The sequence below is a fragment of the Pseudomonas brassicacearum genome (genome assembly GCF_003732265.1).
GTDB lineage: Bacteria > Pseudomonadota > Gammaproteobacteria > Pseudomonadales > Pseudomonadaceae > Aquipseudomonas > Aquipseudomonas brassicacearum_D.
On the sequence record NZ_MOBK01000006.1, the window covers coordinates 1 to 57087 of the forward strand.

A 57087-nucleotide genomic window follows, 5' to 3' on the forward strand; every position below is an offset into this window, starting at 1 on the left:
GGTACGAAAAACTCGCTCGTTGCAGACCCATGCCCGAACCGTGGTGGCTGAAGTGCGTTACTTGCCGGGACTGGAATTGCGCACCGACAGCGGTACCGGGGAGGTGCGGCAGGTCATCAACGCGCAGGCCGGGCTCAATAGTGTTCGGGTGTTGCATTGGGAAACTGATCCACCGTCCGGTGTGATCAACGATCAGTACCGCTACAACCTCGTCGATCACTTGAACTCCTGCACGCTGGAACTCGCCGATGACGCGCGAATCATCAGTCGAGAAACCTATCACCCCTTTGGTGAAACCGCCTGCTCTGCGGGCCCGAACGATACCGATGGGGATTACAAAACCATTCGGTATTCAGGCAAGGAGCGGGATGCGACGGGGCTTTATTACTATGGGTTTCGGTACTACATACCGTGGTTGCAGCGCTGGCTAAGCCCTGACCCTGCGGGAACTATTGATGGTCTCAATCTGTACCGGATGGTTCGAAACAACCCGATAGGGTTGGCTGATGTCGATGGCCTCGCACCCAACAAGAAGGAGGAGGGCGTGGCTTCTGCCCGCCCGCCAGTTCCCCCACGGCCACCTTCACTTGCACCCGCAACGGTTAAGCCGGTTGTTCCACCCCGGCCTGCCCCACCTCGACCTGCCCCACCTCAAATGGGTCAGCCCTCGGCTACCATGGCGGTCGCGCCTAAAAGGCCGCCTCCTATCGTGTTACCAACGACGGATAAGTCAAACGCGGTGCTTCCTTCCTATGCTGCCGGTTCAATGACCGTGGGCTCACATCAATTGATGCGTGCTCCCTCGGGCAGCATCATAGTCATGAGGGGAGACAATCGTCCCCCCGGAAAAATCCGTGAGGTGGGTGGTTTTTTCCCCAGAGATAACAGAGGGCCCGAAATCAAACAGGAGTTCAAGAAGACCGTTGTGACCAAAACCATTAACGCCTTGGCCCGGGAACACGTTAGCAGCCCCAATGCAGCTTTTGTATCCACCGGCATGGGTGAAGAATCAGGAGGATACGGTGACACAAGAGCCTTCCTGTACCGAATGGAAATCCCGGACTTGACAGAGCGAGATATCAATGACCAGACGCTGGGGCTTGGGGCTCCCTTTAAGTTCACTCCCAAAGGACGATTGGACACCAGACTTTTGATGAGTGGTGACACGCTTGATCAGGCCAGATTCGTGGCGATGATTCCGGCCATGACACACGAGGTGACTTTTGTTACCCCGATTCCGAACGCCTACATCGTTGCTTCCAGGGAGGCGGGGAGCAATCAATGGGAACCTTTTTGACCATGATTGCCCCGATGTAAAAAGCCCCCGGCCAACCCACTGCGGATAGGGAACGCAGCGGGCTGGACGGGGGCTTTCATTTTGCTGAACGCTTACTGCGCGATGGTTTTCACCGACACGCCGCGCTCGATCGGGGTGGAGCGACCGTAGATATCTTCGAACCGCTCGATATCGTCTTCACCCAGGTAGCTGCCCGATTGCACTTCGATGATCTCGAGTGGAATCTTGCCCGGGTTGCGCAGACGGTGGACCGAGGCGATCGGGATGTAGGTCGACTGGTTTTCGCACAGCAGGAACACGTTGTCATCGCAGGTCACTTCAGCGGTGCCGCTGACCACGATCCAGTGTTCGGCGCGGTGGTGGTGCATTTGCAGCGACAGGCACGCGCCCGGCTTGACCGAGATGTGCTTGACCTGGAAGCGGCCGCCCATGTCCACCGAGTCGTAGGAACCCCACGGACGATAGACTTCGCAGTGGTTCTGGGTTTCGCTGCGGCCCTGTTCGTTGAGGGTGTTGACCATCTGTTTCACGCCTTGGACCGAGTCCTTGTGCGCAATCATCATGGCGTCCTTGGTTTCGACCACCACGATGTTTTCCAGGCCGATCACCGACACCAGTTTGCCGTTGCCGTGGATCATGCAGTTTTTGCTGTCCTGAATCACCACGTCACCTTTGGACACGTTGCCATTGGCGTCTTTTTCATTCACTTCCCACAGCGACGCCCAGCAACCGACATCGCTCCAGCCAGCCGTCAGCGGTACAACGCAGGCGCGCTGGGTTTTTTCCATCACCGCGTAGTCGATGGAGTTGTCCGGGCAGCAGGCGAAGGTGGCTTCGTCGAAGGTGATGGTGTCGGCATCTTGCTCGCTGCGTTCGAGGGTCAGCAGGCAGGTGTCGTAGATGTCCGGGTCGTGCTTTTTCAGCTCTTCTAGGAAGCGGCTGGCGCGGAACAGGAACATGCCGCTGTTCCAGAAATAACCGCCGGACTCGACATATTCGGTGGCGCGTTTCACGTCAGGTTTTTCGACGAAGTGCGAGACGCGGCTGACGCCTTCCGGCAACAGCGAATCATTGGTCGACTTGATGTAGCCATAACCGGTTTCCGGTTTGGTGGCCGGGACGCCGAACAGCACCATTTCGCCGTTTTCCGCCGCGACGGTGGCCAGGGCCAGCGCACGTTGCAGGGCTTTCTGGTCTTCCAGCACGTGGTCGGCCGGCAGCACCAGCATCAACTCGTCACGACCTTCATTGACCAGCATCATCGCGGTCAGGGCCACGGCCGGCGCGGTGTTGCGACCGAACGGTTCCATCAGGATGCGCTGGGCTTCGAGTTTGCGGTTGCTCAACTGCTCGTTGACGATGAAGCGGTGGTCCTTGTTGCACACCACGATCGGGGTGTCCATGCCTTCGAACACCAGGCGTTCCAGGGTTTGCTGGAACAGCGTGTGTTCGCCGGTCAGGGCGAGGAATTGCTTGGGAAACTGTTTACGCGAAAGCGGCCAAAGACGTGAGCCGCTACCACCTGACAAGATCACCGGAATCATGTTGTTACTCCTTTAAAATCGATTGGTTAGAGCTACGAACGTTCTGTCGTTTCACTCTTGTTCTTATTCCGTGTCCGGACTGACGCCTCGGTCTAGTGTGGGAGCGGGCTTGCTCGCGAAAGCGGTGGGTCAGTCAACATCATCGTTGAATGTAAAACCGCATTCGCGAGCAAGCCCGCTCCCACAGGGGAGATGTGTCAGTCAGGCAAATTGATTAGCGCGTCGACACCGGGCGTTTTACCCAGACTGGCGACAGGCTGCTGCCGTTGCCGGTGACGTACAGCACGGCCGCTTCACCGCGCTCCAGGGCAACTGGCTTGACGTCGCCGACTTTCTTGTCGCCTTCAAACAGCGCCAGGCTGACCTTCACCGGGTTGATCTCACGCTCGCCACGGCCCTTGGCGGCCACGCTTGGCACCACGTCAGTCTTGCCGTCAGCGGTTTTCAGGGTCAGCGGCTTGTCGCTCAGGTTCTGCAGACGCACCAGGGATTTCTGCTTGTTCTTGAACGGCGGTTCTTCGATCAGTTGCGGCGCACCGGAAGCGTTGTTGACCAGGGTGTAATAGTGGTCACCGGCCAGTTTCACCGGCAGGGTCTGGCTGCCGACCTTGGCGCTGTAGTCGCCGCCCGGCATGAAGCTGAAGTCGGTGCTGGACAGCGGTGCGACGTCGCTCAGGTTGGTGCTGCCGACGGTGGCGCTGACTTCAGCGTTACCGGCGTTATAGACCCGTACGAAGCTCGAGCCTTTTGGTGCGGTAGGACCGTAGAGTGCGGCGTCGCCAGCGAAGGCGTTCATCGACAACACGCTGAAGGTCGCGGCCAAAGCAAAAGTCTTGGCGAGACGGCGAGGAGTAGTAGTGAAAGTCATGGTAGTACCTCTCTCTTTCAGTTTTGCGCCCGGTCGGGCGTCTCGGATTTAGTGTTTGCGGCTACGTTTTGTTGGCGGGCGCCGGCTTCTTTGAGCTCTGCGACCCACTGCGGGTCGGCGTCGCCGATTTCGTTGTTCACAGGCAGATAGCGTTCAGGAAACTCCCAGATCAGCACCTGTGGCGGGCTGTTCTTGAAAGCATCGCTTTTCAGGTAGCTGAGCATCGGCAGGATCGGGCCGTGGCCGTCTTCGGCGTAATTGACCACGTCGCTGCGCAGGGCTTGTTTCAGTGCGCCGACGAAGTTCCAGTTCGGGTTGGCGCTGTAGCTGGTGCCGATCAGGGCCACCGGCACTTCGGTGTTGGCGAACAGGGCGTCGTCACCGGCCGGCTGATCACCAGCCGCTACGGTGTTGCGCTTCTGCAGCGGCTCTTGCGCCGGCATCAGGTTTTCGAACAGCGGGTCCAGCGGCAGGAACAAGCGCAGGTCGCCTTTGTGCGTGACTTTCTCCGCAGGTTCAGTGACGAAGTTTTGTGGCTCGCCGCTCAGCGGGAGTTTGTCGGCGATGGTTTTCGCCAGGGTCTCGGCAGCGACTTGTGCGCCTTCCGGGGTCCAGTGGGTGTCGGTGCGCAGGAACACTTGCTGACCGTTCTGCTTGGCCTTTTGCAGCGGGCCGAGCAGGTCGGGGGCGAGGATCTTGTCGGCCGCGACACGGGCGTGGAAGTCCTGATAGAGGTTGGCGTGAATGCTCGAAGGCTTCACCTCACCCAGGTGTTCCGGGTACAGGCGGGTCTTGGCCGGCACGATTGCCATCACCAGTTGCACGCCTTGCTCTTTCAAGGTCTGGCGCACGCCTTCGACCAGCGCGTAGTTGCCTTGCAGGTTCAGCTCTTCGTTGACGATCGGGTTGAACTCTTCATCGCTGTAGAGCCACTGATCGCGGCCGAGCACGACGCCCGGACGACCTTCGTTGAACAGTTTGAAATCCAGCGCGGCCCAGAGGTTGGTGCCCAGGCGCTTGATCGGAAACTCGTCGTCGTAGTGCGTCTCCACGGCTTTGGTCCAGCGGCCGTTGAGCACCGTCGCCTCGGCATTGGTACTGAAGCCGAAGAAGCTGCGCGTGGACCACAGGCCCAGTGCCAACAGGGTCAGCAGGAACAGAGCGATGTAGAAGATGCGTAATGAGCGGGTCATGGTCAGATCCCTCAGAACTGGAAGTAAAGGAACGGCGAGAAGCTTTGCGCCGAGAGTTTGAAAATCGAAGCGATGAACAGCAGCAGCACCAGGGCGCGCATCACGTAACGCGACCAGTCAGCGGTCCAGTAGGCCGGTTGCACGGTGGCTTCAACGCCGACGGTGTAGCCCGGTTGGTGGATGCTGGCCGGGTTGTCGCCCGGTACGGCTTTGATCATTCCAGGGGTTGCGCCAGCAGGACCATCGGTCTCGACGTTGACGGCAGGCTTGGTCTTCTCGGGCGGACGGTTGGTGTAGAAATCACGGATGCCGAAGAACGCCAGGGTCACGTAAGCCACTACCAGTGTCGCTATTTGCAGGCCGGTGAGGCTGGCCTGGTTGAGTTCCGACAGCGACCATTCGCCGAAGCTGAACATTGCGCCGTACATACGGCCGGCGACGTGCAGGTTTTCCGAGCGGAAGATCACCCAGCCCATCACCACCAGCAGGAACGTCAGCGCCCAGCGGATCGGGTTGATGCTGCGCGGCGAGGTGTTCAGGCCCAGCGCTTTCTCAATCGCCAGCCACATGCCGTGCCACGCACCCCAGACGATGTAGGTGATGTTCGCGCCGTGCCACAGACCACCGAGCAGCATGGTCAGGAACAGGTTGCGATAGGTCATCAACGTGCCTTTGCGATTACCGCCCAGCGTGATGTACAGGTAGTCACGCAGCCAGGTGGAGAGGCTGATGTGCCAGCGACGCCAGAACTCGGTGATCGACTGGCTGATGTACGGCTGCTTGAAGTTTTCCATGAAGCGGAAACCCATCATCAAGCCCAGGCCGATGGCCATGTCGCTGTAGCCGGAGAAGTCGAAATACAGTTGCGCGGTGTAGGCCAGTGCGCCGAGCCAGGCATCGCCCGTGGTCGGGTTTTGCAGCGCGAAGCAGTGGTCGGCGACGACGGCGAGGGTGTCGGCGATGAAGACTTTCTTGATGAAACCCTGCATGAACCGCGTGCAGCCCTCGGAGAATTTATCCAGGGTGTGGGTGCGGTTGTTGAACTGGTCGGCGAGGTCGCGGAAACGCAACACCGGGCCGGCAATCAAGTGCGGGAAGATCGCCACGAACGCCGCAAAGTCGATCAGGTTGCGGGTCGCCGGGGTATCACCGCGATAGACGTCGATGATGTAGCTGATGGACTCGAAGATGTAGAACGAGATCCCGATCGGCAACAGCACGTGGGTCAGGATGAACGGCGACAGGCCGACCGACGTCATCATGGCGTTGATGCTGTCGACGCCGAAGTTGGCGTACTTGAAGTAGCCCAGGATGCACAGGTCGACGGCGACGCCGAGCAGCAGCCAGCGCTGGGCCGGTTTGGTCCGCACGCCCGCGGCACCGACTTTGAGGCCGATCCAGTAGTTCCACAGCGTGACGGCGGCGAACAGCGCGAGGAAGTCCACACGCCACCAGGCATAGAACACATAGCTGGCGATCAGCAGCAGCAGGTTGCGATAGCGTATTCCGCTCAAGTAGTACAAGCCGAGAAAGATCGGCAAGAACAGAAACAGGAACACATTGGATGAAAATACCATCCCGATCTCTCCATGTTTAACCAACAGTCAAGGGCCAACGGCCCCCCCAAACCCCCCATGAAAAATCGGGGGACACATCACACAAAATTCATGTCTTGCACTGACCTGTGGGAGCGGGCTTGCTCGCGAAAGCGGTGTGTCAGTCGACATCATTGGTGAATGTCAGACCGCATTCGCGAGCAAGCCCGCTCCCACAGGGGATTTGTGTCTGGCGCTAGGAACCCTTGTTGCCTTTTTCATTGGCCGGGTCGAAGACCTTGGTCAAATCCCCACCGAGGCGGAAGGTCTTGAACGGCTGCATCTTGTGTTTCTGTTGCAGCACATCCGGTGCGCAGGTGTAGAGCGTGCAGAACGGTTCGAGCCAGGCGAATTTCGAGTCGATCTTGAGATCGGTCATGTCCTGTTCCTTGCCGTTCTTCTTCTCGAAGATGTCCGGGTCTTTAATCCCGGCGAGCACCTGATCACCCAGGCGTTTCAGCGCGCCGTTGTTTTCCTGGCGCAAGTCCACACCGTTGACCTGCGCGAAACTGGCGATCATCGCCAATGGCGGCAGGGCGTAGTTGTGGTAGGCGAGGGCGCGTTGCTGGCGCTTGAGTTCGTTCGGCAGGAAACCCTGCGCGTCGACCTGATTGGCGCCGACCTTGTATTCCTTCACGGCCCAGTCAAACAGGTCGCGGCGGTTGGTCGCGACCGACGTGGCCATCACCGACCAGGCCGCCCAGTACGAGTGATTGTTGGTTTGCTCAAGCGGCAGGTTGTCCCAGTCGCTGACCACCTGATCGGCCATTTTGCTGAACCAGGCTTCGATCATCTGCGACTCTTGCTGATGGTTGGCCAGCGGATGCGAGTCGGAGAACTTCAGGCGGATGTACGACGACGCCATGCTGCCCAGTGCCCATTTGCGCATGGACTTGCCGGTGTGGTTGAAGTCCTTGGACATCAACGCATCGGCCTTGGCCCAGGCGGTGAGCCAGGTCAGCGTGCATTCGAGTTGTTCCGGGCGACCGTCACGCATGAATTGCATCACGCGCTTGCTGGTGCCGCGTTCGATCTTGGTGATGTCGGCGGTGCTGTCGCGGAAGGCTTTTTCCGATTGCTCGTTCAGGGTCGAACGGGCCTTGTCGGAGCCTTCGTATTTGCTGCGAAATTGCAACGAGCCGGTGTACGGCGTCGGCATCGCATCACAGCCTTCACTGCTGTCGCCGGTTTTGAGCTTTTCAATCGGCGCGAAGTAACCCTGTGGCGGACGCAGCGGTGCGGCCGCCTGGGTGGCACCGGCGAACATCGCCAAGGTTAACAGCGATGGCGCGAGCAGATTTTTCAACGTTCGGTTTCGCATGGCAGACCTCATTGCCCGGCCTGAGCAGTTCGCTGCTCAGCACTCGGGAACACGTTGCGTTTGCAGATTTTCGCTTCGACTTTTTGCGGCGCAGCACCCGGTTCTTCAGGGCCCTGGACTTCGACGGCCAGCAGATTCTGCGAGGCCCAGTCTTCGTCCGTGCGCAGCTCAAAGGCGAAACGCCCGTCGGTGTCGGAGGTTTCCGGTTTATCGATCTTGATGTCCTCGTGGCGACCGTTCATGTACCAGAGGGTGGCTTGCAGGGTTTTCACCGACGGATCGGCGAAGCGGATGTCGACCTGGTGGCTGCTGTTTTGCAGATTCAGGTTTTTGCTGTTGACCATCAATTCGTTCTTGCCCGGTTTCAGCGTGGCGCTGCCGGACATCTGTGCATCCTTGCCTTCGCAACCGTTGTCCAGCAGCGCCATCATCTGGCGGTAGATGGTTTCCTGGTCGAGGCGATAGAGCGGCGAGAATTCCCAGATCAGGATCTTTGGTGGTTTGGTCTGGAATTCTTCGCTGCCCAGGTACTGCAGCATCGAACCTTCCAGGCCACCGCCGGGGAACGCCACGTTGAGGATGTCGGCGCCGATGGCCTCTTCGAGGAAACCGGCGAAGTTGTAGTTCTTGCCACTGTGACTCGTGCCTACCAGGGTGATCTCCGGATTGCCGGCGTCGCTGAACAGATCGCCGTCGGCGGCTTCGCCCTTGGGCTCGGTGGTGAATTGATCCATGTACTGGATCGCGTAGCTGGTGCCACAGAGTTGACCGGCCATGTTGTGCAATGTTCCGGTCTTGCCCATGCGACCCGACCTGTGGGTCTCGAATTCACGTTTCGGAATACCGGCAAACGCTGGAATCTGCTTGACCTTTTCCGCGACGATTTTCGCTGTGCGCTGGGCGCCGTACGGCGTCCAGTGCTGGTCACCGCGGAAGTAGAAGTCGTGGGCAGGCAGGGTGTCGGGCAGCGATTCGTTGGTCAGCGGCGACAGGTCCGGAACCACGTAACCCATGGCGGCGAAACGCCCGAGCATGGTCTTGTAGTTCTTCAACGCCTTGTCGAAATCGTACTTGGCTTTTTCTTCCGGGTTGAGCTTGTTGCGGTTCACCAGGCCACGAGTGGGTTGATAAACAACAACGAGCTCCACGCCTTTGCTCTTGAACGCATCGTGCAGTTCTTTCATGCGTTTGTAGCCGGCGGGGGAGGTGTCGAATTCGGTGCGCAAGTCTTCTTGCGTACGGAACAGCCAGTCGCCCTGAGCCTGCACCAGGGTGGTGAAGTTTTGCTGATAACGCGTGGTGTAATTCTTCGCGTCATGGGCTTCTGGGCACAGGTTGCAGCACGGTTCGGCCGCAAACTTCGGCGCTGGGGCCTCATCGGCACGAACACCGCCGCTGGCCGCGAGAATGCCGGCGGTCAGGGCCGACAGGCTGAGTAATTTGATCAAGTGTGGGTGCATAAAATTATCCTCAGTCCCGCATTTCGGTCTGGCGTTCGACAGGGTCGATCAGCACGGCTTTCTGCTGGCGCACCAGCAGGTCGAGAATTTCATCCTGACGCTCGCCCAGAATCCCGCTGAAGCTGATGCCGCTGGATTTGGTCGGGGCGAGCATGGACACGCGATACAACTCGACGCTCAGCGGCGAGTCGATGGACAGCGGGCCACTGCCGTTGCCGGCCAGTTCACCGCCGACCACGATCAGCGACACTTCGGCGTCGAACGGGTCGAGCTTGATGTCGCGGTCGGTGTCGCTCAGGTCTTTGATGTGGCCGTAGACGCCGGTCAGGCCGTTGGCCAGGGACAGGTTTTCGTAGAGGCGGATGTTCACGCTGTTACGAATACGGATGCCGTGGCGTTTGTTGCTGATCACCTTGTTGCCGTAGATCAGGTTGTCGGCACTCTCGTAGAGGGTGATGCCGTCGGTGTGGTTCTTGTAGATTTCGTTGTAGGCGATCAGGTTGTTCACGCTGTTACGGTCGATCACCAGGCCCGACAACTTGTTGTCGTAGCTGCGGTTGTTGAAGATGAAGCTGTCGTTGACCTCGCGGGAAATAATGATCCCGTGCTTTTTCTTGGTCCCGTACACCGTGTTGTCGGCAATGATCAGGCCGTGGGACCGGTCATGCGGGTCGATGCCGTAGACGATGTTGTCTTTGTAGGTGTTGCCCTTGACCACGAAGTCGCGGGTTTCGTAGCAGTAGAAGCCGTACCACATGTCCGAGAACTCGGAGCCGACGATCCAGCCAGTCGGTTCAGGGCGCTTCAAGACCTTGGCCATGTTCGGCGTGTACTGGGAAATACTCACGCCGTAGGACTTACTGTTGGCGTAGCCGAAACTGGCGATTTTGCTGTTGGCGATGTAGGTCTCGGTGCCACCCCAGGACAGCAGGAACGGACGGAATTCCTTTGGCGACGTGAACGTCGCCGGGCCATTGTCCTTTTCTCGCCAGCCGGTGATTTTGGTGTCACGCACAAACAACTGGCCGTCGTTGACCAGGAACGAACCGGCCTCTTGGGACAGGCGCAATTCCTGGGTCTGCTTGTCGATTTCGAGGATGCCGTGACGGCCAACCACAATCGGCAACTTCGCCAGGAACACGCCGGGCGAGGTTTCGCTGAAGTACTGCTTGGGCAGTTTCTTCGCCAGGTCCTTGAGGTTCATGTAGCCGTCGTCGACAAAGATTGCCTGCGGGATACCGTGCTGACGCACCACCCACTCGGCCATCTTGTTGTCGCCGCCGATGAAGTCCTTCAGGGCGTCTTCCTGCATCATCCGGCGCACGCTGATCTTGCCGGCCTTGGTGCGCACGATTTTCGCGGCGATGGCTTCGGCGGTGTAGCCCGAAGTGTCCGGCAGTTTCGGCTTGGCCAGCTCCAGCGGCGCGGTCGGCGCGCTGCTGACGGTGTAGGTCTTGGCCTGTTGCAAACCTTTGGCAAGGGTCGCCGGTTGCCCTTTTTGCACGGGCACGACCGGTTCCACATTGGCGAAGGCAGCCGCGCTGGCCAGCAGCATCGCGCCGGCCAGCAAGGAGATCGAACCTCGCTTCGAATTGTTCATGTCGGGCACTCCCTTCGCGGTTCGCATCAGAAGCGCCAGATCACGTCGATGAATGCGCGGTGCATGTACGAGTCGACTTCCTTGCCGTACGCATCACCCGGCTTGAACACACCACCACGGAAACGCACGAGGGCCGAAGGCTCGTCGATCGACTGGCTCAACGCCGCCGGCAACAGGCCTTGCTTGAAGTACTTGGTGACGACCAGGTCCATTTCCTGACCGAGGTCTTTTTCGCCATCGTTCAGCGGCAGGGACGTGGTGGAAAGAATTGCGCCAGTCGGGTCGTCGGTGTTGTTCTCGACCGCATTGATGCCGTTGCTGCCGATCGGCTTGTTGCCGTCGACGCGCCAGAATTTGTGGTAGATCACGCTCGCGTCGTATTCGTCGTTGAGCATCCACGAACCGAACAGGGTGGCGGTCTGCATGTTCTGCATTTCGCCACGGAAGGCTTCGCCGAAGCGGTGAACCCGCGAGCGGGTACCGGTGTAGTTCGAGCGGTTGCTTTCCAGGCCGTTCTGTTCGTACTCGGCGCTGGCTCGGGCATAGGCGGCACCGACTTGCCATTGCGGATCGAGGCGCAGACGCACGCCGACATCCGTGGCCCAGCCATTGAGGTCTTGACCACGTTTGGCTTCGGCCGGAGGCGTGCCGTCGGCGTTCAGCGGGTTGACCGTGTCGGTATCACCGCTCATGCCGGTGATGCTGCCCCAGTAATTGACCGTGTTGGTGTTGCGCCAGTTGTAGGCGTCGCTGTCGGCGGTCAGGCCCAGCCAGGTGAGGTCGCCGTTCTGTTTCTTGTCCAGCGAATCGGTGGGTACACCCGGCTGCGGGTAGTCGAGCTTGCCGTTATCGTGGGTGTGATGAGCGCGAACGCCCGCCCAGTTGCCCGGTGTCCACTGATACTCGGCATCGGCGTAGACGTGCAGGCGATCCTTGTCTTTTGGAGCCAGCTCCGTGAGGTCGGTGCGGTACTCGCTGAAGCGTTCGGCGACACCCATGTTGGCGCGCAACAGGGTGGTGTCGAAGGTCCAGTTCAGGGCTTCGATGTTGGTGTCGCGCCATTGGCCGTCGGTGTTGTGCAGGCGTTGGCGACCGAGCTTGAGCATCTCGCCGGGATACGGCGTGAGGCCGCTGTAGCCGACCCAGAATTCGCGCATGGCCAGGTAGTTTTTCTTGGTCTTGCGATCATCGTTGGTGGTCGGCGTGGTGCCATCGCCGGCGGTCCCTTGCAAGGTGTCCGTCTCGATGATGTCGGTGGCGGTCACGGCCTGGCCCATGGCGTAGGCGCTCCACGCGCCGCTTTCGCCGTAGATCCATGGACGCAGGTCGAGACCGACGCCGTTGACGTCGCCGCCGCTCTGGGTGCCGAGGTCGCTGTCGTCTTCGGACTGGCCGGTGACTTTCACTTCGAGGCCGAAGTTTTTGGTTTCAGTGATCGCGGCCAGTGTCGGGCAAGACCAGATCAGCGCGAACGTGAGGCCGATGCCGGCCTTCATGAATGGATTCAACTTCATAGGGATTCCTCGCCGTCTTCTTCTTGCAGGGCATGCAGTTCCAGCGTGTTCTTGCTCAAGGACCCACGAATGGCCTGTTCTTGTTTCAACAGGCGTTGGGCCTCGGCGAGCTGGGCAGGCGGCAGTTGTGCTTCGAGTGTTTGCGCAAGCTCGGCGGCTTGCGGGGTATCCTGAGCCTTGGCCAACTGGCTGAAGACGTAAGCGTTAAGCGGGTTGGGCTTGGTGCCCTTGCCTTGGGAAAACAGCTGGGCGATGGCGAAGTCGGCGCTGTTCTGGCCGTTGCGCGCAGCGGTCAGCAAGTGATCCAGGGCTTTCTGCGAATAGACTTTGCCCAGGTAACCGCGGCGGTAGATCTGGCCGAGGTAGTAATCGGCGGCGACTTCGCGGCCGACGGCTTTCTGGAAATGTTCTTCGGCGACCTTGGCGTCGGCCGGGACCATTTTGCCTTCGTAGTAGAGCTTGCCCAGCAACAGTTCGGCGCGCGGCTGGTCGGCGGCGCGACCGTTGTCCAGGTACTTCATCATCTGGTCGACGTCACCCAGTTCAGGGAAGTCGTAGATCAATTGCGCGAGGGTGACCCACGACGCCGGGTAGCCCGGAGCGATAGGTTCGAGCAGCGACTGCGCAGTTTTCTCGTCGGTCTTGCCCAGGGTCGGGTCCGCGAGTACACGGGCGACGCTGTCGACCCGCTGCGCGGAGACGGTGCCGCGAGCATGTGCGGCTTGCATCTGCTTGATCAGCTCGGCTTGTAGCTCAGGCTTGGCCTGTTTCTGATAAACCGTGGCCAGTTCGACGTAGCAGATGTCGGTGGTGTTCAGCGCGGCTTTGCAGATGCTGGCGACTTCGTCCAGGTGCTGGTCGTAAGTGCCTTGGGTGCGATAGAGCAGCACTTGCGCCAGACCCGCTTCCGGTTTGCCTTCGGCGCGCCATTGGCTGATCTGCTTCTGCGCATCAATGTTCGGGAAACTGTGCGGGTATTGCAGGTACAGCATGGCCAGCGGGATCAGGGTGTTGCCTTCGCCATTGGCCGAGGCTTTTTTCAATAGGCCTTCGGCTTCGTGCTGTTCGGCTTCGGTAGAGCCCGGCTTGGCCACCAGCAGGCGACCGAGGCGAGCCTGGGCCCGCGGCGAAACGTCGGCCGCGGCGCGGTAAGTCGCCTCGGCCTGTTTGATCTGAGCCGGGTCGCGGCTGTCGACCTGGATATCGGCCAGGCCCACTTGAGCCTCGCTGTAGCCGAGGTCGGCCAGTTGCTTGTAGTTCTGCTGCGCGAGCGCAGTGTCGCCGCGCTTGAGGGCTTCATTGGCCAGACGCTGGTCAGGCAGGCCGGCGCAACCGGCCAGGCTGACTGCCAATGCCAGCGAGCAGAACGCGTAACCCATGTGGGAGCGGGCTTGCTCGCGAAGCAGGCGCTGCGGTGCATCAGGCAGACCGCGTTGTTCCCTTCGCGAGCAAGCCCGCTCCCACAGGGAACTCGGTGTTTTCAGGAAACTGATAATCGTCACAGGCATGTCCTCGACTTAAAGACCGGCAGCCATGGCTTTGTCGATCAGCCAGTTCAGGTTCGGGCCACGATCGCTGTTCACTTCTACCGGGCGACCGGCGAGGCTGCTGTCCAGGGCTTCGTCAGGCTGGATCAGTACGCGGATGTCGGACGACAGGTCGGCGCTTTTCAGGCTCGTGCTGCTGACGATCTTGCCGGTGCGGGTTTTGTCTTCGCCGGCGATCTGGAAGCTGACCGCAGTACCCGGACGCACGTCGCGGAACTGGCGATAGGAGAAGCGCGCTTCAACGTTGGCTTCGCTGTTGCGCGGCACCAGTTGGAAGATCACGTCGCCCTTGCTGGCGTACTGACCGTTGGCAACCAGTTGTTGGGCCACGGTGCAATCGCACGGCGAGGTCAGGGTCCCGGTCATTTGCTTGCCGAACAGTTCTTCAACCTTGGCCGGTTGCAGTTGGTCTTCGTCCAGATGCCCTTTGAGCACGTCGAGCATGCTGGTGCTGAACGTGGCGAGCGGGGCGCCTTTGGCGGCAACACCGTCAGCCTTGATCAGGCTCTGCACGGTGCCGTCGCGCGGCATGGTGATGTTCATGCCCGGCACGCTGACCAGGCCAGCCTGCGCATGGCTGACGAAGTACATGCCGTACACCGACTTGAAAACGAAACCGAAGGCCGCGACGCCGACGATGAAAATCCCCAGGCTGAAGGTCACTGCACGCAGACGACCGAAGGCGCTCATGCCGTGGCCGCCGTCCTTGACCTTGCGCGCCTTGGTGAAGTTGTCGCGCTGCAGGGTCGCCAGCACTTCACCCATGCTGACGATGTCGCCGGCCAGGTGAGAGGTGATCAAGTGGCGCAGGGTCGAAATGTCTTGCGGTTCGAGGTTCTGGAACTGGCAACCGGCACGGCCGGTCTGGCGGTCGAAGGAGCGAACCTGCAACTCCACGTCCATGGCCAGGCCGAGGTTGTCGATGACGAATTGCAGGCGAGCCTTGTACACATCACCGATCTTCAGCGGCAACTGACCGGCGTTGAACGCCAGGCCGCCAGCGGAAAGGTCGATCACACGGGCTTCAACCGGAGTCCGGTCCGGACCGAAGAAACGCAGCTTGGCCGGGATTTTCACTCGGGCGTGTTGGCGCTGGGCTTCAGATTCATGCACTACGTTGGCGTTGACGGCGGTATTCATAGGGGCGATTTCCTTGTTAATTCAATAGGGGCGGGTCAGACCATCATCAGCAGCACGGCGACAAAGATGCTGCCGGCGGAGAAGGTCATGGTCCGAGACGACCAGGTGTTGAACCAACGTTGAAAGCTGGCGAGATCACGGGTCAGAGAAGTGGGCTGGCGAGTCCAGGACTGTTGATCGAGGCGGAAGAACACATAGATCTTCACCAACGCGCCGACGATCTGGTTGTAATAGAGAATCGCCGGGTAGGCCGGGCCGATCCGGTGACCGGAAAGGGACAGCAGCAAAGCCAGGATCAGGCGGGTAATGCCGATCCACAGCAGGTAAACCAGGATGAACGCGGTGCCATATTTGAAGCTGGCAATCAGCGCGACCGTCAGCCCCAGCAACGACGTCCACATCGACACGCGCTGATCGAACAGCACCACCGAGGTGAACAGGCCGAGGCGTTTCATCCCCAGGCCCAGGGCGCGGGAGTTCTGGCGCAGGTTGTTGCCGTACCAGCGGAACATCAGCTTGCGACTGGCCTTGATGAAGCTCTTTTCCGGCGGATGCTCTACGGTGTTGATCGCGGCGTCCGGCACGTAGAAGGTGTCGTAACCGAGGCGCATCAGGCTGAACCAGCTCGACTTGTCATCACCGGTCAGGAACTTGAAACGACCCAGGCGCCAGTGTTGCAGCGAGTCGCTTTCCACGTCGGCGATGAATTCCGGGTTGGTGACCACCGTGGCACGGAACACCGACATCCGGCCGGTCATGGTCAGTACGCGCTTGGACAGGGCCATCGAGCACATGTTGATGTGACGCTGGGCGAAACGCAGCTTGTGCCATTCGCTCATGATGTAGCCGCCGCGCACTTCGCAGAACTCGTTGGTGGTCAGGCCGCCGACGTTGCCGAACAGCTGGAACCACGGCACGGTCTTGCGCACTGTGCCTTCGCCGAGCACGGTGTCGCCATCGATCACGGCGACCACGGCGCGGTCGTCCGGCAGGTGGCGGGAGATGGCGCGGAAACCATAAGCCAGGCCATCGCGCTTGCCGGTGCCGGGAATGCGCACGAAGTCGAGCTTGACCCGGTCCGGCGGATTCATCCGCGACCAGAGGCTCTTCACCAGCTTTTCATCGGACATTTCCACGATGGAGCAGACCATGGTGGTCGGCAGGCCGCAGTCGATCGCTTCACGAATCACCGAGGCGTAGACCTGCGCGGTGGTCAGCGCGTCGATACGGAAACTGGTGACCATCAAAAATACATGGGACGGGTCTGCCGCTTTGCCCAGCTTGCGCACTTTGCGCCGCAGGTGCGGGTAGACCACGTACAGGAACAGCATGCCGCGCAGAAAGTGCGTGGCACCCATCGAGTAACGCCAGATCCCGATGAAGCCGATCAGGAAAATGAAGTCCTTCGACTCGGAGTCGAACGTGGACGCAGGCAACGCCATGGCGATGCCCATCAATAAACTTAGGTAAAACAGCCAACCGGCGGCCTGAAGTAGGCCGTGCTTTAGCCTGTGCATAATCGGAATCCTAAAGTCAGTTGCAAGCCCCAAGCTTCAAGCTCCAAGTGAGGAGCTTTGACTTGCGGCTTGAAGCTTGAAGCTTGCGGCTGCTTTACCAGCAGATGCCTTCGGTGCGGCCCGAAACGCTGGTGGCTTTGGTCATGAAGCCCACCAGGTCGACCACTTGCTTGCCGTGCGGGGCGTTTTGCGCCAGGGCGCGGAATTTCTCGTCACGGTTGCCGAGGATGATCACGTCGGAGTTGTTGATCACGTCGTCGAAGTCGGAGTTGAGCAAGGACGAGACGTGAGGGATTTTCGACTCGATGTAGTCCTTGTTCGCACCGTGGACACGGGCGTATTCGACGTTGCTGTCGTAGATGCTCAGGTCGTAACCCTTGCCGATCAGCATTTCGGCCAGATCCACCAGCGGGCTTTCGCGCAGGTCGTCGGTGCCGGCCTTGAAGCTCAGGCCCAGCAGGGCGACTTTGCGTTTGTCGTGGCTGGAAACGATGTCGAAGGCGTTCTGCACCTGGGATTCGTTGCTGCGCATCAGCGAGTTCAGCAGCGGTGCTTCCACGTCCAGGGAACCGGCGCGGTAGGTCAGGGCACGCACGTCTTTTGGCAGGCAAGAGCCGCCGAACGCGAAGCCTGGGCGCATGTAGTACTGGGACAGGTTCAGGGTTTTGTCCTGGCAGACCACTTCCATCACTTCACGACCATCGACGCCGACCGCCTTGGCGATGTTGCCGATTTCGTTGGCGAAGGTGACCTTGGTGGCGTGCCACACGTTGCAGGTGTACTTGATCATCTCGGCAACGGCGATGTCCTTGCGGATGATCGGCGCGTCGAGTTCTTCGTACAGCGATTGCAGAACGTCGCCCGACGCTTTGTCGAACTCGCCGATGACGGTCATAGGCGGCAGGTCGTAGTCGGCGATCGCGGTGCTTTCACGCAGGAACTCAGGGTTCACTGCCACGCCGAAGTCGACGCCTGCTTTCTTGCCGGAGCAATCTTCGAGGATCGGGATCACTACGTTGGCCACAGTGCCCGGCAGTACGGTGCTGCGAACCACGATGGTGTGGCGGGTGGTCTTGTCACGCAGGACAAAACCGATTTCGCGGCACACGGCTTCGATGTAGTTCAGTTCCAGGTCGCCGTTTTTCTTGCTTGGCGTACCGACGCAGATCATCGACAGGTCGGTGTCACGAATCGCCTCGGCGAAGTTGGTCGTGCCACGTAGTTTGCCGGTATCGATACCCTTGCGCAGAAGCTCGCCCAGGCCCGGTTCAACGATCGGCGATTTGCCGGCATTGATCATATCGATTTTGTCTTTGGCAACATCGACGCCAACGACGTCATGGCCCCGTGCAGACAGGCAACCGGCACAGACAGCGCCGACATAACCCAAACCAAATATGCTGATGCGCATCGCAATTACCTCTCTGTTATCAAGACTGTTTTCACTAGCCATAAGATGGCCGGAGTTAAAGGTGTTTAGCGGTCATAGTGCACTCGAAAGTGCGGCTTACAGGCGCCACAATGCCGTGTGCAGGCATACAAAGTTCCGAGTGTCTAAATAAGTGCACTCAAGATGTGCGCAACTAGGCCTTATTATTATGACGTGCCCTGTTATGCAGCCGGTCCTCTGGCCTGAGGACGCTCGTGCAAGGATCTTGCGCGCTCAATGCCAGGCGATAAGCCTGTAAATCAAGCGGTTGGGTGCTCGGGAGAGCACGTTTATAGGGGCGCTGCCTTGGCCTTGTAGGGGATATTAATGCTGCGTATCTCCTGTCCTTCATGTGTTGCCCAAATAAGCGACTCATCTTCGGAAGTTAATGTGACAACTTCGCTATGTGAATGGCTTGTCTGCGTAAGTTATCTCGTACAAGCACGTTGATAATCGTTACCGGTGGTATGAACTACGCATTTGGACATAGTTCCAGTCCGCCCATCGCGAAATCTGAAATTTCTTGAAATATTAAGAAAGATGGCACTACTTTCAAACTGATGGCACTTGCTGTTTCACCCTTGATACATAGGGGGCTAACCGAGTTCGATAGTTTTATGCCACTACCGATAAAAATTTTCAGTGCCACTACTGAAAAAAAACACCGAAGTCGAGTGAAACAAAAGTTAGAAAATTTGGTGATGTTTTATTGGCGTCAATAAGTCGACGTTATAAGGCGGGATTGTTCGACTATCGGGCGTCGGCGCACGACGAGGATTAAAAGAGTCGTGCGCCTGATTGGTGCTTTTATTCGGGAGCGTGATCGCGCAGGAAAACCAGATTGTCCGGTTTCGATTGTTCGGCGCTGTAGCGGTAACCCTGAACGTCAAATTGCTTGAGGTCGGCGGGGTTGTTGATGCGCTCTTCGATGACGAAGCGGCTCATCATGCCCCGGGCTTTCTTCGCGTAGAAACTGATGATCTTGTACTGGCCGTTCTTCAGGTCCTTGAAGTCGGTATTGATGATGCGTGCGTTCAACGCGTTGCGTTTGACGGCCGAGAAGTACTCATTGGACGCCAGGTTCAGCAGCACGTCATCGCCTTGATCGGCCAGCGCTTCGTTCAGCCATTCGCTGATGCGCGTGCCCCAGAAGGCATACAGGTCCTTGCCACGGGCATTCGCCAGTTTGGTGCCCATCTCCAGTCGATACGGTTGCATCAGGTCCAGCGGGCGCAGCAGGCCATAAAGGCCGGACAGCATGCGCAGGTGCGTTTGGGCGTAATCGAAATCGGCTTCGCTGAAGGTTTGTGCGTTGAGGCCGGTATAGACGTCGCCCTTGAAGGCCAGCAGCGCCTGCTTGGCGTTTTCCGGGGTGAACGCGGGTGTCCAGCTGCCGAAACGCGCGGCGTTGAGGCCGCCGATCTTGTCCGAGACGTGCATCAATTCGCTGATTTGCGCCGGCGTCAGGTCGCGCAGCTGCATGATCAGCTCTTGGGAATGATCGAGGTACTGCGGCTGGGTAAAGCGCTGGGTCGCCGGCGGTGTTTCGTAATCGAGGGTCTTGGCGGGGGAAATCACCATCAGCATGAAGTCGTCTCCTTTAATCGTGGGCGCGATTCTAGGGGGTAGAGGCGGATGACTCCAGCTATCAAGGCGATAGGTGATCGGTGGCGATGCACATAACCTGTGGGAGCGAGCCATGTGGCGAGGGGGCTTGTCGGAACGCCGCATCGCCCCGTTGGGTTGCGAAGCGACCCTGCGTTTCGAAGTCAAACCGCATTTAACGGGTTTACGGCTGCTTCGCAGCCGAACGGGGGCAAGCCCCCTCGCCACAAAGGCTCGCTCCCACAGTAGGTCGTGGCGCTAGTGCGGGATCGGCTATAGTGCGGCGCGGGTTTTGTTATGGAGACATCCCATTGCGTATCGTTTTTCTATTCTCGGCATGGCTATTGAGCTTTGGCGCCCTGGCGGCGCCCGGTGATCTGGCGACGCTGGATCGCAGCACCTGGCCTGAGAAACTCAGCAGCCCGACTCTGTTCGACGTGGCGTCGCGGGCCGAAATCCTCATGTTTGCGCGGGTGCTGCTGGCCAGCGAGTCGCTGGATGAACCCGCACTGGCCCAACGCCTGGGGTTGCGCAGAATCAATCTGGAAGCGGTCAATCAACTGCGCCAGCGCCTCTGGCAGCGCTTGTTGACCAACTACAACTTCGCCCAGCAAAGCTGCGATCAGGATGCGTCTTTCTGTTTCCTGGTCGAAGACATGGAGACCTTGCGCGGGCAAGCGGCCAAGTTCCTGGTCAGCGACGACAGTTACTACATCAAGTGGGCCGAACCGAGCCGGTTGTTCCACGCACAGTACCTGGACGAGCAACTGCGCAAGGCTGCCCTGTTTCCACAGACCAGCAGCGAAGTCGATCGTTTTGGCGACTATGAGCACACTGGCGATGCCATGCATGACCGACTGTTTTTGCTGACCTTCGACAGCGCCGCCAACATCGCGCCGGACAACACCGGGTGGGTTGCCGAGTACCTGCGCAAGTCGAACATGAGCGGCACCTTCTTCGTCCTCGGCAAGGACATTCAGGCGCGCCTGGCTGCCGGTTCGGTGGCCAGCCTGCAAACGATGTACTCGCAGCAATGCATCGGCGTGCAGGGCTGGGAGTTCCGCTCCCACAGCCATTGGCAGGACTGGCAGGACTCGGTGCGACGCAGCGTCGAACTGGTCAAGAGCAAGTTGCCGGAGAACTACGTGCCGCTGTTTCGTCCGCCCGATGGCCAACGCCGCGCCGATGCCGAAGGCTTTTTCAACGCCCAGGGTTTGCAGGTCGCGTTATGGAACATCGATGCGCAGGACGGGGCCGGCAAGCTCAAGGGCAACCCGAGCGCGCAACGCGTGCTGACGCTGATGCTGCTGTGGCGCCATGGCGTAATCAATTTCAATGTGAAGCAGGACGGGGTGAAAACGGCGATGCCCTGGCTGATCACGCAAACGGCACAAAGCGGGATCGGTTGGGAAGACTGTCAGGACGGTTTTCGCTGAAACGCGTTGATTGGCACAAACCCCGTAAACATTGGGTTTTTGGCGATTTTTAGAGGAAATTCGATGCAGGCGGACTTCCGACTTTAACGGGGTGATGGCAGTCCGCCAAGTGCTATTGGTCATTCTGAAAAATAAACTTCAAAAAAGCGTCAAAGTACTTTTTTCTGTCACACGTTTTGGAGTATTACGAAGACAGACCGCCGAAACCTGCAACACAGGTGGCGTCTTCCAAGACCCGTTTGTTTGCAGTCACTTGACTCTCCGCAGGTGAGATTCGGCAGTCACTTCGAGGCGCAGCACCGCCAAGGTATTGCGTCTACTGGCTCCCACAAAGGTGACCGAGTATGGATGATCACGGACGTAGCTCTTCTTCCAACCAGCCAATCCTTTATGTACTCGATACCAACGTATTGATTCACGATCCAAACGCGCTGCTCAACTTCGAAGAACACCACGTCGCCATTCCGATGACCGTCCTTGAAGAGCTCGACAAGCTCAAGAGCGGGCATCACAGCGTGGCTGCGGAATGCCGTCAGGCCATTCGCCTGATCGACAAGACGCTGGGCGATGCCAGTCCTGAAGACGTCGAGCTGGGTGTACCGATCCAGCGTGGCAAAAGTGGGCCAAAGGGTTTGCTGTCAATTCTGATGAGCAAACGCGCCGAACCGAACATCATTCTTCCCGAACACCTGAACGACAACATCATCATCAATCAGTTGATTGACCTGCACGCGCGCGAACCCAAGTTGCCCGTCGTGCTGGTCACCAAAGACATCAACATGCGCCTCAAGGCCCGGGCGTGCGGGATCGCGGCCGAGGACTACAGCACCGACCAACTGGTTGACGACGTTTCGTTGCTGCCCAACGGTTACCACAACATGACCGGTTCCTTCTGGGACCTCGTCAAGAATGTCGAAACCCGCCAGGATCACGGCCGCACTTGGCACCAGGTGAGAATGATCGACAACCTGCCGGCTGTGCACATCAACGAGTTCATCATCGACGAACAGGGTTTTGTCGGCTGGATCAAGGAGATCGAAGAAGACAAGCTGCTGATTCTCGACCTGCATCAGGAACCCCTGTTGCACCAGGAAGCCTGGGGCTTGAAACCGCGTGACATCTATCAAAGCCTGGCGCTGTACGCCTTGCTCGATCCGGATATCCACCTGGTCAACCTGACCGGGGCAGCAGGTTCCGGCAAAACCATCCTCGCACTGGCGGCGGCGATCGAGCAGACCATGGTCAGCAAACGTTATCGCCGGATCATCGCGACCCGTAGCGTGCAGGGCCTGGACCAGGAGATCGGTTTCCTGCCCGGCACCGAAGCAGAAAAAATGGAGCCTTGGCTGGGCGCCATCACCGACAACCTCGAAGCCTTGCACATGGATGACGAAAACACCCATGGCAGCGTCGACTACATCCTCAGCAAAGTACCGTTGCAGTTCAAATCCCTCAACTACATCCGGGGCCGCAGCTTCCAGCAGAGCCTGATTTTGATCGATGAATGCCAGAACCTGACACCGCACCAGATGAAAACCATCATCACCCGTGCTGGCGCCGGTTCCAAAGTGGTGTGCCTGGGTAACCTGGCGCAGATCGACACCCCTTACCTGTCCGCGACCAGTTCCGGGCTGACGTACCTGACCGAACGCTTCAAAGACTTCCCCAACGGTGTGCACATCACCCTGCAAGGGGTGCCTCGTTCGATTCTGGCCGAATACGCGGAATCGCATTTGTAACTGCTTCACCCGAACCGGGCGGCCCCAAAGGTCGCCCGGTTTTTTATGCCCAACACATAACCCTGTGGGAGCGAGCCTGCTCGCGATAGCGGACTGTCAGTCGACGTGGATGTGACTGTCACGCCGCCATCGCGAGCAGGCTCGCTCCCACAAGGGTATTGCAGTGAACACATAATCTAGCGTGCGGAAAATTGACCCGCAGGTTTACAATCGACGCTCCTGATCAGGAGTAACCCTGTGCTGACTCATCTCGATTCCCAAGGTCGCGCCAACATGGTCGACGTCACTGAAAAAGCCGTGACGTTCCGTGAAGCGACGGCCCAAGCGCTGGTGCGCATGCTGCCCGAAACGTTGCAGATGATCGTCAGCGGCGGTCACCCCAAGGGTGATGTGTTCGCCGTGGCGCGTATCGCCGGCATTCAGGCGGCAAAGAAAACCAGCGATCTGATTCCCCTGTGCCACCCGTTGATGTTGACCGGCGTCAAAGTCGAGCTCAGTGCCGAAGGTGACGACACCGTACGCATCGTCGCGCGCTGCAAGTTGTCCGGACAGACCGGCGTCGAGATGGAAGCGCTGACCGCTGCCAGCGTGGCGGCATTGACCATCTATGACATGTGCAAGGCCGTGGATCGTGGCATGACCATCGAAAGTGTGCGCCTGCTGGAGAAGGTCGGCGGCAAGAGCGGTCATTTCCAGGCGGATCAGCCATGAACGTTACCGTGAAGTTTTTCGCGCGTTACCGTGAAGCGCTGGGCGTGGACTTGGTCAAGGTTGAAGGTGATTTCGCCACGGTCGACGACGTGCGTGCGCTGCTGGCTCAGCGCGACGGTGCCGACGTGCTCAGCGAGCAGAACCTGATGTGCGCCCGCAACGAGGACCTTTGCCAGCTCGACGAGCCGGTGAGCGATGGCGATGAAGTGGCGTTCTTTCCGACCGTGACCGGGGGCTGATCAATGGCGATTCGCGTGCAGTCCACGGCGTTCGATCCGGGTGCTGAAGTCAACGCCATGCACGCTGCCAATGTCGGCGTGGGCGCGGTGGTGAGTTTTGTCGGCTATGTGCGCGACTTCAATGACGGACTCGATGTGGCCGGGATGTTTCTTGAGCACTACCCGGGCATGACCGAGAAGGCCCTCGGCAAGATTGCCCAGGAGGCCGAACAGCGCTGGCCGCTATTGAAGCTGGAAGTGCTGCACCGCATCGGCGCCCTGGAACCGGGCGAACCGATCGTCTTCGTCGGCGCCGCCAGCGCCCATCGCCAGGCAGCGTTCGATGCTTGCGCCTTTGTCATGGACTACCTGAAAACCCGTGCGCCGTTCTGGAAGAAGGAAAACACCAGTGACGGCCCGCGTTGGGTTGAGGGGCGTGACAGCGATCATGCGGCGGCGGATCGCTGGAAGAAGTAAACACCCTGTTGTTTCTTTGTTGTCGGCTATGCCGCCTTCGCGAGCAAGCCCGCTCCCACATTTAACCGAGTTCTCCCAGAAAAAAGCGGTCGAATGTGGGAGCGGGCTTGCTCGCGAAAGGGCCGCCAGCCTCACCGCATAATTTCCCTGACTCACCACCCGACCGTCGGCCAGGCATGACCCTGCTTGCCCGATTGACGATTAATACATAAAAGTCCAGTATGGAATTATAAGTACAAAAAAAGGTGTTCCCCCGTTTCTGCTCTTTCTTCTGTCTTGCCAAACCAACAACAACCCGCGAGAGAACGAACATGAAGAAATTCCCCCTCATCACCGGTCTGGCCCTGAGCCTGTTGGCGTGCACCAGTGTGTTTGCCGCCGAGAAAGCCCTGCGCATCGGTATCGAAGCCGCTTACCCGCCGTTCGCCTCGAAAACCGACGAGGGCAAAATTGTCGGTTTCGACTACGACATCGGCAACGCGTTGTGCGCGCAGATGAAGGTCGAGTGCGTGTGGGTCGAAGGCGAATTCGACGGTCTGATTCCTTCCCTGAAAGTGAAGAAAATCGACATGGCGCTGTCGTCCATGACCATCAATGAAGACCGCAAGAAGTCAGTGGATTTCACCCACAAGTATTACTTCACTTCGTCACGCCTGGTGATGAAGGACGGCGCGGTGGTCGATGACCAATACGCCAGCCTCAAAGGCAAAACCGTTGGCGTGCAGCGCGCGACCACCACCGACCGTTACGCCACCGAGGTGTTCGAACCGAAGGGCATCACCGTCAAGCGCTACGGCAACAACGAAGAAATCTACATGGACCTGGCAGCCGGTCGCCTCGATGCGATTTTTGCCGACACCATCCCGTTGAATGACTTCCTGTCGATGCCGCGTGGCAAGGGTTACGCGTTTGTCGGGCCGGAGCTGAAGGACCCGAAATACGTGGGCGAGGGCGCGGGGATTGCGGTGCGCAAGGGCAACACTGAATTGGTCAGTGAACTGAACGCAGCCATTGATGGCATTCGGGCGAGTGGCGAGTATCAGAAGATTTCGGACAAGTACTTCAAGTCCGATATCTACGGCGATTGATAATTCGCCTTCGCGAGCAAGCCCGCTCCCACACTAGATCTGCGCCTTATGGAGATCAAATGTGGGAGCGGGCTTGCTCGCGAAGAGGCCGGATCAAGCCACACAAATCTCAGATCCTAGCCCTTCAATTCCTTCAAATGCTTGTAAACCGTCGCCCGGCCCATGTTCAGCACATTGGCCACATAGTTCGACGCGCTCTTGCCCTTGAAAGCACCTTCGGCATGCAGCGCCAGCACCAGTTCGCGTTTGTGGTCGCGTGTCAGCAGGTTCAGGCTCAGCTGCCGTTCGCGCAACCAGGCGTGCAAGAAGGTATTGATCCGCTCCTGCCAGTCATCTCGAAACAGTGAGTCCGGCTGCGGGATCAGCTTGCTCGGCGACAGGAACAGGTCGAGCGCCGCCTTGGCATTTTCGAACAGCGAGATGTTCAGGTTGACGCACAACACGGCCAGCGGATGACCTTCGCCATCGCGCAATACGGTGCTCAAGCTGCGAATCTTCTGACCGTCCCAATTGAGCTTTTCGTACGGCCCGATGTTGGTTTCGCTGACATCGTCGCTGAGCATGTCCTCCAGCGCCGCGTCATCGCCGATTTCCCGTTTTGACAGGTTGTTGGCGATGTAGTCGATCTTCTGCGTGCGCAGGTCATGCAGCACCACCTCGGCATGAGGGAAGAACAGCGTGGCGATGGCATCGGCGATCGCCCGGTAATTGTCCAGCGCCGGGTCTTTTTCAGGTGCGTTCATACGGTGGAGCTCCAGGCAGCGTCAGCGCCCTGTAACAACGGGCGCTGGAAGTTTGCCGCAATCGTGGTGACACGTCACCTGAACAGGCGCTCAGCCGAGGCGAGCGAGGGAGAGCATGTCGGCGTCCAGACCGAAACGCGTGAGCTGCTCGGGCAAGCGTTCACCGCGCACCAGCGCCGCGCTGGCCTGGCCCATGGCCGGCGACGTCTGGATGCCGTAGCCGCCCTGTGCCGCCACCCAGAACAGGCCTGGGACCTGCGGGTCGAAGCCGGACAGTAAATCGCCATCGCTGACAAAGCTGCGCAACCCGGCCCAGGTGCGGGTCGGGCGGCGAATGGTCAGGGTGGTGGCCTCTTCGATCTGGTATATACCCATGGCGATGTCCAGTTCTTCCGGCTGTACGTCGTGCGGCTCCACCGGGTCGGCGTTGGCCGGCGATCCGAGGAACATGCCGGCGTCGGGCTTCATGTAGAAGGACTCGTCGAGGCTGACCAGCATTGGCCAATGGTGAATGTCCACGCCTTCGGGGCCGGCGAAGATGAAGGCCGCACGCCGTTTCGGTTGCAGGCCCAACGGTTTGGCGCCCGCCAGTTGACCGACTTTGTCAGCCCAGGCACCGGCGGCGTTGATGATGACGGGGGCGGTGAAGGTCTGGCCATTGGTGGTGACTTGCCACACGCCGTCGGCATCGCGGGTCAGGCTTAGCACTTCGGTGTCGGTAATGACTTCGCCTTTGTTGCGTCGGATGCCGCGCAAGTAACCCTGGTGCAGGGCATCGGTGTCGATGTCGCTGGCGGTCGGGTCGTAGATCGCCCCGTGGACTTTTTCCCGGCGCAGGATCGGCAGGCGCGCGCAGGCTTCATCGGCGCTGAGCAGCTGCATTTCGGGCACCGTGGCTTTGGCGCTGAGGTATTGATTGTTGAGTTCAGCCGGGTCGCCGGTGAAGTCCACGGTCATCTCGCCGCGCGGTGTCAGCAGCGGGTGTTCGCAGAAGCCGGCAGGCGGCGCGTCGAAGAAGTCGCGACTGGCCTGGGTCAACGCGCGCACCTGGGGCGTGCCGTAGGCGGCGGTGTAGAGCGCGGCGGAGCGTCCGGTGGAGTGATAGGCCGGATGGGATTCGCGCTCCAGCACAATCACCCTGGCCTGCTGCGACAGCCAAAAGCCGGTGGAAGCCCCGGCAATCCCGCCGCCGATGATGATGAAGTCTGCCTGGCTCATGAACGTCTCCTGTGGGGCGTTAATACCGAAATTGTGGCGACCCCTTGTGGGAGCGAGCCTGTGGTGAGGGGGCTTACCCCCGTTGGGTGGCGAAGCCGCCCCAAAGTCAAGTTCCCATAGGGGATCGTGGTGTTAGTGGTGGAGGTGGTAGATGGCATTGGCCAGTGCGATGTCTTCCAGCCCCAGGCCAATGGAGCGGAAGAACACAGTCCGGTCGTAGTCGGGGCGTTGTACCTTGCCGCTCAACAGGTCGGGCAGGTCGCCGACTATCAAGCGTTTATCCCAGCCATGCTGCTCGCCAGCAATCAGCATCTCGCCCGCCGAGCCCGGCGTGGTCAGACGATAGTCGCAGAACACCTGCATATCATTGAGGCTCTGCGGCGGCACTTCGTGGGCGCGCGGGGCGTTGGTGCTGATGGAGGTGATCAATGCCGGTTTGCTCAAGATAGCCGGGTCGATCACCGGGCCTGCGGACGAGGTGCACAGCATAATCACGTCGGCGTCTTGCACGGCCGCTTCACGACTGTCGACGATGGTCAGACGAGGATCCAGACCTTGGAGCTGCGCCAACACTTCGGGATTTTTGTCACTCAGGCTCGGCGAGTAGAGACTGATGCTCTGCCAGTCGCGCAGGCCTTTGACGTAGTGCAAGTGCGCCTGGGCGACTTTGCCGCTGCCGATGATCGCCAGACGTTGCGCGGTTGCCGGAGCGAGGGCGTCGACTGCCACCGCCGTGGTGGCGGCCGTGCGGGCGGTGGTCAATTCACCGGCATCGCACAGCAGCAGCGGCTGGCCGGTCTGCATCGACATCAGCAGTGTCCAGGCCGTCACCAGCGGGCCTTGTTCGCGCACGATGTAAGGCGAGGTCTTCACCCCGTAGACACCGTCTTGGGCCAGCACGCCGAGGTAGTTGATGAAATCGCCGGCACCCTGAGGGAATTCCACCAGTTGCTGCGCCGGTTGCACCGCTTGCCCGGCCGCCAAGTCGCGGAACAGCTTGCGCAGGATCTGCGGCACGTCGATCTTCGCCAGCAGTTCGCGGGCCTGAGGCTGGGTGATCACATAAGGCGTACTGGACATGGTCGGCTCCGGAAGCTGCAAGTAAACTAATTTGTCCATTATGGACTTTTAGTTGTGTTGGGCAAGCGCTTGTAAAAAGCGAGGCGAAAAAAAAGCGCAGTCCGTTTCCGGCTGCGCCTCTTTCTGCAAACTCCCGGTTACGGGCGTTTGCGCTCAACCGCCCGCAGTAGATGCGTCGGAGGTGTTTCACAGCTGATCTTGCGGCCCAGCAACGCCTCGATGGACGGTAGCTGGTAGGAGTCGTCTTCACCGGCAAAGCTGATGGACACGCCATCGGCACCGGCGCGACCGGTACGACCGATACGGTGTACGTAGTCGTCCGGAACTTCCGGCAGGGTGAAGTTGATCACGTGGCTGATGCCGTCGATGTGAATGCCGCGACCGGCGACATCAGTGGCGACCAGCACGCGAATCTTGCCTTCGCGGAAACCTTCCAGGGTCTTGATGCGCTTGTGTTGCGGTACATCGCCGGACAGTTGCGCGGCGTTGACGCCATCGCGCACCAGGCGTTCTTCGATGCGGCGCACTTCATCCTTGCGGTTGGCGAACACCATCACCCGCTCCCAACCGTTGTCGTTGACCAGGTTGTAGAGCAGTTTGTATTTGTCGGCACCGGCAACGGCGTAGATGTGCTGCTCGACGTTTTCGCTGGCCACGTTTTGCGACTCAATCTCGACGATCGACGGGTCGGTGGTCCATTGCTTGGCGAGGTTCATCACGTCTTCGGTGAAGGTCGCGGAGAACAGCAGCGTCTGACGCTCGTTCTTCGGCGGCGTCTGGCGAATGATCTGACGCACTTGTGGGATGAAACCCATGTCGAGCATCCGGTCGGCTTCGTCCAGCACCATCACTTCGACCATGTCCAGGTGCACGTCGCCGCGCTGGTTGAAGTCGAGCAGGCGGCCCGGAGTGGCCACGAGGATGTCGCAGTGACGGGCTTCGAGGTGCTTGAGCTGCTTGTCGAAGTCCATGCCGCCGACAAACGTCATGACGTTGAGGCCGGTGTACTTGGTCAGGTCGGCCGCATCCTTGGCGATCTGCACCACCAGTTCGCGGGTTGGCGCGATGATCAGTGCCCGCGGTTCACCCATGTAGCGCTCTTTCGGCGGCGGGGTTTCCAGCAGTTGGGTGATGATCGAAATCAGGAACGCGGCGGTTTTGCCGGTGCCGGTCTGGGCGCGACCGATGGCGTCTTTGCCCGCCAGGGTGAAGCCCAGCACTTGCGCCTGGATCGGCGTGCAGTACGGAAAGCCCAGGTCCTGGATGGCGTGCATCAGTTCGGGGGCGAGTTTGAAATCGTGGAAGCGGGTTTTGCCTTCCTGTGGTTCGACGACGAAGTCTTCGAGTTTCCAAGGGATAACCGGCGCTTTTGGCTTCGGTTCACGACGTGGTTTTGCAGGTTTTGGAGCTTCGCTGAGCGGTTGTTCCGCTGCGATGACCTCGACAGGAGGGGCGGCCGGTGTGGTCACTGGCTCGTGTTTCGGTGCCGCTACGGCAGCGGTCCGGCCAGGCTGATGACCGTCGGTGCGGTGGCTGGGGATGTGAGACGGAGCGCTGGCGACTGGGGCGAGCTGCTCAACCTCGCTTTTACCGAACATCTTTTTGAGTGCTTTGAGCACGGTCATCTCATCAATTGGTTAAGGAATGTACGCCGGCCAGTGTAATGCAAGAAACGGGCGCGGCGTAGCGGGATGATCAAAGGAAGGCTTTTAACGCAAGCGCTCGGCGAGCCAGGTGCCGATATCGCGAATTTCTTCGGGTAACACTTCGTGGCCCATTGGGTATTCCTGCCATGTCACGGTGACACCACGCTGCTTCAAATGCTCATACGCAGAGCGGCCCATGGCGTTTTGCACCACGTCATCGTACTGACCGTGCAAAAACAGCACGGGAATACGCTGCTGGCTGGCGGAAAGCTCGAGTGCATCGCTGAACGTCGGCGCGTAGGTAGAGAGGGCAAGTACGCCACCCAGCGCCCCCTGCCACTTCAGGAAAGCGGTGTGTAACACCACGGCGCCACCCTGTGAAAAGCCTGCGAGAAAAATCCGCGAGGCGTCTATTCCAACGGCTCGCTGCACTTCGATCAATTTAATGACTCGTTGCGCTGACTCCTCCAGCTGCTCGCGGTTGATCGCACGCGCCGGGCTCATGGCCAATATGTCGTACCAGCTCGGCATCTCGTAGCCACCATTAATAGTGACGGCGCAGGTGGGCGCCTGGGGCAGGACGAAGCGCGTGGTCAACAGGCTTTCCTGCAGGGCTTCGGCCACCGGCAGGAAGTCGTAGCGGTCGGCGCCCAAGCCGTGCAGCCAGATAACGCAAGCGTCTACGGGCTTTACGGGTTCAAGAATAAGGGGCTCGGTCATGGCTGCTCCATTGTTGTGCGTGCGCTCTGATTGGGTGCGAGATCCCAGTGCGCCTCAGGTTGATCAGTTAAGAAGATGTCGCAAGGCTACAAGTTTTGCTATTGACCTGTCGCGCAATCGGTTCAGCGAGCGGTCTGGTACGGGCTTTGCTATGAGAAAGCGGTGCAACCCATCTCGCCCCTTGCGGTAACACTATCAGTGTACTGCTGACGGCGGGATAGCAAAGAATCCGGTGATGGATGTTCGCCAGTGGCCGCTACGGGCTTCGCGAACGTGAAAGGGCTACAGCCCGTTCGGCCGATTGGTGAGAAGTGAGTTATCCATGATGTGGATTTTCTCCTACTAGACTCATAGCGCAGGTCCTACGTCGGTTGACCCCAAAAAAAGCCAACTCGGGTCGATTACGCCTCAAAAGGGTGCGGCAGGACTCAAGCTCCGACACAACAAGAGCAAAACTGGAGGTTTGAATGAAGATGTTGAAATCCACCCTGGCTATCGTGACTGCAGCCGCAGTACTCGGTATCAGTGGGTTCGCTCAGGCGGGTGCAACCCTGGATGCAGTGCAGAAGAAAGGTTTCGTACAGTGCGGTGTCAGTGATGGTCTGCCGGGCTTCTCGGTTCCAGACTCCACTGGCAAGATTGTTGGTATCGATGCTGACTACTGCCGCGCCGTGGCGGCTGCAGTGTTCGGCGATGCAAACAAAGTCAAATTCAGCCAGTTGAATGCCAAGGAGCGTTTCACCGCTCTGCAATCCGGCGAAATCGACATGCTGTCGCGCAACTCCACCATGACCAGCTCCCGTGACGCGGGCATGGGCCTGAAGTTTCCTGGCTTCATCACTTACTACGACGGCGTGGGCTTCCTGGCCAACAGCAAGCTGGGCGTGAAAAGTGCCAAGGAACTGGACGGTGCAACCATCTGCATTCAAGCCGGTACCACCACCGAGCTGAACGTGTCCGACTACTTCCGTGCCAACAACCTGAAGTACACCCCGATCACTTTCGACACCTCCGATGAAAGCGCCAAGTCGCTGGAATCCGGTCGTTGCGACGTGCTGACCTCCGACAAATCCCAGCTCTACGCACAGCGCAGCAAGCTGGCTTCGCCGAAAGACTACGTGGTTCTGCCGGAAACCATTTCCAAAGAACCTCTGGGTCCGGTCGTGCGTAACGGCGACGACGAATGGCTGGCCATCGTTCGTTGGGTTGGCTACGCCATGCTCAACGCCGAAGAAGCAGGCGTGACCTCCAAAAACGTGGTTGAACAAGCCAAGTCGACTAAAAACCCTGACGTTGCCCGTCTGCTCGGCGCTGATGGTGAGTACGGCAAGGACCTGAAACTGCCGAAGGACTGGGTCGTCAAGATCGTCAGCCAGGTCGGCAACTACGGTGAAGTCTTCGAGAAAAACCTCGGCAAGAGCACTCCGCTGGAAATCGACCGTGGCATGAACGCCCTGTGGACCAACGGCGGCATTCAATACGCACCACCAGTGCGCTGATGGTTCTATCACCCGGTGGGCCAACCACCGGGTGATGTTCTGTTCCATTACATCCGGGGCACTTCATGCAAAATTCAATCGGCGCACCAAAGCAGAGGCTCAGCCTCAGCGATCCCAAAGTGCGTGCGTGGCTGTTTCAGATCATCACCATTGTGGCGGTGGTCTCGATGGGCTGGTATCTGTTCGATAACACGCAGACCAACCTGCAACACCGGGGCATTACCTCCGGTTTCAGTTTCCTGGAGCGCAGTGCCGGTTTCGGCATCGCTCAACACCTGATCGACTACACCGAATCGGACAGTTATGCCCGGGTGTTTGTCATCGGCCTGCTCAACACGCTGCTGGTGACCTTCATCGGCGTGATCCTGGCGACGATCCTCGGGTTCATCGTCGGCGTGTCACGACTGTCGAAGAACTGGATCATCGCCAAGCTGGCGACTGTTTATGTGGAAGTTTTCCGCAACATTCCGCCGCTGCTGCAAATCCTGTTCTGGTACTTCGCGGTGTTCCTGACCATGCCGGGGCCGCGCAACAGCCATAACTTCGGCGACACCTTCTTCGTCAGCAGCCGTGGCCTGAACATGCCGGCCGCGTTGACGGCGGACGGGTTCTGGCCATTTGTGGCGAGCATTGTCGTGGCCATTGTCGCCATCGTGCTGATGAGCCGCTGGGCCACCAAACGCTTCGAAGAGACCGGTGTTCCGTTCCACAAGTTCTGGGTCGGCCTGGCGCTGTTCCTGGTGATCCCGGCGCTGTGCGCCTTGATCTTCGGTGCGCCACTGCACTGGGAGTTGCCGGAGCTCAAGGGCTTCAACTTCGTCGGTGGCTGGGTGCTGATCCCGGAACTGCTGGCGTTGACCCTGGCCCTGACCGTATACACCGCGGCGTTCATCGCCGAGATCGTGCGTTCGGGCATCAAGTCGGTCAGCCACGGCCAGACCGAAGCGGCGCACTCGCTCGGCCTGCGCAACGGTCCGACCCTGCGCAAGGTGATCATCCCGCAAGCCCTGCGCGTGATCATTCCACCGCTCACCAGCCAATACCTGAACCTGGCGAAGAACTCCTCGCTGGCGGCCGGTATCGGCTACCCGGAAATGGTGTCGTTGTTTGCCGGTACGGTGCTGAACCAGACCGGGCAGGCGATCGAGGTGATTGCGATCACCATGAGCGTGTACCTGGCGATCAGTATCAGCATTTCCCTGCTGATGAACTGGTACAACAAGCGCATTGCGCTGATCGAGCGGTAAGGAATAGCGCATGAGTACTCATACATTCAAACCTGACATGCCTCCACCGAGCAGCAGCATCGGTGTGATTGCATGGATGCGCGCGAACATGTTCTCCAGCTGGCTCAATACCCTGCTGACCCTGTTCGCGTTCTATCTGATTTACCTGGTAGTGCCGCCGATCCTGCATTGGGCAATCCTGGACGCCAACTGGGTCGGCACCACGCGCGCCGACTGCACGAAGGAGGGCGCCTGCTGGGTGTTCATCCAACAGCGCTTTGGCCAGTTCATGTACGGCTACTACCCGCCGGAGCTGCGCTGGCGCGTCGACCTGACGGTGTGGCTGGCGGTCATCGGCGTGGCACCGTTGTTCATCTCGCGCTTTCATCGCAAAGCGGTGTACGCGCTGAGTTTCCTGGTGCTGTACCCGATCATTGCCTACTTCCTGCTGCATGGCGGCATCTTCGGCCTGACTCAGGTGGCGACCAGCCAATGGGGCGGCTTGATGCTGACCCTGGTGATCGCGACCGTCGGTATCGCTGGCGCTTTGCCGCTGGGTATCGTCCTGGCGCTGGGGCGTCGTTCGAACATGCCGGCAATTCGTGTGGTCTGCGTGACCTTCATCGAATTCTGGCGCGGCGTGCCGTTGATCACGGTGCTGTTCATGTCGTCGGTGATGCTGCCGTTGTTCCTGCCCGAAGGCATGAGCTTCGACAAGCTGCTGCGGGCACTGATCGGCGTGATCCTGTTCCAGTCGGCCTACGTCGCCGAAGTGGTGCGCGGTGGTCTGCAAGCGATCCCCAAAGGTCAGTACGAAGCGGCCGCAGCAATGGGCCTCGGTTACTGGCGCAGCATGGGCCTGGTGATCCTGCCGCAAGCCCTGAAGCTGGTCATCCCTGGCATCGTCAACACCTTCATTGCGCTGTTCAAGGACACCAGCCTGGTGATCATCATCGGCCTGTTCGACCTGCTCAACAGCGTCAAACAAGCCGCCGCCGACCCGAAATGGCTGGGCATGGCCACTGAAGGTTATGTGTTCGCGGCCCTGGTGTTCTGGATTTTCTGTTTTGGTATGTCGCGCTATTCCATGCATCTGGAACGCAAGCTCGACACTGGGCACAAGCGCTAAGTCGCTACCTAATTTGGGAAGTTCTGTAATGAGCGAAGCAATCAAAAAGACAGTGAGCCCTGAAGGCATTATTCAGATGCAGGGCGTGAACAAGTGGTACGGCCAGTTTCACGTGTTGAAAGACATCAACCTGAACGTGAAACAGGGCGAGCGTATTGTGTTGTGCGGCCCGTCGGGTTCCGGCAAGTCCACCACCATCCGTTGCCTCAACCGACTGGAAGAACACCAGCAGGGCCGCATCGTGGTTGATGGCGTGGAACTGACCAACGACCTCAAGCAGATCGAAACGGTGCGCCGTGAAGTCGGCATGGTGTTCCAGCACTTCAATCTGTTTCCGCACCTGACCATCCTGCAGAACTGCACCCTGGCGCCAATGTGGGTGCGCAAAATGCCCAAGCGCCAGGCCGAGGAAATCGCCATGCATTACCTGGAGCGCGTACGCATTCCGGAGCAGGCGCATAAATTCCCGGGGCAACTGTCCGGTGGCCAGCAACAGCGTGTGGCGATTGCCCGCGCGCTGTGCATGAAACCGAAAATCATGCTGTTCGACGAACCGACTTCGGCACTCGACCCCGAGATGGTGAAAGAGGTGCTGGACACCATGATCGGTCTGGCTGAAGACGGCATGACCATGCTCTGCGTAACCCACGAAATGGGCTTCGCCCGGACCGTGGCCAACCGCGTGATCTTCATGGACAAGGGTGAAATCGTTGAACAGGCCGCGCCGAACGATTTCTTCGATAACCCGCAGAATGAGCGGACCAAGATGTTCTTGAGCCAGATTTTGCATTGATGTCGGCTGACAGGTAAAACAAACCCGGCCTTGTGCCGGGTTTTTTGTGTGTGCTGTTCAGGGCACAGTGACCGTTAATGTTCTTTGTGAACGATGTCCTTGAAACCTCTCAAGTCTGCGTCTTCGCCCAAATTTCGCGCATCGGCGAGCAAATGCGGGTAGCGATCAAGCAAGCGCATCAGCACCAGAAATCTTGCACCTATCCCTGAAATTACCCTAAGTAATTTTGACTCATCAAATATCCCGCTCCATTTCCCTCCCCCTGACCGTAGGCGGTTGCCGTCCTACGCGTAGCTGACTAACATGTCAGAAAATTCATCCTATGATTGGATGAAAGGGCGAATTCCATGTCAGACATTTCTCCATTGACCAAGCGATCCTTGGTCGATCAAGCGCTGGACCAGCTACGCCTGCGCATCACGCAAGGCATCTGGGTCGTCGGCCAACGTCTGCCCACCGAGCCAGAACTGGCGACCGAGCTGGGCATCAGCCGCAATACCGTGCGTGAAGCCATGCGCGTGTTGGCGTTTTCCGGATTGATCGACATCCGTCAGGGCGACGGCAGCTACCTGCGGGCCGTCATCGATCCGCTGGACACCATGAAAGCCTTGTCCCGTTGCTCCCACGAGCAGGCTCGTGAGACGCGGCACATCCTTGAAGTCGAAGCCATCGGCCTCGCGGCACTGCGCCGAACAGACGAAGACCTGCTGGCCTTGCGCGAAGCGCTCGGTGTCAGCGGCAGCCACTACCACGGTGATCTCGACAGCTACATCGCCTGCGACCTGGTGTTCCACCGCCGTCTGGTGGACGCCGCGCACAACCCGACACTCAGCGAGTTGTATCGCTATTTCTCGAGCGTCATCGGTGCGCAGTTGCGCCAGACCTTGAACATCACCCCGCGACGCCAGGAAGTGTTCGACCTGCACATCGAACTGCTGGATGCCGTCGAGCAACGCGACCCGGAACGGGCCAAAGCCCTGTCGAGGCAATTGATCAATGAACCTTGAAACCGAGAAATCCATGTCCAGCAGCGATAGTAATCTCACGCAACCCAAGCGCACGGCGGAGCTCGAAGAGTTGCTGATCGACGCCGAGGCCGATGACGAACACGTCCAGCAAAGTCACCCGATTCTGCGTCGGCCATGGCTGTTGCTGCTGGGGCTGATCCTGGTGGCGTTGAACTTGCGTCCAGCGCTGTCGAGCATGGCGCCGATGCTCAGCGAGATCTCTAAGACCCTTGGGTTGTCGGCGGCCCAAGCCGGTTTGCTGACCACATTGCCGGTGCTCTGCCTCGGTCTGTTCGCGCCACTGGCACCGGTGCTGGCGCGTCGTTTTGGCGCCGAGCGAGTGGTGTTGGGGATTCTGCTGACACTGGCGGGCGGGATCATTTTGCGCAGTTCGTTTGGCGAGATCGGCTTGTTTGCCGGCAGCGTGCTGGCCGGTGCGAGCATCGGTGTGATCGGTGTGTTGTTGCCAGGCATCGTCAAGCGCGACTTCCCGAAACAGGCCGGCACCATGACCGGCGTCTACACCATGGCGCTGTGCCTGGGGGCCGCGATGGCCGCCGGCGCCACCGTGCCGCTGAGTGAGCATTTCGACCAGAGCTGGGCCATGGGTCTGGGTTTCTGGGTGGTGCCGGCGCTGGTGGCGGCGATCTTCTGGCTGCCGCAAGTGGGTGGCCAGAAACATGGCGCGCACAACGTCGCGTATCGGGTTCGCGGACTGTTGCGTGATCCGCTGGCCTGGCAAGTGACGTTGTACATGGGCCTGCAATCGTCCCTGGCGTACATCGTATTTGGCTGGTTGCCGTCAATCCTGATCGGTCGCGGGCTGACACCAACCCAGGCCGGTCTGGTGCTGTCAGGATCGGTGATCGTCCAATTGGCCAGTTCTCTCGCGGCGCCTTGGCTGGCGACACGCGGCAAGGATCAGCGACTGGCCATTGTAGTGGTGATGCTGATGACCCTCGGCGGCCTGTTCGGCTGTCTCTACGCACCGATCGAAGGCCTGTGGGGCTGGGCAATTCTGCTCGGCCTGGGACAGGGCGCTACGTTCAGCCTGGCGTTGACCCTGATCGTGCTGCGCTCGCGGGACTCGCATGTCGCGGCCAACCTGTCGAGCATGGCTCAGGGATTCGGTTACACCCTGGCCTCGATGGGGCCGTTCGCGGTCGGTATCGTGCATGACTGGACCGGCGGCTGGACGGCGCTGGGCTGGATCTTCGGCGTCATTGGCCTTGGCGCAATCGTGGCTGGCCTCGGCGCCGGACGTTCTCTGTACGTGCAGGTGGTGAGCGAAAAGGTCTGAACTACAGGTAAACAACGTCCAGGGTCGCCGAGCCGTCGAGCTGCACCTCGGTGCTCAGGTCCAGTTCGGAGGTGGGCGCGATGACCGTTTCGACCGTCACCCGGCTGGTCAGAGTGCGAATGGCAATCGGGCCGGCGCTGCTGCCGGCGCTGTCGGTAAAGCCGAGATAGCTTCGGGAGCCAATCGGAATGGCCTGGCTGTTCGACGGGCTCCAGGCTTTGCCGCCCGTGGTCGAGTCGGTTCGATAGACCTGCGTCAGGTCGTCCACCACCGTGCTGGCCGGATCGAAATTCAGCGAATACAAGCCGATTTTATTGTGGCTGTGATCGTGGTTCAGGCCGTAGTAAATCTCGCTGTTGACGATGGCCGAGCCGTCGCGGTTGTCGCGCATCAGCAGGGCAAAACGCGTGGGCGCATTGCACTGAATGTTGAGGTCGAGTGTCTGGTCACGCAGTCGTGTGCGTTTGTCGACGTTCAGGTCCTGCCGGGAGATTTTTCCGTAGTCGACGAGACCGCTGTTTGACAGCATCGGGGTGCAGGCGAGTGGGGTGATGAGGCCAGTGACCGTCAGGTCTGTCGACGAGGCGGCGAAGGTGAGCGGCGCCGTCAGGACGATGAACGTCATGGTCAGAGCGTGTGGAATTTTTGTCATGGAACAGTTTCGCTTTGTCGGGTGAGCGGAATCAGTCCTTGCCCGAAGCAGGACCTCGGGCAAGGTGCACGGCTTACAGGTACTTCATTTCAAATGTGGCTGAACCGTCGATAGCAACATCGTCGGTTAAGGTGAGGCTGTCGGCGCGGGCAATAACGGTTTGAACCGTCAGTTCCACAGTGAGGTCCTTCACGGCGATTGGAATGAGAGTGCCAACAACGCTTGTCGATGTGAGGCTATTCTTAAGAATCTGATAGATGCGGTGCCAACTCGCACCGTTATCAATCGATCTGATCGAGTGTGCAGGCTGTCCGTCCGCAAGCGCGCTTCGGATCAATGGCGTGAAGTAACCAATTTTTTCATTATTGCTGGTCAGGCCCAATCCGAAATACAAGTCGGACGATGATGTCCCGGCTTTGTTATCTATACCGTTTAGTGCAAATAGAGTTGACGCATCACACGCAACCGTCAATTGCATCGGTTGTCTGCCGACTACTGTGTACTGTGTTGGATTGAGGTCTTTTACCTCCACCTTGCCGACGTCGACCAGTCCCCCGTCGGACAACGAAGGGGTACAAGCATTTGGGGTGATAAGACCCGTCACCGTCAAATCAGTGCTTGAGGCCGCCAGTGCATAAGGCGCAACGCCAATCAGCGCAGTGGCGGAGAGTGCTGCAAAGTACTTTTTAATCATTGTTTACTCACTTCTCAGGTTGTGCCCTGTCTGCTCCGAGACGCTCGAGTGCGCCCCGGATCCAGCAGGATCGGGTTGGGTGTTACAGGTAAATAATCTCGATCGTCCCCGCGCCATCGAGGTCGATGGCGCTGCTCAGGTCCAGGCTGTTGGTGGGGGCGATGACGGCGTCGACGGTCACCGTGGTGCTCAGGTTCTGGATCAGCACCGGGCCGGCGCCGCTGCCGGCGTTGTCGGTAAACGCCAGGTAACGGCTTTTGCCGATGGCGAGCGGGTTGGCGCTGCCGGTGCTCCAGGTCGTGCCGGCGCTGCTGGACTCGGTTCGATAGAGGCGGGCGAAGCCGTCGGCATGGGCGTAGTCCGGGTCCACGAGCAGTGAAAAACGCCCGATCCTGTTGCCGCGGCTGTCCTTGCCCAGGCCGTAGTCGATCTCGCTGTCGAGCGTCGCCGAGCCTGAGCGGTTGTCATGCATGATCAAGGCGAAGGACGTCGGCGCGTCGCAGCCGACCATCAGCGTCAACGACTTGGGCGGCAAGTGGGTGTCCTTGTCGGCGTGCAGGTCTTTTTTCGACAGGGTGCCGAAGTCGAACACACCGCCGTTGGACAGCACCGGTTCGCAGGCCGCCGGAGCGAAGCGGGCGCGCAAGGTTGCCTCGCGGGTGAGTCCGGCGGCGTCGAACACCCCGAAGGCTTCCCAGGTCACCGCGTCACGCACCTGCATGCCTTGCTCTTGAACCCAGGCCGTCAGCTCAAGCTGCGCCGAGAAACTGCGACCCTGTACGGGCACGCCGGCCTGCACCGGGACGACCCCGTGCTCCGGATGCCAGATCAGGCTCGACGCCGTTTCTGCCGGCGGCTGTCCGACCCCGACAATCAACCCGATATCGACCGATTGGCCATCCAGAACGGCATCGCGAATACGCATCTGATAGCTGCCGCGTTCGGCAAAGTGAAAGCGTCCGGCGGTCGCGGCCATCGCCCGGTAGAACAGGCTCATGTCGATGGGCTGCGCACAGCTCAGGGTCAGGCTGAGCTGGCGTTCACCGAGGTTGCGCTGCGGTGCGGCATCAGGCCGTATCGCCCGGTTCATCAGCCCGTAATCGAGCACCGACTGGCTCAGGTTGAAATGGCAGTCGTCCGTGGACGCCTTGGCCTGCGGGATGAATCCGCTCAATGCCAGGGGTGCGAGGGTCAGCAGCAGATAGCGAGACAGGTTCATGAAGTTATCCTCAGAGGGCTCGGCACTTGGCAGGGGCGGTTTCGTAGTACGCGTTGGCGTCGGCGTCGGTGGGCAGTTCGAAACGCAGCTCGCAACGCTCCAGCCCCGGCGCGCTGATCCACAGCGCACGGCGGTCGAGAGCGTTGGGTAAAAACACCAGACCGCCGTCCTGCACCAGGGTCACGAACTCGCCATCCGCGGTGTTCACGGAGGCACCGCGAGGCAGGGGCGCGCCGTTGGCGGTGGTGGCCTTGAGCAAGGCCCGACGGGTCATCGTGATGCCGAATTCAACGTTGTCGACGGCGCCGCGACCGGCCGAAATTACCGCCAGCCCGTTGTGAATGTCGGCGTTGCGGGGCAGGGTTTTGGTGTCGACTTCCACCGGGCTTTTGCCGTAAGCCGTCACTTGCGGGATCACCGCCTGACCTTGCCAGTCAGTCCACACCGGACCGCTGGGCGTCGACACTTTGATGGAGCCCATGTCACCGACCGACAGCAACGCAAAGGTGTCGCTCACCGGGTACGGCGACAGCGTCACGCCACCGCCGTGCAGCACGGCGCCACCGCGAGCGCTGGCCTGGTAGCTGGAGCGCTCGGCATCTGTGCGGGTGTAATTGAGATCGAGCTGGGTGTAGCGCGGCAGCAGCGATACGCCGGCCGTGGATTGCACCTGTTTATCGCCCGTGTCGTGTTCGACGCCAACCCGGTAACCCAGTTGATCGTTGACCTGTTCACTCAAGCCGACGCCGCTACGGAATTCGCCGGCGGAGCTGCGTACCCAGCTGCGTGCCCGGCGGTTTTCGCCCAGCGGAATGCTGAGGTTCAGGTAGACGCTGTCATCGTTGCCGTTCGAACCGCTGAGCTGCCATTCGGCGGTCGCCGAGATGGATACGCCAGCGATGCTGGTGCCCCATGACGCGAGCGCGCGGCTGCTGCTTTGGCCGTCGAAGGAACTGGACCGGCTGAAGCCGCTGCTGAAGGCGCCGAGCCATGGATGCGACCATGACAGGGCCGCGCTTTGCTGATCGCGGTAAAGGGATTGGCTGTTGTCGGACGTGCTGACGAACACCGCCTCTTCCAGTTCACGGTAACCCTTGGTTCGGTAAGAACTGCCGGCATTGAGCGCCCACTGATCGCTCAATCGGTGCGAGACGCTCAGGTCAGCCTGAAGTCCCTGACTGTTTTGTTTACCAACGGCGTCCGCGCCGGTCAGCGTGGCTTGCACCTGGGTAACAGGCGAGGGCAACAGGCCGACGCCGGCACCCGCCGCGCGATAGTCGGTGGCGCCGGTGAGGCCGGCGCTGAGCAACACTTGCGGGGTGAGCGCACCGCTCCATCCGCCGCTGATAACCCAGGGATCGCCACCCTGCGCGTCACCGACATTGCGCACCTGACCGGCGCCCAGCGAATATCCGGGCGCTGGCAAGCCGACCCCCAACATCGCGGCCGGCACGGTAAAACGGCGCTCGCTGCCATCGGTCTCCTTGATCGTGACTTCCACGTCGGAGCGCGTGTTGAGCCGCCGCACGTTGGTGAGCGCGAACGGGCCGGCGGGCACCACCGTGGAATGGATCAGTGAACCGTTTTGCCGGACCTCGACCTGGGCCTGACTGTTGGCGATCCCTTCAATGACCGCGCTTTGCCCTTCGACCTGCAGTGCCTGTTCATTCAGCACTTGCACGCCGGTTATCTGCGCACCGGCGAGAACTGGGTTGTAGAGGTTGATCTGACCCGCCTGCAGCACCGCTTCCTGGCTGGCGAAAGTACGCTGGGCGTATGCCGCAATATGAGTCGTTGTGGACACGTCGTCCTGCCAGGTCTGCACCTGACGGCTGCGCACGATCCAGTCACCGGCATTGAAGCCGAGTTCGGTGTTGGCCGAGGCGTAGCGGCTGGTGCTGTCGGTGGAACGGCTGTGCAAACCGGTGACGTCGTAGTTGATCAAACCGGCGACACCACCGGTTTGATAGCCGGAAAAATCCCGGGCACTGGGGCGTATTGCGTCGGTGGGCACGATCAACGACAGGGCAAGGCTCGCGGGGTCGGGTTCGATGACGGTCTGAGAAGCGCTGCCAAGAAAATCGTGGCATGGACCATCGTCCAGCAAACGATCGGGCACCTTCAGGTTCGCTGCATCGAGCAGTGCGCGATCGAAGCACAGCGCACCTTCGCGATCGAATGTGATATTGACCCGGCCATGACGCTGGCCGTTGACGATGAGCGTGACCGGGTGGCGGCCGGCCGTGAACTGCGGTGCCTGCATCAGCAGCGTCGCCAGCGCCGGATCGATACCGCGCTGCAGTAATGTGTCTTTGTCGAACGACGCGGGCATCGACACTTCACCGTAGGCGTCGAACATCATCAGCGCGTTGCTCAGCAGCAACGCCAATGTGGTTCGCTGCCATGGATGAGGGCGAGCGCCGACCCGAATAACGGGCACGGCTTCGCCATCACGGTAATTCGATACTGTGTTCATCAGGATCACTTGGGTTATTGCGGCGTGCGGTTACAGGGGCGCCTCTGGCAACGGCCAAGTAGCCGTCGCCTGAAACATTGGCGCTCATCGTTCCTCGAGGACGCCGTCAGGGTGGTTCAGGACTTGATGGGCGCCTCGTAATGCGGCACTGCAAAGCCGTAGACCGTCGCCGGTTGAAAACGCACCTGCGTGGCGGCGCCCTCGGCGACCTTGATGCTGATGTGCTCACCGGGCAGCACGTAGGTTTTCGGCAGCATCGCGTTGCCCGCCGCCGGCAACAATTGCACTTCCTGGCCCAGACGCACCACATAAGGCGTGTCGTTGCGCACGGTCAGTTGACCGTCCTTCAGCGACCATTGCAGGTCGGTCCATGGCGTGCGATTGGGGGCCAGGCCTTTGGGGTGCAGGATCACCGGCAAATTCTGCCGCACAGTCACGCCGACCCGTGCCTGACCGGCCTCGGCGGGGGCTTTGCCCTGGGGGATGCCTTCAAAGATCACCCGTTTCAAACGCTGAGTGAGCAGGGGTTTTTCCGATTGCAGAATGAACCGCACCAATTGAGTTTTACCCGCTTCGACACGCGCCAGTGGTGGCGTCACGAACACCAGAGACTCACGGTCTTCGGCAATGTCTTCGAGGGTGACGTGCATCAACGCCAGGTTGGAATCGGTGTTGGTCACGGACACGGACGCTTCTCCATCGGCCTCGTTGACGATAACCACCGAAGTGTTCGGCACCATGCCGTCGGCCTCGGCGTGTGCGCTCAGCAGCAGGGCGAATGCGCCGATGCCTGAATGGAACAGATGACGGGTGACTTTGGAAAACATCGTCATGACGTGTCTCGTTGAATGTTCAAAAAAAATGGAGCCGGGAACACCGGTCGATCAGTAATTCAGTTGCACGGTGACGTACCCGTCGATGGGGATTTCATCGGTCAGCGTCAGGTCATTTGCGCGCACGATGGTGGTGAACGCCGTGAGCCGTGCGCGCAAATTCTTGATGGCGATCGGTGTGCCGAGGTCGTTCAATGCCGCGAACGCGGTCCGGCCAGCGTGCCCCAGGTAGGAGGACACTCGCCAAGTAGCACCGTCGTTGAGGGAAATGATGGTTTTCACCGCAACCCCATCGGCCACCGTATCGAACAGGCCCAGTGCAACGCTGCCCAGGTTCTGATCGTCGTTGATGACGCCCAGCCCGTGACTATTGGGGTGGATGGCGGAAGTGCCTTCGCGGTTGTCGATCGTCGTCAGGGTAAACGGCGTGGCGCCATCGCAATTCACCTCCAGATACAGCGTGCCGTTTTCCAGGGCCGTGGGTTGGTCCGGTCTCAGGTCTTTCACCGTGACTTTGCCATGGTCGACGATGCCGCCGCCGGACAGGCTGGGTGTGCAGGCGCTGGGGGTGATCAGGCCGGTGACGCTCAACTCTGTACTGCTGGAGGCGAGGGCCATGGGGGCACAGACGAATAACAGTGGAGCCAATAGAGCGAAGGAGCATCTTTCCATGATGGGTCGTCCTTTGAGTGGGCGGGCAACGCCGTGTGTCGGGCGTTGCCCGTTGATGACGGAGGGTTACAGGTATTTGATCTGGAGGGTTGCGGAGCCGTCGAGTGTGACTTCATCGGTCAGGGTCAGGCTGTTGGTGGGGGCGATACCGGTACGCACACGTAAATCAAGGCTCAAATCCTTCATCGCGATTGGAGCAATGTCGGCACCCAGAGCACTGACACTCCAGATGTTGTTGGCCCCCCAGAATGCTGTCGACCCTTCCTTAAGCCAGGTCTCGCCGCCATCAGTGGAGAGAATGGCTTGAGCGTGGGTGCCGTCCGCCATCACATTGCGCGGAATAACGCGAAAGTGGCCCAGCTTTTCGTTGGTATTGATCAGCCCCAGGCCAAAGTAATTGCCCGCAGTGCTCGTGCCTGCACGGTTATCAATCGGGTTTATGGCAAACGGCGTAGCCGCATCGCAGCTCACTGTCATTTGCATGATTATTTCAGGCAAGTAAGTGTGTTTGTCGGGATTGAGGTCTTGTACGGAAAACTTGCCGTGATCGGCGATGCCGCCCCCGGCCAGTACTGGCGTGCATGCATTCGGAGTGATCAGACCTTTCACCGTCAGGTCCGTGCTGGAGGCGGCAAAGGCGGATGAGGAAACGGTCAGCAGCAAGGCCGCGGTCAGAAGGGATAAACGCTTGTTCATGTATGGCTCTTCCTTGATGAGCGATGATTGGGAGTTGCCCTATACGGACAGGGCGCAATCTATCGGTCGAGGTCGCCATGCGGAATGCAACTAATACGAAAACGGAGGGACTGGTGTAAGAAAGCGCGTTGCGGGCTACAAATCGCTCTCCTGCATCGCGTTGTCTGTAGTCCTTCTGTGTGGCCGATGTAGCTTGTAAATGTAGGGCGGTTCTTTTTGTTTCATAGGAGAAAGACCAGGCTCCCGATTCCATTGGGTGAGGTGGTTTTACGCTCGGGAAAGGGCGTTGTGGTAGGACTCGGACGGCGCTATTTTTCGCGCATTCCAGTCACCAAACAGGATAAATCCGACAATGCGCGTAATCATTGCTGACGACCATCCGGTCGTTCGTATCGGCATGCGAATGCTCGTCGATCTGAACCGGACATGTGTGGTGGTAGGGGAGGCGGAGGGTCCCGACAGTCTGTTGAGTCTGCTGTGCACGACGCCTTGTGATCTGTTAATTACCGACTTTTGCATGCCGGGCAACTTGCAGGCCGATGGGCTGAAAATGCTGAGCCGGGTGCGACGTGGCTACCCGACGATGCCGATCATTCTGGTCACGATGTTTGCCAGCGTCACCACGCTGAGGGCGGCGTTCGCACTGGGCGTGGTGGCAATCATCGACAAAGGCGCGTCGGCAAAGGAACTGCCCCTGGCGATCAAATCGGTGGGTGAAGGGCGCCGTTATATCAGCGAGTTGTTGCGCACCGCGCTGCTTCAGGCAGACGCGCAGGGTCAGTCGAGTTCCGCTGTGCTTTCCGCAAAAGAGCATGAAGTGGTCAGAATGCTCGCCAGTGGCATGACCGTCAGTGAGATCGCTGGTCACTTCAAACGCAGCGTTTCGACCATCAGCAAACAGAAAAGCATGGCGATGCAGCGGCTGGGCATTTCCACGGATGTGGACCTTTTTGCCTATGCCCGTGAGAGTGGCATGGTGCATTAGGTTCGCAATGCACTGGGGCAGTCCCGATATTCTCGCCACGAATGCCCATGGTCTTCCCCATGTTTGCAGACTATCGTGCAGGCAATCCTTCAAACGTCCGGAGCCTGCCCATGAGTGATGCCCACCGCGCATTGATCACCCAGTTCTACCAAGCCTTCCAGCGGCTGGATGCCGAGGCCATGAGTGCCTGTTACACCGACGATGTGGTGTTCAGTGATCCGGCATTCGGCGAACTGCGCGGTCGTGATGCCGGCGACATGTGGCGCATGCTCACCACTCGGGCCAAGGACTTTTCCCTGACCTTCGACAACGTGCGGGCCGACGAACGCACCGGCGGTGCGCACTGGGTCGCGACGTATCTGTTCAGCCAGACCGGCAACATTGTGGTCAACGACATTCAGGCGCGCTTCGTGTTTCGCGACGGCAAGATTTGCGAGCACCACGACAGCTTCGACCTGTGGGCCTGGTCGCGGCAGGCGCTGGGTTTCAAAGGGCTGATTCTGGGGTGGACGCCTCTGGTCAGAAACGCCGTTCGTGCTCAAGCCCTCAAGGGGCTGAAGGCATTCCAGGCCAGTCGCTGATAAGATCGCGGCTTGTTTCCTACAAGTCATGATCGTCACATGAGCACCCTGAGCGAATCTTCTGACATTGCCGCCGAACCGGTGCTGCCCGTCAGCAAACCCTGGTTCGTCTACCTCGTTCGCGCGGCCAATGGTTCGCTTTACTGCGGCATCAGCGACGACCCCGTGCGGCGCTTCGCCACTCACCAGAGCGGCAAGGGGGCGCGGTTCTTCCTCTCCAGCCCGGCCGTGGCGCTCGTCTACACAGAAATCTGTCGCGATAAAAGCGAAGCGCTGCGGCAGGAACGGCTGATCAAAAAACTTCGGAAAAGCGCCAAGGAATGTCTGGTCGCGAGCGCCGCTGCGGGCTTATCAACCTGACTGATAAGTGCCCATCAGGCAGATCTGTAGGCCGCTTGTCGATTGCGCGCTAAGCTGCGGATTCCTTATCCGTGCGGCGGAGCCGAGCATGTCCGAGTTGATTCTTCATCATTACCCGACGTCCCCTTTTGCCGAAAAGGCCCGCCTGTTGTTGGGCTTCAAGGGACTGTCCTGGCGCTCGGTGCACATCTCGCCGGTGATGCCAAAGCCCGATCTGACTGCACTGACCGGTGGCTATCGCAGGACGCCGGTGTTGCAGATCGGCGCGGACATCTATTGCGATACGTCGTTGATTGCTCGTCGCCTGGATCAGGAAAAAGCCTTGCCGGCGTTTTTCCCGGAAGGCCAGGAAATGATTGCCGCGACCTTTGCAGCCTGGGCTGATTCGGTGGTGTTCCAGCATGCAGTCAGCCTGGTGTTTCAGCCGGAATCGGTAGCGGTGCGTTTCGGCAAATTGTCGCCGGAAGCGATCAAGGCATTCCTCGCCGATCGCGCCGGGCTGTTCAGCGGTGGCAGCGCTTCCAGGCTGTCCGCCGAGCAGGCGAAACATCAATGGCCGACGATCATGACGCGGCTGGAGCAACAGCTGCAGCGCGAGCAGGGTGATTTCCTGTTTGGCGAGCCATCGATTGCCGACTTTGCCCTGGCCCATTCGCTGTGGTTTCTCAAGGCGACGCCGGTGACTTCACCACTGGTTGATGCCTATCCGGCTGTGTCGGCCTGGTTCGGGCGGGTGATGGGCTTCGGCCATGGTGCGTCCAGCGAGATGACGTCCGCGGAGGCGCTGGAGGTGGCGCGTAATGCTACGCCGGCTGCATTGCCGAATGAGCAGTTCGAAGAACCGAACGGGTTTGAGCCTGGCCAGCAGGTGAAGATTGCGGCCATCGATTACGGGGTTGATCCGGTGGTGGGTGAATTGCTGTTTGCGGGCAGCGAGGAATTGATCCTGCGCCGTGAAGACGAACGCGGTGGCGTGGTGCATGTGCACTTTCCGCGCTTTGGGTTCCGCATCGAAAAACACTGACGCCCAACTTCCCTGTGGCGAGGGGGCTTGCCCCCGTTCGGCTGCGCAGCAGTCGTAAATCCTAATGGTGAGGTTTAGCCATTGGAATGCTGGGGCCGCTTCGCAGTCCAGCGGGAGCAAGCTCCCTCGCCACAGGGATTGGATAAGTTATTTCAGTGCGGCAAGGATTGCGTCCGGGTCATACCCGCGAATCAGTGTCCCGTTCACGTCGATGATCGGAATCCCGCCACCCCCCAACGCCTCATACGCCGTGCGCGCCTCGGTATCTTTCTCGATATCGAATTCCTTGTACGGAATGCCCTTCTGATCGAGAAAGCGCCGGGTCAGTTTGCAGTAGCCACACCAGTCGGTGGCATAGAGCACGACGTTGGCCTTGGCCTGCGTCTGCTCGGACACGACCTGCGAAGGATTGAACACCCGCTCGATCTTGCCCCAGTTCTGGTAAACCACGACCACCAGCAGGATCAGCAGGAATTTCTTGAGGATGCCGTTCAGCATCAGTTACGTCGCTTGAGCTGGTCGGTCAACTGAGTCGGCAGGCCCTTGATGATCAGCGTGCCGGCTTCTTCGTCATACTCGATCTTCGAGCCCAGCAGGTGCGCTTCAAAGCTGATGGACAGGCCTTCCGCACGGCCTGTGAAGCGGCGGAATTGATTCAGGGTGCGTTTGTCCGCCGGAATCTCTGGCGACAGGCCGTAATCCTTGTTGCGGATGTGATCGTAGAACGCTTTCGGGCGTTCTTCGTCGATCAGCTCCGAGAGTTCTTCCAGGCCCATAGGCTCGCCGAGCTTGGCCTGGCTGCTGGCGTAATCGACCAGGGTCTTGGTCTTTTCGCGGGCGGACTCTTCCGGCAGATCTTCGCTTTCCACGAAGTCACTGAAGGCCTTGAGCAGGGTGCGGGTTTCGCCCGGGCCGTCGACGCCTTCCTGGCAGCCGATGAAGTCGCGGAAATACTCCGAAACTTTTTTTCCGTTCTTGCCTTTGATGAACGAAATGTATTGCTTGGACTGTTTGTTGTTCTGCCACTCGGACACGTTGATCCGCGCGGCCAGGTGCAATTGGCCTAGATCCAGGTGACGGGACGGGGTCACGTCCAGCTGATCGGTCACTGCAACGCCTTCACTGTGGTGCAGGAGCGCGATCGCCAGGTAATCGGTCATGCCCTGCTGGTAATGCGCGAACAGCACGTGGCCGCCCACCGAGAGGTTCGACTCTTCCATCAGCTTTTGCAGATGTTCCACCGCCACCCGGCTGAACGCCGTGAAATCCTTGCCACCCTCGAAGTATTCCTTCAGCCAGCCGCTGAACGGATGCGCGCCGGATTCGGCATGGAAGAAACCCCAGGCCTTGCCTTGTTTGGCGTTATAGCTCTCGTTGAGGTCGGCAAGCATGTTCTCGATCGCGCTCGACTCGGCGAGTTCAGAGTCGCGGGCGTGAAGAACTGCAGGTGTGCCGTCGGGTTTTTTGTCGATCAGGTGGACGATGCAATGACGGATCGGCATGGGCTTCTCGGCTGATTGAAGAGAGGAGGGCGTGCTCCCCGAAAAAGTGCCAAGTGTACCGCAACCACTGGTTTTGGCGCGGCATGAAGGGTAAATCCGGGGTGACCGGCGGCGCTTATGCAGTTTTTTCCCGTTTTAGAGCAATAAAGCTGACCAAATGGGTAGCTAGAGGCGGATATTTCCCCGTCTCTGTGCTAGTTTTGCCCCGTCTTGCGCGAAGTCACTGCGTTAAGCGTGCATTCAGCATTTGTCAGGTCGAACCAAACCCTGATTTCGGTATCTATAACCCCGATCCAGTGGTTATTGGCCGAGGGTGCCAGATCCAGAAGATCGGGCTCGATGGCTGACACTGCACTCTGCAATCCATATGAATTTGATAGGGAAGGAACACTACATGGCTCTTACTAAAGACCAACTGATCGCCGACATCGCTGAAGCTATCGACGCGCCAAAAACCACCGCGCGTAACGCTCTGGACCAACTGGGCCAAATCGTTGCTGATCAGCTGGAAAACGGCGGCGAAATCACTCTGCCAGGTATCGGCAAACTGAAAGTGACTGAGCGTCCTGCCCGTACTGGCCGTAACCCTTCGACTGGCGCTGCCATCGAAATCGCTGCCAAGAAAGTTATCAAGCTGGTTGTGGCCAAAGGCCTGACCGACGCTGTTAACAAGTAAGACTTGTTAAAAAAAAACCGTGCTCCGGAGCAATCCGGGCACGGTTTTTTTGTGTCTGCGATTTACCCGCAAACACCCTGTTACCAATGTGGGAGCGGGCTTGCTCGCGAAGGCGGCGTTACATTCAACATTGATGTCGACTGACACCCCGCCTTCGCGAGCAAGCCCGCTCCCACAGTTGATCTGAATTAGCTTTTGCGCGCCCAGCGCTCGCGCCAGACCTGCTGCTCGGATTTGGTCTGGAAGGTCCAGGCCACGAAGCGGCTCTGCTTCTGACCCTGGGACATTTCCACCACCTGGCTTTCCAGCACGCCGGCTTTTTTCAGCGCAGTCTGGATCGCAGGCAGGTTCGAGGCCTTCGAGACCAGGGTGCTGAACCACAGCACTTTGTGCTGGAAACTCGCACTTTCGGCGATCAGTTGCGTCACAAACCGCGCTTCGCCGCCTTCACACCACAGCTCAGCCGATTGACCGCCAAAGTTCAGCACCGGCAATTTTCGTTTCGGGTCGGCACGGCCCAGGGCGCGCCATTTGCGTTCGCTGCCCTTGGTCGCTTCGTCCATCGAGGCGTGGAACGGCGGGTTGCACATGGTCAGGTCAAAGCGTTCACCCGGTTCCAGCAGGCCCAGCAGGATGTGCTTGGGATTGCTTTGCTGACGCAACTGAATGGCTTTGTTCAGACCGTTGGACTGCACGATGGCTTTGGCGGCGGCCACGGCCGTCGGGTCGATTTCCGAACCGAGGAAGTGCCAGCGGTAGTCGCTGTAGCCGATCAACGGATAGACGCAGTTGGCGCCCATGCCGATGTCGAGCACCTTGACCGGCGCGCCGCGAGGGATTTCGCCGTCGTTGACGCTGGCCAACAGGTCGGCGAGGAAGTGCACGTAGTCGGCACGCCCCGGAACCGGTGGGCAGAGGTAATCGGCCGGGATGTCCCAATGCGCGATGCCATAAAACGACTTGAGCAACGCCCGGTTGAACACACGCACCGCATCGGGGCTGGCGAAGTCGATGCTTTCCTTGCCGTACGGGTTGATGATCACAAACTTCGCCAGTTCCGGCGTGGTTTTGATCAGTGCCGGGAAGTCGTAGCGACCCTGATGGCGGTTGCGCGGGTGCAGGCTAGCCTTTTCACGCGGTTCCACGGCTTTGGCCGGGGTGGCGGTATCAGGCTTTTTACGCGCAGGTTTTGGTGTGCGGGGGGCGTTCATGGGCGTTGTCGATTCGGGTATGGCTAAAAGTGGCGGGTATTGTCCCACATCGGCTCGGTATTGATGACAAAAGTGCGGACAACGCCGATCAAATGTGGGAGCGGGCTTGCTCGCGAAGGCGGGGTGTCAGTCGACATCAATGTTGAATGAACGCCGCCTTCGCGAGCAAGCCCGCTCCCACAGGGGATTTGAGGTGTTTGGGGGAAGGGGCAGGCACAAAAAAGGGAGGCCGTTGCGGGCCTCCCTCGTTCATGGCGATGTGCCGTTACAGACTGGCAATTCGCGCATGCTGCTCAGCCAGCTTGCCCAAAGCCTGTTCAGCTTCAGCCAGTTTGGCGCGTTCTTTCTCGATGACTTCAGCCGGAGCCTTGTCGACGAAACCAGCGTTGGACAGCTTGCCACCCACACGCTGGACTTCGCCCTGCAAGCGCAGGATTTCCTTGTCCAGGCGCGCCAGTTCGGCGTCCTTGTCGATCAGGCCGGCCATCGGTACCAGCACTTCCATCTCGCCAACCAGTGCGGTGGCGGACAGCGGTGCTTCTTCACCGGCAGCCAATACAGTGATGGATTCGAGGCGAGCCAGCTTCTTCAGCAGGGCTTCGTTCTCGGTGAGACGACGCTGATCTTCGGCGCTGACGTTCTTCAGGTAGATCGGCAGCGGCTTGCCCGGACCAATGTTCATTTCGCCACGGATGTTACGCGTGCCGAGCATCAGTTCCTTGAGCCATTCGATGTCGTCTTCGGCGGCCGGATCGATGCGCTCTTCATTGGCCACTGGCCAAGGTTGCAGCATGATCGTCTTGCCCTGAATACCGGCCAGCGGCGCGATGCGCTGCCAGATTTCTTCGGTGATGAACGGCATGAACGGGTGTGCCAGGCGCAACGCCACTTCCAGAACGCGAACCAGCGTACGGCGGGTGCCGCGCTGACGCTCGACCGGAGCGTTTTCGTCCCACAGCACAGGCTTGGACAGTTCCAGGTACCAGTCGCAATACTGGTTCCAGATGAACTCGTACAAGGCTTGTGCCGCCAGGTCGAAACGGAACTGGTCGAGTTGACGAGTCACTTCGGCTTCGGTGCGTTGCAGCTGCGAGATGATCCAGCGATCCGCCAGCGACAGTTCGTAGGCTTCGCCGTTCTGGCCACAGTCTTCGCCCTTGTCCAGAACATAACGCGCGGCGTTCCAGATCTTGTTACAGAAGTTGCGATAGCCTTCAACGCGGCCCATGTCGAACTTGATGTCACGACCGGTGGACGCCAGCGAGCAGAAGGTGAAGCGCAGGGCGTCGGTGCCATAACTGGCGATACCGTCGGCGAACTCGTCGCGGGTCTGCTTCTCGATCTTCTTCGCCAGTTTCGGCTGCATCAGGCCGGAGGTGCGTTTCTGCACCAGCTCTTCCAGTTCGATGCCGTCGATGATGTCCAGCGGGTCCAGGACGTTGCCCTTGGACTTGGACATCTTCTGGCCTTGGCCATCACGTACCAGACCGTGCACATAAACGGTCTTGAACGGAACCTGCGGCGTGCCGTCTTCGTTCTTCACCAAATGCATGGTGAGCATGATCATCCGGGCGACCCAGAAGAAAATGATGTCGAAACCGGTCACCAGCACATCGGTGGAGTGGAATTTCTTCAGGAATTCGGTCTGCTCAGGCCAGCCGAGCGTCGAGAACGTCCACAGACCCGAACTGAACCAGGTGTCGAGAACGTCATTATCCTGTTGCAACGCAACGTCCGGACCGAGGTTGTTCTTGGCGCGCACTTCGGCTTCGTCGCGACCGACGTAGACCTTGCCCGACTCGTCGTACCAGGCCGGAATCCGGTGGCCCCACCACAACTGACGGCTGATGCACCAATCCTGGATGTCGCGCATCCACGAGAAGTACATGTTTTCGTATTGCTTGGGCACGAACTGGATGCGGCCATCTTCAACGGCGGCAATGGCTGGCTCGGCCAACGGCTTGGTCGACACGTACCACTGGTCGGTCAGCCACGGCTCGATAATCGTGCCGGAGCGGTCGCCTTTCGGCACTTTCAGGGCGTGGTCGTTGACGCTGACCAGCAGGCCGGCGGCGTCGAATGCAGCCACAATTTGCTTGCGGGCTTCGAAACGGTCGAGGCCGGCGTATTCGGCCGGGATCTTGCCGTCGATGCTCTCGTTCAGCGTGCCGTCGAGGTTGAATACCTGACAGGCCGGCAGTACGGCGGCGTTCTTGTCGAAGATGTTCAGCAGCGGCAGGTTGTGGCGCTTGCCGACTTCGTAGTCGTTGAAATCGTGGGCCGGGGTGATTTTCACGCAGCCGGTGCCGAATTCAGGGTCGCAATAATCGTCGGCGATGATCGGGATGCGGCGGCCGACCAGCGGCAGCTCGACAAATTTGCCGATCAGGGCTTTGTAGCGTTCGTCGTTCGGGTTAACCGCGACGGCGGAGTCGCCGAGCATGGTTTCCGGGCGAGTGGTCGCGACGATCAGGTAATCATTGCCTTCCGCGGTTTTGACGCCGTCGGCCAGCGGGTATTTGAGGTTCCACAGGAAACCTTTCTCGTCGTGGTTTTCCACTTCAAGGTCGGAAATCGCCGTGTGCAACTTGGTGTCCCAGTTGACCAGGCGCTTGCCGCGGTAGATCAGGCCGTCTTCATGCAGGCGCACGAAGGCTTCTTTTACCGATTCCGAGAGGCCGTCATCCATGGTGAAGCGCTCACGGCTCCAGTCTACGGACGAGCCGAGGCGACGGATCTGACGGCTGATGTTGCCGCCGGATTCATCCTTCCATTCCCAGATTTTCTCGAGAAATTTCTCGCGACCCAGGTCGTGGCGGCTCTGGCCCTTGGCTTCGAGTTGACGCTCCACCAGCATTTGCGTGGCGATACCGGCGTGGTCGGTGCCCGGCTGCCACAGGGTGTTGCGACCCTGCATGCGACGGAAACGGATCAGGGCGTCCATGATCGCGTTGTTGAAACCGTGACCCATGTGCAGGCTGCCGGTGACGTTCGGCGGCGGGATCATGATGGTGTAGGACTCGCCCGCGCCTTGCGGGGCGAAGTAATTCTCAGACTCCCAGGTGTTGTACCAGGAAGTTTCAATGGCGTGCGGCTGGTAGGTCTTATCCATGCGCGGCGGGACCCTATTGGCATTTATTCAGGAAAAGCCGGCAAGTATAGCGGGGCATGGGGCAGAGGGCGAGCAGGTGCGGACAGGGCGCAGATCAAATGTGGGCGTTAGACTGTGGCGAGGGGGCTTGCCCCCGTTCGGCTGCGGAGCAGTCGCAAAACCTAAGCATGCGGTGTCGCTGATCGAAAAAGCGGGACCGCTGCGCGCTCCAACGGGGGCAAGCCCCCTCGCCACAAACGCCCGCTCCCACATTGGAATGGTGGTGTTATTCGTATTGGCTGAGAAGCCGCTCCATCCGTGCTTCAAGGCGACGTTTGATCTCGGTTTCAATATGCGGGGCGAAGTCGTCAATCACGTCTTGCATGATCAGCATCGCAGCAGCGCGCAGTTCGCTGTCCAGATGCAGCAGGGCGTCGGGGCCTTTGCTGGCCGCCGGCGAGGGATGCGCGGCAGCAGCGGGCGGTGGTGTCGGTTCGACCGGCTGCGGCGCAGTGCCGACAGGCTCGAACAACATGGGAATCTGTTCCTGATCGCCGTCGATGACCGTGTCGGTCAGCAGCGGTGGTTGCAGGTTGTCATCGCCGAGCAGTTGGCGGATCGACTCGAGGTCGTCCAGCAGGTGCGCGGACTTTTGCTGCGGTTTCGGAGTGTCCATCGGAATGCTCAGAGTCGCTGTAAACGGTGGTCTTGCAGAGGATAGCCCTGTTCGCGGTAGAAACGGAAACTCTCCCGCGCAGCCGCACGAATCGTCGGATCTTCCACCACCACTTCCGCCACGCGGGCGAATTTGTTGGCGAATACCGGCACTTTCAGGTCGAGATTGACCAGCAGGTCCTGGTGCTGACCGCAGTCATCACCGAGCCCCAGCACAATCAAACCGTCCGGTTCACTTTCAGCGGGACCATGAGGGACGAAGCTTTCGCCCTTGAACGCCCAGAGGCGCACATCAAGGTCGTCGCGCTGGACGACATCGCTGCAGTGCAGGTAAATGCGGTGGCCCATGCGCCAGGCTTTTTCGGTGAGCTTGCAGGCGAAATCCAGCCGTGCCGAAGGATCGGCGCTGGGCAGGATATAGAAGTCGACTTTGGTCATTGCGGTTCCTGAGCCAGGCACGGCGTCACCCGAAAGTGACGCCACCCCGGTTCATCGGTTTCAGGCTTTGGCGCGGTCCAGCAGGTATTGGGTCAGCAACGGAACCGGACGGCCAGTGGCGCCCTTGTCCTTGCCGCCGCTGGTCCATGCGGTGCCGGCGATGTCCAGGTGCGCCCAGTTCAGGTTCTTGGTGAAGCGCGACAGGAAGCAGGCAGCGGTGATGGTCCCGGCTTTCGGCCCGCCAATGTTGGCGATGTCGGCGAACGGGCTGTCCAGCTGCTCCTGGTACTCATCGAACAGCGGCAATTGCCAGGCGCGGTCGTCAGCGGTCTGGCCGGCGCTCAGCAGTTGGCCGATCAGCTCGTCGTTGTTACCCAGCAGGCCCGAAGTGTGGGCGCCCAGGGCAACGACGCAAGCGCCGGTCAGGGTCGCGATGTCGATCACGGCTTGCGGCTTGAAGCGTTCGGAGTAGGTCAGGGCATCGCACAGCACCAGGCGGCCTTCGGCGTCGGTGTTGAGGATCTCCACGGTCTGGCCGCTCATGGTGGTGACGATGTCGCCCGGGCGCGAAGCGTTGCCGCTCGGCATGTTCTCGGCACAGGCCAGGATGCACACGAGGTTGATCGGCAGTTTCAGCTCAAGCACGGCACGCAGGGTGCCGAACACGCTGGCAGCGCCGCCCATGTCGTACTTCATTTCATCCATGCCCAGGCCTGGCTTCAGGCTGATGCCGCCGGTGTCAAAGGTGATGCCTTTGCCGACCAGGGCGTAGGGCTTCTCGGATTTCTTGCCGCCGTTGTATTGCATGACGATCAGGCGCGGAGGCTGGGCGCTGCCCTGGCCCACGGCGTAGAACGAACCCATGCCCAGTTCCTTGATCTTCTTCTCATCAAGGACTTCGACTTTCAGGGTTTTGAATTCTTTGCCGAGGTTCTTGGCTTGCTCGCCGAGGAACGTCGGGTGGCAGATGTTCGGCGGCAGGTTGCCCAGGTTACGGGTGAAGGCCATGCCGTTGGCGATGGCGGTGGCGTGGGCCACGGCGCGCTCGACTTCAGCCTGTGCAGCCTTGATGGTCAGCAGGGTGACTTTCTTCAGGGCGCGAGGTTCGGCTTTCTGGCTCTTGAACTGGTCGAAGGTGTATTCGCCGTCCACCAGGGTTTCAGCCAGCAGGCGGGTCTTGCCGTAGCTGTCGCGGCCCTTGACCACGATTTCGTCCAGCGCCAGCACGGCGTCGGTGCCGCCCAGGCCTTTCAGGGTGTTGAGGACGCCGGCAATGATTTTGCGGAACGGGCGGTCGCCCAGCTCTTCGTCCTTGCCCACGCCTACCAGCAGAACGCGATCCGCCTTGAGGTTCGGCAGGCTGTGCAGCAACAGGCTCTGGCCGACTTTGCCGGCGAGGTCGCCGCGCTTGAGCACAGCGCTGATCGCACCGCCAGTCAGTTCGTCCAGCTGTTTGGCCACGGCGCCGAGCTTGCGGCCTTCGCCGACGGCGACGACCAGCGTGGCGGTCTTCAACGTTTCTGGGCTAACGCTTTTTACAACCAGTTCCATGTCCGGGTCCCTGAATAATGGTCAACGTGCGTGGGCAAAACGGCGACGCACAGACGCTTGCTTGTATAGATGGAAAGACGCAGGTCACGGC

At 59.6% G+C, this 57087-nt stretch carries 50 protein-coding genes and 1 pseudogene; 18 read left to right on the top strand and 33 right to left on the bottom strand.

The window, feature by feature from the left end; all coding sequences use genetic code 11:
• A partial coding sequence (locus tag BK660_RS32990) for an RHS repeat-associated core domain-containing protein (protein ID WP_259698503.1) occupies positions 1-1297 on the top strand: 1297 nt, incomplete at its 5' end.
• Positions 1298-1389: 92 nt separating this feature from the next.
• Here the strand turns inward: BK660_RS32990 and BK660_RS12665 are convergent.
• The 13 genes from BK660_RS12665 to yaaA all read right to left on the bottom strand — a co-directional run bounded on the left by BK660_RS12665 (position 1390) and on the right by yaaA (position 19612).
• Entirely contained in the window at positions 1390-2841 is a 1452-nt protein-coding gene (locus BK660_RS12665) for a mannose-1-phosphate guanylyltransferase/mannose-6-phosphate isomerase (protein WP_123433570.1), read from the bottom strand.
• 214 nt (positions 2842-3055) lie between these two features.
• Positions 3056-3709, bottom strand: coding sequence for an alginate O-acetyltransferase AlgF (locus BK660_RS12675; protein WP_123433572.1), 654 nt, complete (start codon positions 3707-3709; stop codon positions 3056-3058).
• A 17-nt stretch (positions 3710-3726) separates the two neighbouring features.
• Entirely contained in the window at positions 3727-4902 is a 1176-nt protein-coding gene (locus tag BK660_RS12680; RefSeq protein ID WP_123433573.1) for an alginate O-acetyltransferase, read from the bottom strand.
• Between the two features lie 11 nt (positions 4903-4913).
• Positions 4914-6479 (bottom strand): MBOAT family O-acyltransferase, encoded by a 1566-nt coding sequence (locus tag BK660_RS12685; protein ID WP_123433574.1) that lies wholly within the window; start codon positions 6477-6479, stop codon positions 4914-4916.
• Positions 6480-6693: 214 nt separating this feature from the next.
• Complete coding sequence (locus BK660_RS12695) at positions 6694-7818, bottom strand: mannuronate-specific alginate lyase (RefSeq protein ID WP_123433575.1); 1125 nt, start codon at positions 7816-7818, stop codon at positions 6694-6696.
• 8 nt (positions 7819-7826) lie between these two features.
• Positions 7827-9278, bottom strand: coding sequence for an alginate O-acetyltransferase (locus tag BK660_RS12700; RefSeq protein ID WP_123433576.1), 1452 nt, complete (start codon positions 9276-9278; stop codon positions 7827-7829).
• Positions 9279-9288: 10 nt separating this feature from the next.
• Complete coding sequence (gene algG / locus BK660_RS12705) at positions 9289-10878, bottom strand: mannuronan 5-epimerase AlgG (protein ID WP_123433577.1); 1590 nt, start codon at positions 10876-10878, stop codon at positions 9289-9291.
• 26 nt (positions 10879-10904) lie between these two features.
• Positions 10905-12392 carry an alginate export family protein gene (locus tag BK660_RS12710; RefSeq protein ID WP_123433578.1) on the bottom strand — a complete coding sequence of 496 codons (1488 nt, stop codon included), beginning with the start codon at positions 12390-12392 and terminating at the stop codon, positions 10905-10907.
• Positions 12389-13894, bottom strand: a complete 1506-nt coding sequence (algK, locus tag BK660_RS12715; protein WP_311202905.1) for an alginate biosynthesis TPR repeat lipoprotein AlgK — start codon at positions 13892-13894, stop codon at positions 12389-12391. The genes BK660_RS12710 and algK overlap by 4 nt, the downstream gene beginning before the upstream one ends.
• Positions 13895-13909: 15 nt before the next feature.
• Complete coding sequence (locus tag BK660_RS12720) at positions 13910-15079, bottom strand: alginate biosynthesis protein Alg44 (protein WP_123433580.1); 1170 nt, start codon at positions 15077-15079, stop codon at positions 13910-13912.
• A gap of 35 nt (positions 15080-15114) precedes the next feature.
• On the bottom strand, positions 15115-16596 hold the full coding sequence (gene alg8, locus BK660_RS12725; RefSeq protein ID WP_123433581.1) for a mannuronan synthase: 1482 nt from the start codon (positions 16594-16596) through the stop codon (positions 15115-15117).
• A 94-nt stretch (positions 16597-16690) separates the two neighbouring features.
• The gene (locus BK660_RS12730) at positions 16691-18007 is read right to left on the bottom strand and encodes a nucleotide sugar dehydrogenase (protein ID WP_007942268.1); all 1317 of its coding nucleotides are present in this window, start codon (positions 18005-18007) and stop codon (positions 16691-16693) included.
• Between the two features lie 825 nt (positions 18008-18832).
• Positions 18833-19612: a peroxide stress protein YaaA gene (yaaA, locus tag BK660_RS12735; protein WP_123433582.1), complete on the bottom strand. Its 780-nt coding sequence runs from the start codon at positions 19610-19612 to the stop codon at positions 18833-18835.
• Between the two features lie 329 nt (positions 19613-19941).
• Here yaaA and BK660_RS12740 point away from each other — a divergent pair, with 329 nt between their 5' ends.
• The 6 genes from BK660_RS12740 to BK660_RS12765 all read left to right on the top strand — a co-directional run bounded on the left by BK660_RS12740 (position 19942) and on the right by BK660_RS12765 (position 25299).
• Positions 19942-21066 carry a polysaccharide deacetylase family protein gene (locus BK660_RS12740; RefSeq protein WP_123433583.1) on the top strand — a complete coding sequence of 375 codons (1125 nt, stop codon included), beginning with the start codon at positions 19942-19944 and terminating at the stop codon, positions 21064-21066.
• A 344-nt stretch (positions 21067-21410) separates the two neighbouring features.
• Positions 21411-22805 carry a PhoH family protein gene (locus BK660_RS12745; RefSeq protein WP_123433584.1) on the top strand — a complete coding sequence of 465 codons (1395 nt, stop codon included), beginning with the start codon at positions 21411-21413 and terminating at the stop codon, positions 22803-22805.
• A 237-nt stretch (positions 22806-23042) separates the two neighbouring features.
• Positions 23043-23516, top strand: a complete 474-nt coding sequence (gene moaC, locus BK660_RS12750) for a cyclic pyranopterin monophosphate synthase MoaC (RefSeq protein WP_027924850.1) — start codon at positions 23043-23045, stop codon at positions 23514-23516.
• Complete coding sequence (locus BK660_RS12755) at positions 23513-23755, top strand: MoaD/ThiS family protein (protein WP_123433585.1); 243 nt, start codon at positions 23513-23515, stop codon at positions 23753-23755. The genes moaC and BK660_RS12755 overlap by 4 nt, the downstream gene beginning before the upstream one ends.
• Positions 23756-23758: 3 nt before the next feature.
• Positions 23759-24211: a molybdopterin synthase catalytic subunit MoaE gene (moaE, locus tag BK660_RS12760; protein WP_123433586.1), complete on the top strand. Its 453-nt coding sequence runs from the start codon at positions 23759-23761 to the stop codon at positions 24209-24211.
• A gap of 311 nt (positions 24212-24522) precedes the next feature.
• Positions 24523-25299 (top strand): ABC transporter substrate-binding protein, encoded by a 777-nt coding sequence (locus BK660_RS12765; protein ID WP_123433587.1) that lies wholly within the window; start codon positions 24523-24525, stop codon positions 25297-25299.
• 116 nt (positions 25300-25415) lie between these two features.
• On the opposite strand, the gene BK660_RS12770 is transcribed toward BK660_RS12765, so the two are convergent.
• From BK660_RS12770 to BK660_RS12790, 5 genes are all read right to left on the bottom strand, one after another.
• Complete coding sequence (locus BK660_RS12770; protein WP_123433588.1) at positions 25416-26042, bottom strand: helix-turn-helix transcriptional regulator; 627 nt, start codon at positions 26040-26042, stop codon at positions 25416-25418.
• A gap of 90 nt (positions 26043-26132) precedes the next feature.
• Positions 26133-27260 carry an NAD(P)/FAD-dependent oxidoreductase gene (locus BK660_RS12775; protein WP_123433589.1) on the bottom strand — a complete coding sequence of 376 codons (1128 nt, stop codon included), beginning with the start codon at positions 27258-27260 and terminating at the stop codon, positions 26133-26135.
• 132 nt (positions 27261-27392) lie between these two features.
• Positions 27393-28340 carry an ornithine cyclodeaminase family protein gene (locus tag BK660_RS12780; protein ID WP_185045082.1) on the bottom strand — a complete coding sequence of 316 codons (948 nt, stop codon included), beginning with the start codon at positions 28338-28340 and terminating at the stop codon, positions 27393-27395.
• Between the two features lie 137 nt (positions 28341-28477).
• On the bottom strand, positions 28478-29965 hold the full coding sequence (rhlB, locus tag BK660_RS12785; RefSeq protein ID WP_027924857.1) for an ATP-dependent RNA helicase RhlB: 1488 nt from the start codon (positions 29963-29965) through the stop codon (positions 28478-28480).
• 84 nt (positions 29966-30049) lie between these two features.
• Entirely contained in the window at positions 30050-30706 is a 657-nt protein-coding gene (locus BK660_RS12790) for an alpha/beta hydrolase (protein ID WP_123433591.1), read from the bottom strand.
• Between the two features lie 467 nt (positions 30707-31173).
• Between BK660_RS12790 and BK660_RS12795 the strand changes: the two genes are divergently transcribed.
• The 4 genes from BK660_RS12795 to BK660_RS12810 all read left to right on the top strand — a co-directional run bounded on the left by BK660_RS12795 (position 31174) and on the right by BK660_RS12810 (position 35353).
• Entirely contained in the window at positions 31174-32205 is a 1032-nt protein-coding gene (locus BK660_RS12795) for an amino acid ABC transporter substrate-binding protein (RefSeq protein WP_123433592.1), read from the top strand.
• Between the two features lie 65 nt (positions 32206-32270).
• Positions 32271-33452 carry an amino acid ABC transporter permease gene (locus BK660_RS12800; RefSeq protein ID WP_123433593.1) on the top strand — a complete coding sequence of 394 codons (1182 nt, stop codon included), beginning with the start codon at positions 32271-32273 and terminating at the stop codon, positions 33450-33452.
• A gap of 10 nt (positions 33453-33462) precedes the next feature.
• Positions 33463-34560, top strand: coding sequence for an amino acid ABC transporter permease (locus tag BK660_RS12805; RefSeq protein ID WP_123433594.1), 1098 nt, complete (start codon positions 33463-33465; stop codon positions 34558-34560).
• A gap of 28 nt (positions 34561-34588) precedes the next feature.
• The gene (locus BK660_RS12810) at positions 34589-35353 is read left to right on the top strand and encodes an amino acid ABC transporter ATP-binding protein (protein WP_123433595.1); all 765 of its coding nucleotides are present in this window, start codon (positions 34589-34591) and stop codon (positions 35351-35353) included.
• A gap of 74 nt (positions 35354-35427) precedes the next feature.
• Here the strand turns inward: BK660_RS12810 and BK660_RS32995 are convergent.
• Positions 35428-35541: pseudogene (locus BK660_RS32995) on the bottom strand (transcriptional regulator); the annotation flags it as partial.
• 159 nt (positions 35542-35700) lie between these two features.
• Between BK660_RS32995 and BK660_RS12820 the strand changes: the two are divergent.
• A complete protein-coding gene (locus BK660_RS12820; RefSeq protein ID WP_123433596.1) occupies positions 35701-36360 on the top strand; it encodes a FadR/GntR family transcriptional regulator in 660 nt (219 codons plus the stop codon).
• A complete protein-coding gene (locus BK660_RS12825; protein WP_123433597.1) occupies positions 36350-37660 on the top strand; it encodes a CynX/NimT family MFS transporter in 1311 nt (436 codons plus the stop codon). Before BK660_RS12820 ends, BK660_RS12825 begins: the two co-directional genes overlap by 11 nt.
• Position 37661: 1 nt before the next feature.
• Here BK660_RS12825 and BK660_RS12830 read toward each other — a convergent pair whose 3' ends face one another.
• The 7 genes from BK660_RS12830 to BK660_RS12860 all read right to left on the bottom strand — a co-directional run bounded on the left by BK660_RS12830 (position 37662) and on the right by BK660_RS12860 (position 44902).
• Complete coding sequence (locus tag BK660_RS12830; RefSeq protein ID WP_123433598.1) at positions 37662-38312, bottom strand: DUF1120 domain-containing protein; 651 nt, start codon at positions 38310-38312, stop codon at positions 37662-37664.
• Positions 38313-38385: 73 nt separating this feature from the next.
• Positions 38386-39006, bottom strand: a complete 621-nt coding sequence (locus BK660_RS12835) for a DUF1120 domain-containing protein (RefSeq protein ID WP_123433599.1) — start codon at positions 39004-39006, stop codon at positions 38386-38388.
• Between the two features lie 82 nt (positions 39007-39088).
• Entirely contained in the window at positions 39089-40225 is a 1137-nt protein-coding gene (locus tag BK660_RS12840; protein ID WP_123433600.1) for a DUF1120 domain-containing protein, read from the bottom strand.
• Between the two features lie 10 nt (positions 40226-40235).
• On the bottom strand, positions 40236-42701 hold the full coding sequence (locus BK660_RS12845) for a fimbria/pilus outer membrane usher protein (RefSeq protein WP_123433601.1): 2466 nt from the start codon (positions 42699-42701) through the stop codon (positions 40236-40238).
• Positions 42702-42817: 116 nt separating this feature from the next.
• On the bottom strand, positions 42818-43534 hold the full coding sequence (locus tag BK660_RS12850; protein ID WP_123433602.1) for a fimbria/pilus chaperone family protein: 717 nt from the start codon (positions 43532-43534) through the stop codon (positions 42818-42820).
• A 51-nt stretch (positions 43535-43585) separates the two neighbouring features.
• A complete protein-coding gene (locus BK660_RS12855; protein ID WP_123433603.1) occupies positions 43586-44206 on the bottom strand; it encodes a DUF1120 domain-containing protein in 621 nt (206 codons plus the stop codon).
• A 66-nt stretch (positions 44207-44272) separates the two neighbouring features.
• Positions 44273-44902 carry a DUF1120 domain-containing protein gene (locus BK660_RS12860; RefSeq protein ID WP_123433604.1) on the bottom strand — a complete coding sequence of 210 codons (630 nt, stop codon included), beginning with the start codon at positions 44900-44902 and terminating at the stop codon, positions 44273-44275.
• A 352-nt stretch (positions 44903-45254) separates the two neighbouring features.
• Here BK660_RS12860 and BK660_RS12865 point away from each other — a divergent pair, with 352 nt between their 5' ends.
• The 4 genes from BK660_RS12865 (at position 45255) to BK660_RS12880 (ending at position 47852) form a co-directional block, all read left to right on the top strand.
• Entirely contained in the window at positions 45255-45887 is a 633-nt protein-coding gene (locus BK660_RS12865) for a response regulator (RefSeq protein ID WP_123433605.1), read from the top strand.
• A gap of 110 nt (positions 45888-45997) precedes the next feature.
• Positions 45998-46468 (top strand): nuclear transport factor 2 family protein, encoded by a 471-nt coding sequence (locus BK660_RS12870; RefSeq protein WP_123433606.1) that lies wholly within the window; start codon positions 45998-46000, stop codon positions 46466-46468.
• Positions 46469-46507: 39 nt separating this feature from the next.
• Complete coding sequence (locus BK660_RS12875; RefSeq protein WP_123433607.1) at positions 46508-46828, top strand: GIY-YIG nuclease family protein; 321 nt, start codon at positions 46508-46510, stop codon at positions 46826-46828.
• Between the two features lie 88 nt (positions 46829-46916).
• Entirely contained in the window at positions 46917-47852 is a 936-nt protein-coding gene (locus BK660_RS12880; RefSeq protein WP_123433608.1) for a glutathione S-transferase family protein, read from the top strand.
• Positions 47853-47999: 147 nt separating this feature from the next.
• Here BK660_RS12880 and BK660_RS12885 read toward each other — a convergent pair whose 3' ends face one another.
• Together BK660_RS12885 and yejK are read right to left on the bottom strand one after the other, a co-directional pair.
• Complete coding sequence (locus tag BK660_RS12885; protein ID WP_123433609.1) at positions 48000-48350, bottom strand: glutaredoxin family protein; 351 nt, start codon at positions 48348-48350, stop codon at positions 48000-48002.
• Positions 48350-49354, bottom strand: a complete 1005-nt coding sequence (gene yejK / locus BK660_RS12890) for a nucleoid-associated protein YejK (RefSeq protein ID WP_007944833.1) — start codon at positions 49352-49354, stop codon at positions 48350-48352. Before yejK ends, BK660_RS12885 begins: the two co-directional genes overlap by 1 nt.
• Positions 49355-49748: 394 nt before the next feature.
• On the opposite strand from yejK, the gene BK660_RS12895 reads away from it, so the two are divergent.
• A complete protein-coding gene (locus BK660_RS12895) occupies positions 49749-50030 on the top strand; it encodes an HU family DNA-binding protein (RefSeq protein WP_007905514.1) in 282 nt (93 codons plus the stop codon).
• A gap of 188 nt (positions 50031-50218) precedes the next feature.
• On the opposite strand, the gene rlmF is transcribed toward BK660_RS12895, so the two are convergent.
• The 5 genes from rlmF to BK660_RS12920 all read right to left on the bottom strand — a co-directional run bounded on the left by rlmF (position 50219) and on the right by BK660_RS12920 (position 56996).
• Positions 50219-51241, bottom strand: coding sequence for a 23S rRNA (adenine(1618)-N(6))-methyltransferase RlmF (gene rlmF, locus BK660_RS12900; protein ID WP_123433610.1), 1023 nt, complete (start codon positions 51239-51241; stop codon positions 50219-50221).
• Between the two features lie 265 nt (positions 51242-51506).
• The gene (locus tag BK660_RS12905) at positions 51507-54353 is read right to left on the bottom strand and encodes a valine--tRNA ligase (RefSeq protein WP_123433611.1); all 2847 of its coding nucleotides are present in this window, start codon (positions 54351-54353) and stop codon (positions 51507-51509) included.
• A gap of 265 nt (positions 54354-54618) precedes the next feature.
• Complete coding sequence (locus tag BK660_RS12910) at positions 54619-55008, bottom strand: DNA polymerase III subunit chi (protein WP_123433612.1); 390 nt, start codon at positions 55006-55008, stop codon at positions 54619-54621.
• Between the two features lie 8 nt (positions 55009-55016).
• Entirely contained in the window at positions 55017-55445 is a 429-nt protein-coding gene (locus tag BK660_RS12915; protein ID WP_123433613.1) for a DNA polymerase III subunit chi, read from the bottom strand.
• A gap of 60 nt (positions 55446-55505) precedes the next feature.
• Complete coding sequence (locus BK660_RS12920) at positions 55506-56996, bottom strand: leucyl aminopeptidase (protein ID WP_123433614.1); 1491 nt, start codon at positions 56994-56996, stop codon at positions 55506-55508.
• Positions 56997-57087: the final 91 nt, after the last annotated feature.

What these genes read in the sequence shown, in the direction of transcription:
- BK660_RS12665 (WP_123433570.1), bottom strand. Translation starts at nt 2,841, where the DNA reads ATGATTCCGGTGATCTTGTCAGGTGGTAGCGGCTCACGTCTTTGGCCG.
- BK660_RS12675 (WP_123433572.1), bottom strand. Translation starts at nt 3,709, where the DNA reads ATGACTTTCACTACTACTCCTCGCCGTCTCGCCAAGACTTTTGCTTTG.
- BK660_RS12680 (WP_123433573.1), bottom strand. Translation starts at nt 4,902, where the DNA reads ATGACCCGCTCATTACGCATCTTCTACATCGCTCTGTTCCTGCTGACC.
- BK660_RS12685 (WP_123433574.1), bottom strand. Translation starts at nt 6,479, where the DNA reads ATGGTATTTTCATCCAATGTGTTCCTGTTTCTGTTCTTGCCGATCTTT.
- BK660_RS12695 (WP_123433575.1), bottom strand. Translation starts at nt 7,818, where the DNA reads ATGCGAAACCGAACGTTGAAAAATCTGCTCGCGCCATCGCTGTTAACC.
- BK660_RS12700 (WP_123433576.1), bottom strand. Translation starts at nt 9,278, where the DNA reads ATGCACCCACACTTGATCAAATTACTCAGCCTGTCGGCCCTGACCGCC.
- algG (WP_123433577.1), bottom strand. Translation starts at nt 10,878, where the DNA reads ATGAACAATTCGAAGCGAGGTTCGATCTCCTTGCTGGCCGGCGCGATG.
- BK660_RS12710 (WP_123433578.1), bottom strand. Translation starts at nt 12,392, where the DNA reads ATGAAGTTGAATCCATTCATGAAGGCCGGCATCGGCCTCACGTTCGCG.
- BK660_RS12720 (WP_123433580.1), bottom strand. Translation starts at nt 15,079, where the DNA reads ATGAATACCGCCGTCAACGCCAACGTAGTGCATGAATCTGAAGCCCAG.
- alg8 (WP_123433581.1), bottom strand. Translation starts at nt 16,596, where the DNA reads ATGCACAGGCTAAAGCACGGCCTACTTCAGGCCGCCGGTTGGCTGTTT.
- BK660_RS12730 (WP_007942268.1), bottom strand. Translation starts at nt 18,007, where the DNA reads ATGCGCATCAGCATATTTGGTTTGGGTTATGTCGGCGCTGTCTGTGCC.
- yaaA (WP_123433582.1), bottom strand. Translation starts at nt 19,612, where the DNA reads ATGCTGATGGTGATTTCCCCCGCCAAGACCCTCGATTACGAAACACCG.
- BK660_RS12745 (WP_123433584.1), top strand. Translation starts at nt 21,411, where the DNA reads ATGGATGATCACGGACGTAGCTCTTCTTCCAACCAGCCAATCCTTTAT.
- BK660_RS12755 (WP_123433585.1), top strand. Translation starts at nt 23,513, where the DNA reads ATGAACGTTACCGTGAAGTTTTTCGCGCGTTACCGTGAAGCGCTGGGC.
- moaE (WP_123433586.1), top strand. Translation starts at nt 23,759, where the DNA reads ATGGCGATTCGCGTGCAGTCCACGGCGTTCGATCCGGGTGCTGAAGTC.
- BK660_RS12765 (WP_123433587.1), top strand. Translation starts at nt 24,523, where the DNA reads ATGAAGAAATTCCCCCTCATCACCGGTCTGGCCCTGAGCCTGTTGGCG.
- BK660_RS12770 (WP_123433588.1), bottom strand. Translation starts at nt 26,042, where the DNA reads ATGAACGCACCTGAAAAAGACCCGGCGCTGGACAATTACCGGGCGATC.
- BK660_RS12775 (WP_123433589.1), bottom strand. Translation starts at nt 27,260, where the DNA reads ATGAGCCAGGCAGACTTCATCATCATCGGCGGCGGGATTGCCGGGGCT.
- BK660_RS12780 (WP_185045082.1), bottom strand. Translation starts at nt 28,340, where the DNA reads ATGTCCAGTACGCCTTATGTGATCACCCAGCCTCAGGCCCGCGAACTG.
- rhlB (WP_027924857.1), bottom strand. Translation starts at nt 29,965, where the DNA reads ATGACCGTGCTCAAAGCACTCAAAAAGATGTTCGGTAAAAGCGAGGTT.
- BK660_RS12790 (WP_123433591.1), bottom strand. Translation starts at nt 30,706, where the DNA reads ATGACCGAGCCCCTTATTCTTGAACCCGTAAAGCCCGTAGACGCTTGC.
- BK660_RS12795 (WP_123433592.1), top strand. Translation starts at nt 31,174, where the DNA reads ATGAAGATGTTGAAATCCACCCTGGCTATCGTGACTGCAGCCGCAGTA.
- BK660_RS12800 (WP_123433593.1), top strand. Translation starts at nt 32,271, where the DNA reads ATGCAAAATTCAATCGGCGCACCAAAGCAGAGGCTCAGCCTCAGCGAT.
- BK660_RS12805 (WP_123433594.1), top strand. Translation starts at nt 33,463, where the DNA reads ATGAGTACTCATACATTCAAACCTGACATGCCTCCACCGAGCAGCAGC.
- BK660_RS12810 (WP_123433595.1), top strand. Translation starts at nt 34,589, where the DNA reads ATGAGCGAAGCAATCAAAAAGACAGTGAGCCCTGAAGGCATTATTCAG.
- BK660_RS12820 (WP_123433596.1), top strand. Translation starts at nt 35,701, where the DNA reads ATGTCAGACATTTCTCCATTGACCAAGCGATCCTTGGTCGATCAAGCG.
- BK660_RS12825 (WP_123433597.1), top strand. Translation starts at nt 36,350, where the DNA reads ATGAACCTTGAAACCGAGAAATCCATGTCCAGCAGCGATAGTAATCTC.
- BK660_RS12830 (WP_123433598.1), bottom strand. Translation starts at nt 38,312, where the DNA reads ATGACAAAAATTCCACACGCTCTGACCATGACGTTCATCGTCCTGACG.
- BK660_RS12835 (WP_123433599.1), bottom strand. Translation starts at nt 39,006, where the DNA reads ATGATTAAAAAGTACTTTGCAGCACTCTCCGCCACTGCGCTGATTGGC.
- BK660_RS12840 (WP_123433600.1), bottom strand. Translation starts at nt 40,225, where the DNA reads ATGAACCTGTCTCGCTATCTGCTGCTGACCCTCGCACCCCTGGCATTG.
- BK660_RS12845 (WP_123433601.1), bottom strand. Translation starts at nt 42,701, where the DNA reads ATGAACACAGTATCGAATTACCGTGATGGCGAAGCCGTGCCCGTTATT.
- BK660_RS12850 (WP_123433602.1), bottom strand. Translation starts at nt 43,534, where the DNA reads ATGACGATGTTTTCCAAAGTCACCCGTCATCTGTTCCATTCAGGCATC.
- BK660_RS12855 (WP_123433603.1), bottom strand. Translation starts at nt 44,206, where the DNA reads ATGGAAAGATGCTCCTTCGCTCTATTGGCTCCACTGTTATTCGTCTGT.
- BK660_RS12860 (WP_123433604.1), bottom strand. Translation starts at nt 44,902, where the DNA reads ATGAACAAGCGTTTATCCCTTCTGACCGCGGCCTTGCTGCTGACCGTT.
- BK660_RS12865 (WP_123433605.1), top strand. Translation starts at nt 45,255, where the DNA reads ATGCGCGTAATCATTGCTGACGACCATCCGGTCGTTCGTATCGGCATG.
- BK660_RS12870 (WP_123433606.1), top strand. Translation starts at nt 45,998, where the DNA reads ATGAGTGATGCCCACCGCGCATTGATCACCCAGTTCTACCAAGCCTTC.
- BK660_RS12875 (WP_123433607.1), top strand. Translation starts at nt 46,508, where the DNA reads ATGAGCACCCTGAGCGAATCTTCTGACATTGCCGCCGAACCGGTGCTG.
- BK660_RS12880 (WP_123433608.1), top strand. Translation starts at nt 46,917, where the DNA reads ATGTCCGAGTTGATTCTTCATCATTACCCGACGTCCCCTTTTGCCGAA.
- BK660_RS12885 (WP_123433609.1), bottom strand. Translation starts at nt 48,350, where the DNA reads ATGCTGAACGGCATCCTCAAGAAATTCCTGCTGATCCTGCTGGTGGTC.
- yejK (WP_007944833.1), bottom strand. Translation starts at nt 49,354, where the DNA reads ATGCCGATCCGTCATTGCATCGTCCACCTGATCGACAAAAAACCCGAC.
- BK660_RS12895 (WP_007905514.1), top strand. Translation starts at nt 49,749, where the DNA reads ATGGCTCTTACTAAAGACCAACTGATCGCCGACATCGCTGAAGCTATC.
- rlmF (WP_123433610.1), bottom strand. Translation starts at nt 51,241, where the DNA reads ATGAACGCCCCCCGCACACCAAAACCTGCGCGTAAAAAGCCTGATACC.
- BK660_RS12905 (WP_123433611.1), bottom strand. Translation starts at nt 54,353, where the DNA reads ATGGATAAGACCTACCAGCCGCACGCCATTGAAACTTCCTGGTACAAC.
- BK660_RS12910 (WP_123433612.1), bottom strand. Translation starts at nt 55,008, where the DNA reads ATGGACACTCCGAAACCGCAGCAAAAGTCCGCGCACCTGCTGGACGAC.
- BK660_RS12915 (WP_123433613.1), bottom strand. Translation starts at nt 55,445, where the DNA reads ATGACCAAAGTCGACTTCTATATCCTGCCCAGCGCCGATCCTTCGGCA.
- BK660_RS12920 (WP_123433614.1), bottom strand. Translation starts at nt 56,996, where the DNA reads ATGGAACTGGTTGTAAAAAGCGTTAGCCCAGAAACGTTGAAGACCGCC.